Genomic DNA, 54,336 nt, shown 5'->3' with positions numbered 1-54,336 from the left:
AACTGCGTCTTGGTGGCGGCCGCGCCCATGTACACCGTGTTGCGCGGGAACAGCTGCGCGAGCTGCTTCACTTCGGTCTCGGCGCCCGGCAGGTCGTACTTGTCCTCGATGCGCGGATTGCCGAAGGCCGTGAGCGACGCGTTCACGCGCGGCGTGCGCTGCGCCAGCTGCACCGCGATGCTGATCGACGGCGCCACCGACACCGGGTGCGTCTCGATGAGGTAGCGCCCGTCCAGGCGCAGCGCCTGGAACGGCAGGTAGTGCAGCGGCCCGTGCGGCACCACCACCACGCGCTGGCCCGGCGCCAGGCCCAGCGGGCCGAGCAGCGCGGCGCCGAGCTTGTCGGCGTTCGTGATGGCCGCGCGGCGGCCGCGCACGATCGAATTGCGGAAGGTCTCGACGAGTTCAGTGAGCTCCTCGCGCTTCACCGCGATGCGCTTTTCGACAATGCTGTCCGGCCCCACGACCCAGACCATGAGACGGTCGGGCAGCGCGTGGTACTGCACCACGCGCTCGTCGGCCGCCAGCGTGCGCTGCAGCGCGGCCACGCCGACCGTGCCGGCCGACGATTCGCTGAGCTTGGCGCGCCCGCGCACCGCGTCGAGCAGCGCGCGCGAGCGGCTGTGCTCGCTGACCTCGAAGGCGCGCTGCGGATCGCCCGCCTCGCTGTACACCGCCACGCCGCGCTCGAACACCGACTGCAGGTCGGAGAACAGGCCCATCTTCACTTCTTCGCTGCGAAAGCGCGCGCGCACCTGGTCGACGTCGGCCAGCGCGCGGCCCGCCGCCTCGGCCGCGGCCTGCTTCTGGCCCAGCGCGAGTTCGCTGCGCGCCACGCCGTCCCAGGCCCAGAGCCGGTAGTAGGCAGTGTCGGTGCCGACCTGGCGCGTGGTGAGCGCACGGTACTTGTCGCGTGCCTCGGCCGGCTTGTTCTCGGCCAGCAGCAGGCGGGCGCGCGTACGTTCGAGCTGTGCGGCCAGCGGCGCTTCGCGCGGCTCGGCCATGTCGCCGAGCACCTGGCGTGCGCGTGCCGCGTCACCCGATTCGATGAGCGCGTTGACCAGCGAGGCCTGCACCAGCGGCGCGTAGCGCGGCGAGCTGTTGGCCAGCGCCTCGTCGTAGCTGAGCACCGCGCCGGCGAAGTCGCCGCGCCGCGTGCGCACGTCGCCGATCACCTTCTGCACCGGGCCGACCACCAGCTTGGGGTCGCGCGCGGTGTGGCGCAGCGCTTCGCGCGCGAACTCCTCGGCCTTCTCGAGCTGGCCCGAGTAGCTGTAGACGATCGCCAGGTCGCGGTTGGCCACGGCGCGCAGGTTCGGGTCGCTGGTGGCGTTGGCCAGGTGCAGCGCCTTGCTCGCGGCGCGCACGCTCTGGCGGAACTCGCCCGCCTCGGCCAATGCGACCGCCTGGCTGCAGTATTGATAGCCCGAGAGCTTGACCGCGTCCTGGCCGTAGAGCACCGCGCCTTCGCTGGTCAGGGCCAGCAGCGTGTCGGTGTCGGCCAGCCGCGCCTGCGCCATCCGGTCGGCCGCGGCCTCGGCATTCGGGCCGCCCGCCACAGCAGCGGGAGTCGCAGGTGGTGGCGCCGGACGTTGTGCCAGCGCCGAAGGACCGCCGGGGCCCAGAAGCAGCACACCCACCAGGCCGACCGCACCGGCAAGACCGGCACGGCGACGCGCCGGATGCGCACATCCCCATCTCGAAAACCACGCCATTGAACCCCCTCGACCCATGCACTCGCTGCCGCGAACGCTCGACGCCGCGGGAGTGCGCGCCGTTCAGGCCTCGTGGGAAAGTCTAGGAGCGGGTGTTCACCTCGCCTATTCGCAATACGGTCTAGCGCAAATGGCGTAGAGCCTGCTCACGCTATGCGGGCACGCTGTCGATGTTGAGTCGGTCCCAGTGCCGATGCTTCGCGATCGCTGCAATGAAGTCGTGCGCGATCTGCGTCGCCGCCGTGGCGTCGCCCAGGTTCGTGACAGGCGTTTCGGCCACCACCACGCCGGCCGGCGCCTCGCCCTCGGCCGTGACGCCGAGTGTCGCCAGCAGTTGCACGCCCTCGCCCACCGCGCAGATCGCCTTGCAGTGCTTGTAGGCCTCGAGCACGAAGTGCACGGCATCGCCCTGCGCCGCGAGCGCGGCGGCACCCTCGGCACCGGCGGGCACGAGCACGGCGTCGAACAGCACCGAGGCGGTGTTCGTGAAGGTCATGTCGACGTCGATCTGGCGCTTCGAAGCACTGGCCACGGTGCCGAGCTTCGGGCCCACCACCTTGCACAGCACGCCCACCTGCTCGAGCGCGTCGCGGATGGGCTTCAGCGAGGCCGAGTCGACGCCGTCGGCCACGAGGATCGCGACCTTGCGCGTGCGCACCACGCCGTCGGCGCTGCCGTCGCTCATGCGCAGCGCGGGCGACTCGTCGATGGGCAACTCGATGCGGTGTTCGCGAAAGCCCGAGTACCCTGCGGCCGCTTTCGCGTCGGGCTCGCCGATGCCCAGCGGCTCGGCCACGCGGCGTGCGAGTTTCTCGTCCACGTGCGCAAGGTTGTCGACCATGCGCTGGCGGATCGCGGGCACTTCGAGCTTCGAGAGTTCGAAGCGAAAGGCCGCGACGATGTGCTCCTTCTCGGCCATGCTCTGGCTGTTGAAGAACAGGCGCGCCTGCGTGAAGTGGTCGTCGAACGACGGGCTGCGGCGCCGCACCTTCGGCGACTCGATCTCTTCGGGGAACGACTGAAAGCCGTGGCTGCCGCCGTCCACGCGGAACTCGGTGCCGCTGCCCAACGTGTTGGGCTCGTAGGCGACCTGGCCGCGCGCGATGGTCTGGCGGTGCATGCCGTCGCGCTGCATGTTGTGGAACGGGCACACGGCCTTGTTGATCGGCAGCTCGTGGAAGTTGGCGCCGCCCAGGCGCGAGATCTGCGTGTCGGTGTAGCTGAACAGGCGCCCCTGCAGCAGCGGGTCGTTGCTGAAGTCGATGCCCGGCACGACGTGGCCCGGGTGGAAGGCCACCTGCTCGGTCTCGGCAAAGAAGTTGTCGGGGTTGCGGTTGAGCACCAGCTTGCCGATGCGCTGCACGGGCACCATCTCTTCGGGGATCAGCTTGGTCGGGTCGAGCAGGTCGAAGCCCAGCGATTCGGCCTTGTCGGGCGCGATGAGCTGCACGCCGAGTTCCCACTCGGGGAAGTGGCCCTGCTCGATGGCTTCCCAGAGGTCGCGGCGGTGGAAGTCGGGGTCCTTGCCGGCGATCTTCTGCGCCTCGTCCCACACGAGGCCGTGCACGCCGAGCTTGGGCTTCCAGTGGAACTTCACGAAGTGGCTCTCGCCGCGCGCATTGACGAAGCGGAAGGTGTGGACGCCGAAGCCTTCCATCATGCGCAGGCTGCGCGGAATGGCGCGGTCGCTCATGGCCCACATCAGCATGTGGGTGCTCTCGGGCATGAGCGAGGCGAAGTCCCAGAAGGTGTCGTGCGCGCTCGCGGCCTGCGGCATCTCGTGGTGCGGCTCGGGCTTCACGGCGTGGATGAGGTCGGGGAACTTCATCGCGTCCTGGATGAAGAACACGGGGATGTTGTTGCCCACGAGGTCGTAGTTGCCCTCGCGCGTGTAGAACTTGACGGCGAAGCCGCGCACGTCGCGCACGGTGTCGGCCGAGCCGCGCGAGCCGGCCACGGTGGAAAAGCGCACGAACACGGGCGTCTTGGCATCCGGGTCCTGCAGGAAGTCGGCGCAGGTGTACTGCGACATCGACTGGTAGACCTGGAAGTAGCCGTGCGCCGCCGAGCCGCGCGCGTGCACGGCGCGCTCGGGAATGCGCTCGTGGTCGAAGTGCGTGATCTTCTCGCGCAGGATGAAGTCTTCGAGCAGCGTCGGCCCGCGCACGCCCGCCTTGAGCGAGTTGTGGTTGTCGGGAACCTGCAGGCCCTGGTTGGTCGTCAGGTGCGTGGGGTGCTCGGTGGTGAAACCCTCGAGCTGCAACTGCTTGGCGTTGGCGCCGTCACCGGTCTTGGCGGTGCTGGCGCGGCGGCCTGCGGCGGCCTTGTTCTGGGGGGACATCGGGGTTCTGGGCATCGATGCGGGTCGGCTCAGCCGGCCTCGTTGCTGTTGCCGCTGCCGATGAAGATGTCGAGCACGTTCACCACGGCGATCAGGCCGATGCAGGCGGTCACGGCAGCCACCGCCCAGATCAGGATGTCGTCGCCCCAGGTGCCCATGAGCGAATCGAACAGTGCCGAGATTTCCATGATGTTTTTCCCTCCGAGAGAAGCGGGGCCGCAAGCCGGCAAATCCGCAAAGAGGAAGCTTAGGTGGGGCCCGGTGCGCGGGCCGTAGTGGCCGCCCCTCCCCGTCTGTGGGAGAAGGTGGGCGTCACCGGTAGGAGGGCGCCGACAGGCGCGAGCCTCAGGCGCCCGGGTCGAGCACGCGCTCGCTGGGCCGCGCGAAGTAGAACCACTCGGCGCCCGGCAGCGCCATCGCGTTCGGGAACACGATGAAGCCGTCGTCGGGCGCGCTGACCAGCGTGCCGTCGTGCCGCATGCCGACGGGCTCGCCGCGCTGCACGGGGTCGAAGGTGGCCCAGTCGCGCACGAAGCTGTCGTCTTCGTGCAGGCGGTCGGTCACGCTCGCCAGGCGCAGCAGCTGGGGCGGCTGCGGCGGCGCGGCCGACAGGCCCGGCGGCAGCGCCGCCATGCCCAGCAGCGCGAGCGTGCGGCGGATGGCCGCCCACGCCACCTGCGGCGCCTGCGGGTCCTGGTGCTGGCCGCATTCGAGGGTGACGCCGTAGCCGCCGCAGCTGCGGATGTACTCGTTGGTGCCGCGGCCGAAGTCGATGGCGGCCTCGTCGACCGCCGCGCCGCGCTGCGCGAGGCCGGCGGCGTAGATGTCGAGCCAGCCCTCGACCACGACGGGCGTGCCGATGTGCAGCGCGAGCCGGCCTTCTTCCTGCGCGCGCGCAAAGGGTTCGAGGCTGCCGCTGTTGTCGCGCGGGCCAATCATGGCGAAGGCCTCGCCCTCGCTCTGGAAGGAATGCAGGTCGAGCAGCACGTCGTGGCGCGCGATGACGGGCGCCAGCCGGTTGGTGATGCGGGCCTCGTAGTCGGCCGGCGTCTCGCTCGGCCGGAACAGGCGATTGAGGTTGCGCTGGCCCTCGCGCTGCAGGCGCCGCCGTGCGAGCGGGTTGGCCACGGGCACGAGCGTGAGTTCGCCGCGCAGCAGGCGCAAGTCGCCGGCATCGAACTCGGCCAGCACGCGCGCGATGCCCTCGGTGCCGCAGGTCTCGTCGCCGTGCACCCCGCCGATCACGAGCAGGCGCGGGCCCGGGTTCAGCGACGCGAACGCATGCAGGCGCAGGCTGTCGGTGGCGGTCGCGGCGTCGTCGAAAAGCGGGGTGGACATGCGGGCGATTATGCGGAGGCGACTGTGGCCACGCAAAAGGCAAGACCCTGTGGCTTGGCGGGCGCGCAGCGCAAACCTACAGCCGCGCCCTGGCCTGTCCTACCGCCCCGTGGCGGGGCGCCGCGCAAGCTGGCGCCAGACCCGAACTTTGAAGGAGCACACGATGGCCCAGCAGCCGCGCAAGGACAAGAAGGACACCACCCGCGTCGAAAAGGACGGCGAATCGGCGCCGCGCCTGCCGCACGAGCGCGACCAGTCGTCGGACAGCCAGGTGATGCAGGACGGCCAGCCGCCCGAGAAGGGCCGGCGTGGCTACGAGGACGTGGAACGCGGCGTGGTCGACACCGACCGCGGGCTCACGCCCGAGCGCACGCCCGACGGCAAGGTCAGGCCTTGACGGTGGCCAGCTGCTGGCGCATATCGCCGATCACCGCGCCGTAATCCTTGGCGTTGAAGATCGCGCTGCCCGCCACGAAGGTGTCGGCGCCGGCCGAGGCCACGCGGGCGATGTTGTCGGCCTTGATGCCGCCGTCCACCTCGAGGCGGATGTCGCGCCCGCTCTGTTCGATGCGCTTGCGCGCCTGCTCGATCTTGCGCAGCGCCGAGTCGATGAAGCTCTGGCCGCCGAAGCCGGGGTTGACGCTCATGATGAGGATCAGGTCGATGTCGTCGATGGCCCAGTCCAGCGCCTCGAGGCCGGCGCCGGGGTTGAACACCAGGCCGGGCTTGCAGCCGGCGGCCTTGATGGCCTGGATGCTGCGGTGCACATGGGTCGATGCGTCGGGGTGGAAGCTGATGTAGTCAGCGCCCGCTTGCGCAAAAGACGCGGCCAGCGCGTCGACCGGCTGGATCATCAGGTGCACGTCGATGGGCACGGGCGTGCCGTCGGCGGTCTTGGCGTAGGGCTTGAGGGCCTGGCAGATCATGGGGCCGAAGGTCAGGTTCGGCACGTAATGGTTGTCCATCACGTCGAAGTGGATCCAGTCGGCGCCGGCCGCGATCACGTCGGTCAGTTCCTGGCCGAGGTGCGCGAAGTCGGCGGAAAGAATGGAGGGCGCAATGCGGAACGGGGTGCTGCTCATAACCCCGGATTCTCGCAGCCGACGGAAATCCGAGGAAAGGCCTCCGTTACCATGCGCCCCATGTCACACAGCCCCTTCAGCGTACAGGTCGAACCGCGTTACCTGGCCGACCAGTCCTCGCCCAAGGACAACGTCTACACCTTCTCCTACACGATCACCGTCACCAATGTGGGCACGGTGGGCGCGCAATTGATCGCGCGCCACTGGCTCATCAACGACGCCTCGGGCCATGCGCAGGAGGTCAAGGGCCTCGGCGTGATCGGCCAGCAGCCGCTGCTGGCGCCCGGCGAATCGTTCCGCTACACCAGCGGCTGCCGCCTGCAGGCGGCCAGCGGCACGATGCACGGCAGCTTCTTCGTGGTGACCGAAGAAGGCGAGCGTTTCGACGTGCCGGTTCCCATGTTCGTGCTCGAAGCGGATATCGGCGGCGCCCCCGTCTCGCGCGTGCTGCACTGAGCGCGCCGCGCTCGTTCTTTTTCTTTTCTCCCCGCTCCCCATGGCTGCCGCATCGCGCGATCTGCAGGGGCTGCTTGCCGGCCTCGACCCCACGGCCGATGTGGCGCAGCGCCACATCTGGCTCATCAACCTCTTCGACTGGCTGCGCGGCGACCGCGCCTCGCCGCAGGCCGCCATCGGCCGCGTGCAGTTGCTGCTCGACGCCGTCGAGGCACGGCCCGAGCTGTGCGAGCGGCTGCGCGCCTGGTGGCGCGCGTTCACGCAATCGGTCGACCTCACGGCGCTGCTGGCCGACTACGGCTTTGCGCCGCGCACCGCCTTCCTGAGCGAGTTCGGCGAACGCATGCGCCGCAAGATCCTGCCGGGCACGCCCGAAACCACCGACGCCTCGGACCTGTTCCGGCTGGTGCTGCCCGGCGTGTTCGACGCCGGCTGGATCGCGCTGCTCGACGACACCCAGCTCGCGCGCATCGGCGCGCTGCTGGCCGACGCCGCGCCCATGCCCGACGGCTCGGCGCGCTGGCGCCACACGGTGATGGACGCCGTCACCTACTGCTGCAGCCAGGTGGTGGCGACGGGCTTTTCGCCCGAGCTGCGGCTGCGCATCAGCCCCGAAGCGGGCGAGGCGCGCCCTTTCCACGCCCTCATGGCCGACCTGGACGCGCTGCGCGAGCAGATGTTCGCCCTGCCGCGCGACGAAGAATCCCTGCAGGCCGCCTTCGTGGCCTTTCGCGACCGGCTCGACGCCTGCCGCTCCAGCGCCTCGTCGGTCTACACGCACCTGGAAGACAACGGCATCTCCGTCGGCCTGGTGTTCCGGCTGCGCCAGCTGCGCGAGCGCGTGCTGCGCATCCGCGAGCTGCTCGACTGCCTGATGTCGCCCGTGCCGGGGCCGAGCATGGCGCGGCTGGTCGGCAAGCTGGTGCTGGCGGGCGGCGAGCGCAACAGCATCCGCGCGCTGATCGCCTCCAACTCGTCGATGCTCGCGGCCAAGGTGACCGAGCGCAGCGCCGAGACGGGCGAGCACTACATCACCCGCGACCGCCGCAGCTACCTGCAGATGGTGAAGAAGGCCGCCGGCGGCGGCGCCTTCACGGCGCTGACGGTGCTGGCCAAGTTCGGCATCTACGCGCTGGCCCTGTCGGCCTTCTGGAGCGGGCTGGCCGCGGGCCTCATGTATGCGGCCAGCTTCGTGGCGATCCAGCTGCTGCACCTGACGCTGGCCACCAAGCAGCCGGCCATGACCGCGCCCGCCATGGCGGCGCGGCTGCGCGACATCAAGTCGGACGACGCCGTGGACCAGTTCGTCGACGAGGTGGCCAACCTCGTGCGCTCGCAGGTGGCGGCCGTGCTGGGCAACGTGCTCCTGGTGGTGCCGGCGGTGGGTCTGCTGGTGCTGGGCTGGCAGGCCGCGCTGGGCCGGCCGCTGCTGGACGCGGCGCATGCGGCCTCCACGCTGCATTCGCTGTCGCTGCTCGGACCGACCGTGCTTTTCGCGGCAATCACCGGCATCCTGCTGTTTTCGTCCAGCATCATCGCCGGATGGACAGAAAACGCCTTTGTCCTGCATCGCCTGGACTCCGCCATGCGTTACAACCCTCGCATCGGCGCCTTTCTCGGTGCCGCCCGGGCCCGTCGCTGGGCCGCCTTCATGCGCACACACATCTCAGGCTTCGCCTCCAACATCTCGCTGGGACTCATGCTCGGACTGCTGCCCGCGTTCGCGGGCTTCTTCGGGCTCGGGCTGGATGTGCGCCATGTCACGCTGTCGGCCGGCCAGATTGCGGCCGCGGCGGCATCCATCGGCCTGCCGGCACTGCACCAGCCGGCCCTGTGGTGGGCGGTTGCGGCGATCCCGGTGATCGGCGCGCTCAATGTGAGCGTGAGTTTCTACTTCGCTTTCCGGCTGGCGCTGCGCGCGCACAGCGTGAGCCTCGGTGACCGCGCCCGCATCCGCAGCGCGATCTGGGCCCGCTGGCGCAGCCGGCCGGTGAGCTTCTTCCTGCCTACATGAACCTGACCGCACTCCTCGCCGAACTCCAGGGCTTCTGGGCCGAATGGGCGCGCCCCTCGGCCGGCCTGCCCACCGTGCTCTGGGCCCTGCTGGTGGCCGCCGCCGCGGCCTCCGGCCACCTGGTGCAGCGCTACCTGGGGATGCCCAAGGTCATCGGCTATTCGGTGGTGGGCGCGGTGGTGGGTTTTGCCGGTTTCGAGGGCGCGATCTGGCCGCTGCGCGGCATCAGCCTGTTCCTGCTGGAGCTGGGCGCGGCCGTGGTGCTGTTCGAAGCGGGTGGCCGGCTGCCGCTGCGCTGGTTCCGCCACAATCCGATGGTGCTGGTGCAGAGCCTGCTGGAGGCGGGGCTGACCTACTTCGGCGTGTACTGGATCTTGATTCTTCTGGGCCTGCCCGAGCCGGTGGCCAACCCCATCGCGCTGATGGCGATCGTCGCCTCGCCCGCCGTGCTCAGCCGCGTGATCATGGACACCCGCGCTGCCGGCCCGGTGACCGAACGCGCCATGACGCTGGCCACGCTCAACACCTTCTACGCCCTCACGCTGGGCTACGCGCAGGCCGGCCTGATCGAGCGCGCGCCGCAGTCGCTGATGCTCAAGCTCTACCCGGTGGCGGTGGTGCTCGGCATGTCGTTCGTGGTCGGCGCGATCATGGCGCTGGCGCTGCGTTCGGCGCTGCGCGTGATGAGCCCGAACAGCGAGAACACCTCGATCCTGCTGCTGGCGATCATCGCGGCGGGCGCGGCGCTCACGGCCCACATCGGTGGCTCGGCACCCTTGGCGGCGCTGATCGGCGGCGTGCTGCTCAAGACGCTCAACCCCAAGCCCTGGGCCTGGCAGCGCCAGCTCGGCACCGCCTCGTCGCTGCTGACCATGCTGATGTTCGTGCTGGTGTCGATGGTGGCGGCCCAGGCCGACTGGACCCTGCCCGTGGCCAGCGTGGTGCTGGCCGTGATCGGCGTGCGCCTGGTCACCAAGATCTCGGGCGTGGCCATTGCCAACCCGGGCAGCGGCGCCAGCTGGAAGCAGGCCTTCTGGGTCGGCTGCGCAATGACGCCGCTGTCGTCCATCGCCCTGCTGATCGCCTCCAATTTCGCCTCGGCCTCGCCGCTTCTGGGCACCATGATCACGCAGGTCGCCCTGCCCTCGATCCTGCTGATGGAAGTGATGGGCGCCGTGCTCGCCACCGTGGCGATCCACGCCGTGGGCGAGAGTTCGGTCCCCTGGACGCCGCAGGCCTTCAGCACCACGGAAGACACGCAGCGATGAGCAGCAACAGCAACCCCACCTCCGTCCTCCCGATCGACCCGGACAGCGACGACGTGCGCTCCGCACCGCTGCCCGCCGATCCGGCCAGCCGCGCCGTCAAGCTCGAGCCCTTCAACAAGTCGGAGGCGCTGTCGCTCGGCGTGGAGCTCGAGCTGCAGCTCGTGAACACGCACGACTACGACCTCGCGCCGTATGCCGAGGACATGCTGCGCCTGATGGCGCAGACGCCGCTGCCCGGCAGCGTGGTGCCCGAGATGACCTCGAGCATGATCGAGATCTCGACCGACATCTGCCATTCGGCGCAGGACGTGATCACGCAGCTGTCGCCGATCCGCGAAGCGCTGATCAAGAACGCCGACAAGCTCAACATCGCGGTGGTCGGCGGCGGCACGCATGCCTTCCAGCAGTGGCACGAACGGCGCATCTACGACAAGCCGCGCTTTCGCGAGCTGTCGGAGCTGTACGGCTACCTGAGCAAGCAGTTCACCATCTTCGGCCAGCACGTGCACATCGGCTGCCCCGACGCCGATTCGGCCTTGTTGATGCTGCACCGCATGTCGCGCTACATCCCGCACTTCATTGCGCTGTCGGCCTCGTCGCCCTTCGTGCAGGGGCAGGACACGCAGTTCGACTCGGCACGCCTGAACTCGGTGTTCGCGTTCCCGCTCTCGGGCCGCGCGCCCTTCACCACGAGCTGGAAGGAGTTCGAGGCCTACTTCGAGCGCATGACCCGCACCGGCGTCGTGCGCAGCATGAAAGACTTTTATTGGGACATCCGTCCCAAGCCCGAGTTCGGCACCATCGAGATCCGCGTGTTCGACACGCCGCTCACCATCGAGCGCGCCGCCGCGCTCGCGGGTTATGTGCAGTCGCTGGCCGCGTGGTTCCTGCAGGAGCAGCCCTTCGAGCCGAGCGAGGACGACTACCTCGTCTACACCTACAACCGCTTCCAGGCCTGCCGCTTCGGCCTGGACGCGGTGTATGTGGACCCGGCCAGCGGCCAGCACATGCCGCTGCGCGACCACATCCTGATGACCATGACCCAGCTCGAATGGCACAGCGAGGCGCTCAACGCCACGCAGGCGCTGGGCGAGCTGCGCACCAGCGTCGAGGCCAACCGCAACGACGCGCGCTGGCTGCGCGAGAAGCAGGGCAAGGAACGGCTGCTGGCGGAAGTGGTGCGCCAGGCCTCGCTGCGTTTTCGCGGCGCGGCCTGACGTTGTTCAGGCGGCCACGGCCTCCTGCGAGAACTGCCGGCGGTACACCGTCGGCGACACCTTGAACGCCGTGGCGAAGTGCTTGCGCAGCAGCACCGCCGAGCCGAAGCCCGCATCGGCCGCCACGCGCTCCACGGAGCGGTCGGTCGTTTCGAGCAGCCGCTGCGCCAGCGCCAGGCGCTGGTTCTGCAGCCACTGGCCGACCGTCGTGCCCGTCGATTCGCGAAAGCGCCGCGTGAAGGTGCGCCGGCTCATGAGCGCGCGGCGGGCCAGGTCGTCGAGTTCGTGCGGCACCTGCAGATGCCGCCCCAGCCATTCGAGCAGCGGCGTGAGCCGGTCGCGCTCGGCCGCGGCCGGCACGGGCTGCTGGATGTACTGCGCCTGCCCGCCCTGCCGGTGCGGCGCGACGACCATGCGCCGCGCGGCGCGATTCGCGGTGTCGGCGCCGTAGCGCACGCGCAGCAGGTGCAGGCAGCAGTCGATGCCCGCGGCCGTGCCCGCCGAGGTGAGCACGTTGCCGTCGTCCACGTACAGCACCTCGGGCTGCAGCACGACCTGCGGGTACTGCTTGGCGAAGGCTGCGGCCAGGTGCCAGTGCGTGGTCGCGGGCCGGCCGTCGAGCAGGCCGGCCTCGGCCAGAACGAAAGCACCCAGGCACAGCCCGACCACGGTGGCGCCGCGCCGGTGCGCCGCCTGCAGCGCGCGGATGAGCGCGGGCGGCGCGGGCCGGCCGTCGTCGCGCCAGGACGGCACCACCACGATCTGCGCGCGGCGGATCGCCTCCAGGCCGTGCGGCACCACGAGCGTGAAGCCCGCGTTGGTGGCCAGCGGCCCCGGCTCGGGCGCGCAGACCTGCACCCGAAAACGCGGCGCGCCGGTGTCGGTGCGGTCTTCGCCGAACACCATGCAGGGCACGGAGAGGTGGAAGGGGCTGATGCCGTCGAAGGCGACCACGGCAATGGTCTCGGCGATGGTTTTGGCGGCAGATGAGCGCATGGCCCGATCTTATCGATGAATGGCTTTCGGGCCACTGTCGCAAAACCCGTGGTGCGCGAAGAATCGAGTCATTCCAAACACACCACCGAAGGAGATACCCCATGAGCCAAACCGCACCGCGCCGCGCCCTCGTCGTCATCGACGTGCAGAACGAATACTTCGAAGGCGGCGGCCTGCCCATCGAATACCCGCCGGTCGAGCGCTCGCTGCCGAAGATCGCGCAGGCCATGGACGCGGCCCGCGCGGCCGGCGTGCCGGTGGTGGTGGTGCAGCACCACGCGCCGAAGGGTGCGCCGGTCTTTCAGGCCGACAAGTTCCACGGCCAGTTGCACCCCGAGATCGCCCAGCGCCCGCGCGACCACCTCGTCACCAAGGCCTTCCCGAGCGTCTTCACCGGCACCGACTTCGCCGACTGGCTCGCGCGCCACGAGATCGACACGCTGAGCGTGACCGGCTACATGACGCAGAACTGCGACGCCTCCACCGTGTTCGAAGCCATGCACCGCGGACTGAGCGTGGAGTTCCTGTCGGACGCCACCGGCGCGCTGCCTTACGAGAATGCGGCCGGCCGCGTGAGCGCCGAGGAAATCCACCGTGTCTTCAGCGTCGTGTTCCACAGCAACTTTGCCGCCGTGGCGACGACCGACGCGTGGGTTGCTGCGCTGAAGAGCGGTACAGCGATCGAGAAGGACAACGTGGTCATGTCCAACCGCCGCGCGCGCGGCGTCTGAACTTCACAAGAGTTCAGGCCAGGTTCAGCGGCTGCAGCACGGGCTGCCAGCGCTGCACCGCGATCTTCTTGAAGCCGCGGCCGTTGGGGTGCAGCTCGTTGGCCCAGTCGGTCGGGCCCAGCGTGCCGCGGCTGTCCACCACGTGCAGGTGCTGCGGGTCGCCCGCGGCGATGTTCTGCAGCATGCCGTGGAAGCCGTCGATCAGGTGGTCGACGCAGGGCTTGAACAGCTCGGGCGCCACGCCCGCGTCGACCAGCGCCGGGCGCAACCAGCCTTCGCGCCCGAACAGCGCCTTGCCGGTGGGCGGCGCGTAGTCGTAGCTGTGCATGACGATGTGGCAGTCCACGCTGGTGCGGGTGTAGATGAGGCCGATGAGCGCGCGGTACTGCTCGTCCATGTCGACGAGGAACTGGTCGAAGCCGCCCTTGCCGTTGCGAAAGCACTGCGCGGCCTGGGTCTCGCCCGTGCAATCGGACTTGAGCAGCGGGCGCAGGTCGTTGAAGCCCGCGAAGTCGTTGCCGCCGCCGCTGATGAACACCGCCGACAGCGTCGGGCCGTACAGGCGCAGCGACTCGCGCACGGCGTTGCGGTATTTGCCTTCGACGTAGTCCTGGGCTTCCGCGCCGTTCATGCCCTTGGCCAGGATCACGTGGCCGCGCGCGCCGACCACGTCGCCCAGGAAGTTCAGCAGGCTGCCGCCCGGCAGCGGGTACCAGAACCACGAATCGCCGAAGGCGAGGATGGTCGCGGTGCCGTGCGGGCCCATCTGCATCTTGGTCTCGTCCCAGTAGACAGCCATGGCGAACTCCTCGTGTAGAGGGCGCCATGGTTCTCGCAACCGCCGCGCGGCGCCATCCCCCGTTCGCAGTAGAACCTGCTGCTCAGTCCCGCAGCGACTGCACCAGCAGCACCAGCTCCGCCTGCCGGTGGCAGTCCGTCTTGCGCATCACGTTGCGCAGGTGGCTGCGCGCCGTGTGTTCGGAGCAGTGCTGCGCGGCGGCGAAGTCCTTCACGGTCTTGCCACTCGCCAGGAGCAGCGCGAGCCGCGCCTCGGTCGGGCTCAGGCCGAGCAGGCTTTCCAGCTGCCGCGGCTCCACGGGCGCCGCCTCGGCCGGATGGGCGAAGACCACGAGCGCGCGATGGCGCTGGCGCAGCACGGCCAGCGGGTGCGAGGGCTTGAGCGGCAGCACCGTGATGCGGACCACGATGCCGGCCACGGGCAGGTGCAGCACGCCGGCCCGCGCGCCGCCGGCCGGGGCGCAGGCCTCGCGCACCCGTTGCTCGAAGGCCGACTGCAGCGCGGACGACGCGAGCCGCAATCGCCCCTGCGCGCTGTCGAACAGGCCGCCACGGCCCGCGCACGCCGCCGCGCGCGCGTTCAGGTGGTCGATGCGGCAGGCCTCGTCGACCACGGCGATGCCCTGCGGCAGCGCATCGAGCGCCGACAGCCCGGTGGCCGCGTGCTCGCCCAGTTGCATCATGCGGGCGCGCAGTTCGCTGGCGCGCACCAGGTGCGGCGACAGGCGCCGGCAGAAGGCCTCGCTCTCAGGACCGTAGGGCGCTTCGGCCCTGGGGCGGATGAAGCCGAGCACTTCGCGCGTGTCGTCGTCGGCGCGCAGCCCCATGGCGAGCGTGTGGCGCAGGCCGAGCGGCGCGAGCCAGTCGACGTAGATCGGGCTGCGCGACAGCGTGCGCGCGCCGAAGTAGGTGTGGTCGGTCACCGGCGTGCCCAGCGGGGCGTTCACCGGCATCTGCATGCGGATGTCGTCGCGCGCCAGGTGCTGCTCGTACTCGCGCACCTTGTCGGGCGGACTCTCGAGGTTGGCGAGCCCCGCGCCCACCACCGAGCAGTCGGCGCGGCGCACCGTGAGCGTGTGAAAGCAGGCGGCGCCTAGCACCTCGCGCATGGCATCGAGCGCGTCGTACCAGTCGCCGGGACAGGTGATCCCGTCGTACAGCAAGGCAACGATCCGGTCGGTGTCGGCCTCGGCGGACACGCCTCCCTGCACGATGGCTGTCATGGCGGCCTTCTCCTGTTTGGACTTTCGGTGTATCCGCTTGCATGACGGTATTACAAAATGCTTCCAGTGTCAGCCCCCCCTTTCCCGTGGGCGCCGCGGCGGGCGGCCCCGCGCCAGGTCGTTATGCTCTCGCACCCATGGGTGAATTCGACCTGATCACACGCTATTTCAAACGCCCCGCCACGCGCTCGCCGCTGGGCGTGGGCGACGACTGCGCCTTGCTCGCGCCGGCCGCGGGCATGCAGCTCGCCGTGTCCTCCGACATGCTGGTGGAGGGGCGGCACTTTCTCTCGACCGTGGAGCCGGCCCGGCTCGGCCACAAGGCGCTGGCCGTGAACCTCAGCGACCTGGCCGCTTGCGGCGCGAAGCCACTGGCCTTCACGCTCGCGCTGGCATTGCCCGGCGTGGACGAACCCTGGCTCGAAGGCTTTTCGCGCGGCCTGTTCGCGCTGGCCGACGCCCACGGCTGCGAGCTGGTGGGCGGCGACACCACGCGCGGCCCGCTCAACATCTGCATCACCGTGTTCGGCGAAGTGCCGGCCGGCGCCGCGCTGCTGCGCTCGGGCGCGCGCGCGGGCGACGACCTGTGGGTGAGCGGATCGCTCGGCGATGCGCGGCTGGCGCTCGAGGTGTTCCGCGGCACGCTGAGCCTGCCCGCCGACGCCTTCGCACAGGCCCGCGCACGCATGGAACAACCCACGCCACGCGTGGCGCTGGGCCAGGCGCTGCGCGGCATCGCCACGTCGGCGGTGGACGTGAGCGACGGCCTCATCGGCGACCTGGGCCACATCCTCGCGGCCAGCGGCGTGGGCGCCACGCTCGATGCCGACGCCACCACCGCGCTGATCGCCGTCGACACGGCCGGCCTGCCCACCGAGGCGCTGCGCACCTGCGCGCTCTCGGGCGGCGACGACTACGAGCTGGTGTTCACTGCGCCGGCCTCGGCGCGCGATGCGGTGGCGCAGGCCGGGCAAGCCAGCGCGACGCGCGTGACGCGCATCGGCCGCATCGAGGCGGACGCGGGGCTTCGCATCGTCGATGCGAGCGGCGCGCCGGTGTCACAGCGCTTCGGCTCCTTCGACCACTTCGTCTGATCAAGACCCGCGCATCACCGCGCGCATCTTGTCCTGCGCGGTGTTGATCGCCGCCGACTGCTTGCCCATTTGCTGCGCCATCTTGTTGAGTTCGTCCCCCACGGCCGGGTCGGTCACGGTGAGCGTGCCGCCGGAAACCCGAAGCTTCGACTTGTTCTTCTCCATGAAATCGGCGATGGCCAACGCACTGTCGATCACGGCGTCGACCGGAGGGAACACCTCCTTGAACGTGGTGGCGGGCGTGGTCACGGTCTTCTCGTAGGCCTTGGCATAGACCTGCTTCAGGTCGTCGGGCTGCTTGAGTTGCGCGCGTGCCGCATCGGCCTTGGCCAACTGCTGATCGAGCGCGGTGCGAAGGCCTCCCAGGCCCTCCTTGGCGGCCTTGAGATCGTCACGGCGTGCCGGCAGATCGACGAACGAGCGCAGCGCGCCCTTGTTCATGACCTGCGTCATCGGCTGGCTCACCGACTTGTTCATGCCTTCGTTGAAATCGGTGATCACCGCGTAGTGCTGCGCGTAGTCGCCGAACGATGCTTTTTCTTCGGCGGTGGGCGTGGGCACGCGCAAGCCGGGCTTGTCGAGCACGCGGGTCTGCAGGTAGGCGATGAAGGCGCTGCGCTGCTCGGCCTCCTTGTTGCCGCAGGCCACGAGCAGCATCGACAGCATCAGGCCGAATGCCAGGACCAGCCATGCGGAAGAGAAACGGGACCGTGTGGTTGTTGTCATGGGGGCACCTGCTTTCGCGCAAAGGAAAAAGACCGGCCAGCATACGACCGGCCCGCCCCCGCGGCTACTGCAGGCTCTGCTTCAACGCCTCGATGAACGCCCGCGCCGCCGCCGACAGCGAATGGCCGCGCTTGGTGACGATCGAGATGTCGCGCACCACGCGCGGCGCGCTGAGCACCTTCACCACGAGCACCGGGTTCTTCTCGGCGCGCGCGAAGGCCGACGGCATGATCGACGCGCCCATGCCGGCCGCCGTCATCCACAGCGCGGTGGACAGGAAGGACACCTCGTTCACCACGTCGAGCGTCACGCCCGCCTCCGCCGCCGTGCCGTCGATCAGCGGGCGCACGCCGTAGCCGGGGCGCACGGTGATGACGGGGTGGCGGCCCAGGTCCGACCAGCGCACCACGCGCGCCTTGGCCAGCGGGTGGTCGGTGCGGCACACCACGGCGAGGTGATCGCGCATGAGGCGCTGCACCTCGACCTCGGGACCGGGCCGCTCGGGCGTGCCGATGCCGAAGTCGACGTGCTCGCCGAGGATGCGCGACAGGAACTGGTCGGGCGCGCAGTCGTTCACCAGCACGCGAACTTTCGGGTGCTGCTCGCCAAAGGCGCGCAGCGCATCGGGCAATAAAAATCCGGCCAGCGTGGGCGTGATGGCCAGCGTCACGCGACCGCGTTCCAGCGTGGCGAGTTCGCGGAAATCGGCCGACAGCGAATCGACGTCGCGCAGCACGCGCTCGACGGTGGAAATCATCTGTTCGGCTGCGGCCGTGGGCTTGAGCGCGCGCGTGGTGCGGTCGAACAGGCGCGTGCCCAGGCCCTCCTCAAGCTGGCGGATCAGCATGCTCACGGCCGACTGCGTGACGAACAGCCGCGTGGCCGCGGCGCCCAGCTTGCGCAGCTGGTAGACCGCGAGGAACGCACGCAGCTGGCGGATCGTAGGACTGAAGTTCGTATTCATCAGAAAATTTGAAAAATCATTCGGAATTTCTTGATTTACGAATGAATGCTGCCATCGTTCAATCTCCGATCAAAGCACCGAATTCAAGGAGAGGCCCGAATGACAGCACCCATCGCCTGCGGCATGCACGCATTTCGTGGGCGACGCAGGCAACTGCTGTGGGCCGTGGCCGGCGCGCTGGTGGCCGGCACCGCGCTGGCGCAGGCCCCGGCGGGCGATTTCCCTACCAAGCCGATCCGCATGGTCGTGACCTTCCCGCCCGGCGGCAGCGCCGACGGCGTGGTGCGCATGCTGGTGCCGCGCCTGAACGAGAAGCTGGGCCAGCAGGTGGTGGTCGACAACCGCCCCGGCGCGGGCGGCAACGTGGGGCTGACGCTGGTGGCCAAGGCGCCGGGCGACGGCTACACGCTGGGCGTGGGCGCGGCGGGCGCGCTGGCGGCCAACGTGAGCCTGTACCCGCAGATGCCCTTCGATCCGCAGAAAGACCTCAAGCCGGTGGGCATGCTGGCGGCCATTCCCTTCGTGCTGGTCGGCCACCCGTCGGTGGCCGCGAAGACGCAGCGCGAACTCATCGCGCTGGCCAAGGCGAAGCCGGCCACGCTGTCGATCGGCCACGGAGGCAACGGCACGGCCATGCACCTGTCGGCGGCGCTGTTCAACCAGATGGCGGGCACGCGGCTGGTCGAGGTGCCCTACCGCGGCTCGGGCCCGGCGGCGCTCGACGTGCTGGGCGGGCAGATTCCGCTGGCGGTGGTCGACCTGCCGTCGTCGCTGCAGCAGATCCGCGCCGGCAAGCTGATCGCCTTCGCCGTGACCAGCCCGCAGCGCCTGCCGATGCTGCCCGAGGTGCCGACGGTGGCCGAGGCCGGCCTGCCGGGCTACGACTCGACCGGCTGGTTCGGCGTGGTCGCGCCGGCCGGCACACCCGCGCCGGTGGTGGCGCGGCTCAATGCCGAACTCAACGCCGCGCTCGGCGACGAGCAGGTGAAGACCGCGATGCGCGCGCTCGGCGTGGAGCCGGCGCCGGGCTCGGTCGAATCCTTCGACAGCTACATCCGCGCCGAGACGAAGAAGTGGGCCCAGGTGATCCAGGACGCCCACATCAAGCTCGATTGAACGACAAGCCGATAGAGACATGACGAAGACCGCCGACACCTCGATGCAAGCCGACGTGCTGATCGTCGGCGCAGGCCCCGTGGGCCTCACGCTGGCGATGGACCTGGCCTCGCGCGGCGTCTCGGTGATCCTGTGCGAGACGCGCCGCTTCGCCGAGCCCCCGAACGTGAAGTGCAACCACGTGGCCTCGCGCACCATGGAGCAGTTCCGCCGCCTGGGCGTGGCGCAGCAGCTGCGCGATGCCGGGCTGCCGGCCGACCACCCGAACGACGTGGTGTTTCGCACCACGGTGACGGGCACCGAGCTCACGCGCATTCCCATTCCGTGCCGGCGCGACCGCTACACCGAGACCGAGGGCCCCGACGCGTGGTGGCCCACGCCGGAGCCGCCGCACCGCATCAACCAGATCTACCTCGAGCCGATTCTGCTGAAGCACACGGCCGCGCTGCCGGGCGTGACGCTGCTCAACCGCACGCGCTTCGAGCGCTTCACGCAGGACGCCGACGGCGTGAGCGCCATCGCCACCGACATGGACAGCGGCGCCACGCGCAGCATCCGCTGCCGCTACATGGTCGGCTGCGACGGCGGCAGCTCGCCGGTGCGCAAGCAGATCGGCGCCAAGCTCGAAGGCACGGCCGTCATCCAGCGCGTGCAGTCGACCTACATCCGTGCGCCGCAGCTGCGCGACATGATTCCGGGCAAGCCCGCGTGGTCGTACTACGCGATGAACCCACGCCGCTGCGGCACGATGTTCGCCATCGACGGCCACGAGACCTGGCTGGTGCACAACCACCTGAACGCCGAAGAGCCCGAGTTCGACTCGGTCGACCGCGACACCTCGATCCGCGAGATTTTGGGCGTGGGGCCCGACTTCCACTACGACATCATCAGCAAGGAAGACTGGATCGGCCGGCGCCTCGTGGCCACGCGCTTTCGCGACGGCCGCGTGTTCCTCGCGGGCGACGCCGCGCACCTGTGGGTGCCCTACGCGGGCTACGGCATGAACGCCGGCATCGCCGACGCGCTCAACCTCTCGTGGCTGCTGGGCGCCTGCGTGCAGGGCTGGGGCGACGAGGCCATCCTCGACGCCTACGAGGCCGAGCGGCTGCCGATCACCGAGCAGGTGTCGCAGTTCGCGATGGACCATGCGCAGAAGATGATCCGCGCGCGCCGCGCCGTGCCGCCCGACATCGAGGCGCCCGGCCCGGCGGGCGACGCGCAGCGCGCCGAGATCGGCCGTGAGGCCTACGCGCTCAACGTGCAGCAGTTCTGCTGCGGCGGGCTCAACTTCGGCTACTTCTACACCGGCTCACCGATCATCGTGCCCGACGGCGAGCACCGCGCGCCGCCGTACTCGATGGGCGAGTTCACGCCCTCCACCGTGCCCGGCTGCCGCGCGCCGCACTTCTGGCTGGCCGACGGGCGCTCGCTCTACGACGCCTTCGGCCCGGGCTACACGCTGCTGCGCTTCGACCGCAGCGTGGACGTGCGGCCGCTGGAACGCGCGGCCGCCGCCTACCGCATGCCGCTCACGGTGCTCGACATCGAAACCGCGAGCCTGCCCAAGGCCTATGCGCACCGCCTCGTGATGTGCCGCGCCGACCAGCACATCGCGTGGCGCGGCGCGCACCTGCCGGCGGATGTGTATGACCTCGTCGCCACCTTGCGCGGCGAAACGCGCCGCGAACGTGGCCGCCGCCGCGCCCTCGCCTGGGAAGGCGTGCTGGCCTAGCGCCGCGCCACCGCGCGCCACGCCAGCCACGCGGCGATGGCAGGCGCCAGCGCGAAGACCGTGAACAACCAGATCGCGGCCGAGCGTGCACCGTCCACACCGCCGGGCACCGTGAGCCCCGCCGCATTCGCCACCAGCCCGGCCACGGCCGCGCCGACGGCCATGCCGTACAGCTGCACGGTGGTGATGGAGGCGGACGCCAATCCCTCTTCGCCGCGCGGCGCCAGCGCCATCACGCGCGTCAGCAGGTGCGGCCAGCCGATGCCCACGCCGAAGCCGACGGCGGCCAGCGCCACGGCCACGAGCGAGGTCTCGACATTGGCGCTGAGCGCCCCCGGCGTCGGCAGCAGCCACGCGAGCGCCAGCAGGCCTGCGGTGCAGACCACCGGCCCGGCGCGCAGCATGCGGTCGGCGCCCGCGCCAGTGCGGCCCGACGAGGTCAGCGAGCCGATGCTCCAGCCGCCCGCCATCGCCGCCGTGAGGTAGCCCGCCATGAGCGGCGAGTGGCCGTGCAGCAGCTGCAAAAAGTAGGGCACGAAGATTTCGGTGGTGGTGCCGATCAGCAGCAGCGCCACGCTCGCATAAATGGCGCCCAGCGGCGTGCCAAGCGCATAGGCGCCGGTCGGCAGCAGGCGCACGGCGCCGGCGCGGCGGTCGATGCGGGTGGCGGCGAAACCGATGGCCAGGCCCAGCGCCACGCCCACGGCCTGCCCCGCGAGGCCGGGCCAGAAACCGCTGGCGGCAATCACCAGCACCGACAGCGCCAGCAGCGCGATCTGCGGCGCCGGCACGCGCGGCATCTGCGCCGGCCGGTCATGCCGGATGCCGGCCGCGGGCCGCAGTTGCACCGCCACCAGCAGGGCTTGCGCCGCCGCCACCGGCAGCAGCGCCCAGAAGGCCCAGCGCCAGTGGCCGGCCTGCGCGAACAGCCCGCCCACGGCCGGCCCGCACAGCGTGGCCACGCCCCACATGCCCGACACCAGCGCCACCGCACGCGGCCACAGCCGGGGTTCGAACACGCGCTGGATCAGCCCGTAGCTCAGCGCCGCCAGCAACCCGCCGCCCAGCCCCTGCACCGTGCGCCCCGTGAGCAGCCACGGCATGGCCGGCGCCAGCGCGCAGCCGACCGAGCCGGCCGTGAACACGGCCAGCGCCGTGAGGCAGGCGCCGCGCGGCCCGCGCGCGGCCAAGAGCCGCACCGAGAGCGTGGCACCGAGGATCGAGCCGACCACGAACAGGGTCGTGCTCCAGGCGTACCAGTCGAGCCCGCCGATCTCGCGCACCACCGAGGGCAGCACGGTGGTCACGATGTGGACGTTGACCGCGTGCAGCGCGACGCCGCCGGTCAGCGCCAGCGCGCGCCAGCCGTTGCGCCCGCTGAACAGCTCGCGCCACGCGGCGGTGGGCGGCGGCGCGCCAACGGCGGCAGCGTCGAGGGAAGAGGAGGAGGACGACATGAGAACGAAGGAGAACGCCAAAGGAGCCTGGATACTAGGCGGCGCCCCTCAATTAAACAAGCTATTGCTTTGATAAATAGAAACTTCGGCGCGCTGCCGTCGCACAGGATGCGCGACACTTCGAAACCGATGCACGCCGTTTCTTCTTCCCCTTCTTCCTCGATGGATTCCTCTTCCGCCACCACCGGCGCCCTGCCCCGTCCCCCGATGCGTCGCCCCACCCTGCGTTTCCTGCTCTCGCACCCCGCGCACTTCATCGCGCTGGGCTTCGGCTCGGGGCTGTCGCCCTTCGCGCCCGGCACCGTGGGCACGCTGTGGGCCTGGGCCGCGTTCGTGGTGATGCAACTGTGGTTCACGCCCGCGACCATCGGCTGGATCATTCTGGCCGGCCTGCCGATCGGCTGGTGGGCCTGCACGGTGGCGGCGCGGAACATGAACGTGTCCGACCCCGGCGCCATCGTGTGGGACGAGGTGGTCGCCTTCTGGCTCGTGCTCTGGCTGGTGACGCCGGCCGGCCTGTGGGCGCAGGTCGTGGCCTTTGCGCTGTTCCGTTACTTCGACGCCGCCAAGCCCGGCCCGGTGGGCTGGGCCGACGCCGCCTTCAAGCCGCACGACCCCGCGCGGGTGCAGTGGTGGCGCGCGGGCTTCGGCATTCTTCTGGACGACCTGGTGGCGGCCTTCTGCACGCTCCTGGTCATTGCGCTGTGGCGCGCATGGTGAACCCGATGCAACCTTCCGCTTCCCCGGCCTTGGCCGAACAGGACGTGCCCGCGCTCGTCGCGACGCTGGCCGAACGGCTGCAGGCCCGGGGCTGGATGATGGCCACCGCCGAAAGCTGCACCGGCGGCCTGATCGCCGGCGCCTGCACCGACCTGGCGGGCTCCAGCGTGTGGTTCGAGCGCGGCTTCGTCACCTACTCGAACGCCGCCAAGACCGAGATGCTGGGCGTGGACGCCGCGCTCATCGAGGCCCACGGCGCCGTCAGCGAGCCCGTGGCGCGCGCGATGGCCGAAGGCGCCATTGCCCGTGGTGCCCCGGCGCGCGCGGCCGTGGCCGTGACCGGCGTGGCCGGCCCGGCAGGTGGCTCGCCCGACAAGCCGGTGGGCACCGTGTGGTTCGGCTGGTCGGTCGACGGGCAGGTGCGCACCGAGCGCCGCCGCTTCGACGGCGACCGTGCCACGGTGCGCGCGGCCACGGTGCACTACGCGCTGCAGACGCTGATCCAGCTGCTACCGCGCTGATCGCGCGCGGGCTGTTCAGGCCTGCATGAAATCGCCGACCGGCCGGCGCGGCGCGGGCGGCACCGGCGCCGTCGGAAAACCCAGGCGGCACATCATCTGCACGGTCGGGCTGCGCGCATGGCGCGACGGCGCGGCGCCGATCAGCATGTCGTGCACCGCCGCGTGGTGCGGCGCCATCTCCGCAAACTCCTCGAGCGGCTGGCTCATCGGCTGCATGCCCAGGCCCAGGTCGGTGGCGCGCAGCTGCTGGCGCACGTAGGCGCGGCCCGCGGCGATCTGCTCGCTGCGGCTGTTGCCGCCGGTGCTGATCCAGACGAAGCCCATCGCCGTGTGGGCCTGGTCCTCGAACATCTGCAGCGTCTGCCGAAAGGAGAGGCTGTCTTCGGCGGCCGGCACCTCGCGGTCGAAGCGGCCCAGCGCGACCGCCATGCGCAGCGCCGGGTCGTTGAGCGAGAAGCCGTCGCGGTGCGCCAGGATTTCCTGCGGCCCGATGCGCAGCAGGCGCAGGTTCTCGCGCGCGGTGTGGGGCGTGACCAGCTCCACGCGCGCCGCCGCCGCACACAGCTTGCGCAGCGGCAGCACGCGGGCCATGTCGACCGTGCCGGCCGATTGCACGCCCCCACCCGCCCCCGAGGCCACGGCCGCGGTGAGCCCCTGCAGCATGTCGGCCGACACCGTGCGGCCGGTGTCGAAGCGCTGCTTGGGCGTGCGCCGCCGCAGCACCTGCGCGAACAGCGGATCGGGCGTGCCGCCGCGCGACAGCGTGAGCCGCGCCACCGGCAGGTCGGGCCACTGCTGCGGCGCATCGCCCACCAGCTCGCCCTGCGGCCACAGCTGCACGCGCGCCTGCACGCCCTGCTGGGCCAACGCCATCACCAGCAGCTCGATGAACGCACCGTGGCCGATCATGAGCTGGCGGCCGAAGGGGTCGGTGGCGGGCTGCACGCGGGCGCGGTCGGCGTGCAGCACGATGGCGTCGGGCTCGCGCAGGTCGACCCGCCACGGTTGGCCGTTGTAGGCCGTGGGCGCGGTGACGGCATAGGCGACGGCGCGCTTGCGCACGTCGGGCTCGTCGCCCGGGCCGTTCCAGATCTCGAAGGCGGCGGCCGGCACGTCGGCGTGGAGCCACCAGGTGGCCAGGGCCGTGGCGCCCGCCGCCACCGCGAGGCCGCCGCCCAGCAGGCGCACGAAATTTCTGCGTTCTCTCATGGGCTCGATCGGTTGAAGCATCGGGCGCGTGACACACGGCCTGCCCGTGGCCGATTGCAGCACCGCCCCGTGCGGCGCCACGCGGCCCCCTGTCGTTTCCGACAGGGGGGCCGGCTCAGGGCGTGAGCAGGCCCAGCGCCAGGGCCCGCGCGCAGGTGGCGGTGCGGCCCTGCGTGTCGAGCTTGCGGGCGGCGCCCACGAGGTGGAAGTACACGGTGCGCTCGCTGATGTGCAGGATCTCGGAGATCTCCCAGGTCGACTTGCCAACGGCCACCCAGTGCAGCACCTCGCGCTGGCGCGCGCTCAGGAGCGGCACCTTGGCGTCACCCTGCAGCCGGCGCACGGTCGAATGCAGGCAGGAGGCGAAGTAGTTCATCGGCGCCAACGTCGCGCGCAGTTCGCGCAGGTCGGCGGTCGCGTCGGTGGTGAGGGTCATGAAGGCCCAGTCGATGCCGGGCGTCCACAGCGGCACGGTCAGCCCCGCCTTCAGCCCGTGCTCGCCGGCGCTGCGCAGCAGGCCGCGGGCGCGCTGCCCGATGTCGGCGCGCGTGTGGCTCACCTGCCCGAGCCAGCTCCACGCGGTGGCCGGCATGCCGGCGCGCACATGCTGCACGCGGGCGTCGGCCTGCTCGCCGGCGTTGCTGCGCAGCGACTCGTAGCGGGTGCGGGCCCACGCCGGGGGCAGGTCGTGGAAGAACACCAGCGCGTCCTGCGCGGGGGCGTCGGCACGGGGCGCGGGCACCGGGCGCTTGAGCACGTAGGCGCCGTGGTTGAAGCCCATCGCCCGCATCGCGCGGCGGTTGACCTGCGCGACCTCCTCGAGCGTGCGGGCGGCCATGACGGCCTCGACGAACTGCCAGTCGTTGATCACCTCGGCCATGGATGCGTCCCCTTGGGTTGTGTGCGGCGGGCGCAGCGCTGTGGTTCTGGTTTTTCTGCGCCACCGCCAGGGCACCGGGCCTGCAAGGACCGGCATCGGGGCGCATGTTAATGCGGGACACCCGGAATCACCCGTGCACTTCCTTGCACGGCGCATCCGGGCGATGATCCGGCACCACCCATCCCGAGGCCCCATGACCGCAGCCACCCACGCCCCGACCATCGAGCGCTTCTACAGCGCGTTCTCGCAACTCGACGCCGCCACCATGGCCGCCTGCTACGCGCCCGACGCAGTGTTCGACGACGAGGCCTTTTCGCTGCGCGGCCGGCGCGAGATCGGCGGCATGTGGCGCATGCTCTGCGACGCCACCAAGGCCAAGGGCGCCGACGTGTGGCGCCTGAGCTGGCGCGACGTGCAGGCCGACGGCCGCACGGGCAGCGCGCACTGGGACGCCCACTACCGCTTCAGCGCCACCGGCCGCCTGGTCGACAACAGCATCGACGCGCGCTTCACCTTCACGCCCGACGGCCTGATCGCCACACACCGCGACAGCTTCCCGTTCTGGACCTGGTCGCGGCAGGCGCTGGGCACGCCGGGCCTGCTGCTGGGCTGGACGCCGATGCTGCGCAACAAGGTGCGCGCCACCGCCGCCGCCAACCTCGCCACTTTTCTTGCACGCCAACCCTCATGACCACCTCTTCCTCGACCGCCCTCACCTTCACGAACAACGAAGCGCAGCACCGCTACGAAGCCGCGCTCGACGGCAAGCTCGCGGCCTATGCCGAGTACAACCTGCTGACCGACGCGATCATGTTCACGCACACCGAGGTGCTGCCCGAGCATGAAGGCAAGGGCGTGGGCTCGGGCATTGCGAGGCACGTGCTCGACGAGGCGCGCGCCAACGGGCGGCATGTGATTCCGGTGTGCCAGTTCATCGCGGGCTACATCCGCAAGCACCGCGAGTACGCCGACCTCGTGCGGCCGGATATTCAACGCGCCTTCAAGATCTGACGGAGGCCGCCTTCGGCGCTGGCAGCCACGCGAAGGCTGCGATGCCGATCACCAGCAGCGCCGCAATGACGGCCAGCACGGCGGTCAGCGGATCGCCGCCGTGCGCCGCGGCCACCGAGGCCGCCACGCCCGTGCCCCACTGCATGAACGCGACGCCCAGGAACATCGCCATGGTGAAGACGGCCATCGCGCGGCCCGTGAGCGCGGCCGGGTAGGCCACGCGCACGTCGGCGTACTGCCAGACGATGAAGCCCGAGAGCACGCCGATGAGCACCATGCCCGTGATGTCCAGCCACGCGGAATGCACCACGGCGATGAGCGCGAACAGGCCGGCGTAGAGAAGGCCGCAAGCCACGATCCAGCGGCGGCGCGCGGCGCCGTCGCGGTCGAAGCGGCCGAACAGCGGCGAACCGAAGAGCGCGATCACCGACACCGCGAGCGCGACGTTGCCGCTTTGCACCAGCGAGTAGCCGTGGCGCTCCATCATCAGCGGGCCCAGCCACAGCCCGCGCAGCGAGATGAAGGCCGCATACGTCACCGCGCCCAGCACCATGATGCCCAGCGTGTGCGGCATGGCGAACAGCGCGCCGAACTGGCGCACGGCTTCGGGAATCGACTCTTTCACCTGCGGCACGGCCGATGCGGGCTCGTGCACCCAGCGCCAGATCGCGAGCCAGGCCAGCGCAGACGCCAGTGCAAGCACCAGGAATCCCGCGCGCCACGAATACGCCTGCACCAGCCACGCGAGCGGCGTGCCCGTGGCCAGCATGCCCAGGCCGCCGATGGCCAGCACCAGGCCCGACACGGTGGCGAAACGCGCCGCTGGAAAGTGCCGCGCGATGAACACCGTGCACACCAGGAAGGCCGGCGCGCAGCCGACGCCGATCAGCGCCTGCCCGGCCACCAGCACGAGGTAGTTCGGCGACACAGCCGACAGCAGCGCGCCCGCGATCGCGACCGGGAAGGCCACGAGCACGGTGCGGCGCACGCCGTGCAGGTCGATGCCGATGCCCATGAAGAGCTGCATCGCGCCGAACGCGAAGTGGAAGGCGCCCGAGAAGATGCCGAGGGCCTGGGCGGAGAGATGAAAGTCCGACTGCAGCGGGCTCGCCATGATGGCGCCGACGGTGCGGAAGGCCTGGCTGAGCGCAACCCCTGCGCAGAGGGCGAGGACCATGACCCAGGCGGCTCGGGGTGTCAGGGGCTGTGCTGCAGGGCTCATGATTCGTCAGTGTTCTTGCTGTGATTCAGGGCGCGTGCACAGGCCACCGGGTACTTCCCTCCGCGAATGTCCCCCGGGGCTTCGCCCCTCCTCCTTGATTTCGCTGCGGGAAGCACCCAGTGTCCTGCGCACGATGGGCGCGGTCGTTGTGTGGCCAATCAACAGCTGCACTGCCCAACGCTCACGCCGATGGGGTGCCTTGCGCAGCGAAATCAAGGAGGAGGCCGAAGGCCGGGGGACATTCGCGGAGCAAGGTACCCCGTCGGCGTGAGCGCGCCCTGAACGGCAAGCCGTCCGGGACGCCTGGGACTCAACCCAGTCACTCACCGTGGCACTTCTTGTACTTCTTGCCGCTGCCGCAAGGGCAGGGATCGTTGCGGCCGGGCGTGGCTTCCTTGCGGATCGTCTCGACCTTCGGGCCCAGGCTCTTCCAGAGCTGGCGCAGGTCGTACACCGCCCAGATCGCGGCGCCGAAGTCGTCCAGGCGCTGCTGGCTCACGCTCGGCGGGCCGTTCTCGTCGTACATCGACAGCGTGGGCTTGGCGGTGTCGTCCTCGGTCAGCGCGACGAGGTTGTCGAGCGCGTCGTCGAGCATCTGCGCGGCTTCCTTGTCGCGCGGCGCGGCCCAGTCTTCGGGCCAGTTCTCGACCGCGTACATGAAGCCCAGCGCCCAGACCTGCGCGAACGAAGGGATCTCTTCGGCGGCCATCTCGGCGCGCTCTTCCTCGGGCAGCGAGGCGATGGCGCCGCGGGTGTCGAGCACCTCGGGCTGCCAGCTGCGCTCGTCCTCGAGCGATTCGACGGGCGCGTCCAGGCCTTCCTCGATCTCGCGCCAGCGGCGCTTCCAGTTCCAGACGAACTCCATGTGCTGGGCCGGCACGAAGTGGTCGCCCAGCAGCACGGGCCAGTATTCGGTGGGGTCGATGGGACGGCGCGTGCAGATCAGCGCGGCCATGAAGCCTTCGCAGAACTCCCACTGGGGAATTTCCTCGTCGTGCTCGCGCATGGCGTCGAGTGCGGTGTCGAGGGCGTCGAAATCGTCGGGCCCCAGGGCTTGCGAGGAGGCGGCCAGGGCGGTGTCAGGGGTATCGGGGGTGTCGGGTGTGGTCGTCATGGCAGCAGTCATGGCAGGTTGGGGGCAGCCCTCTATGATGCAGCAGGCTCCCGCCGACATCTGATGACTATGCCCACGATTATTCCGTTTCCCGCACGCTACAGCGCGTTCGCCCTGTGTGTGCTGGGTCTGGTCGCCTGCCTGGCGCTGGTTCTGGCCTCGCCGCACCTGTGGCTCGCGTGGATCGGCGTGGCCGCTTTCGCGGTGCTCACCGGCACCGGCGTGCACGACCTGCGTCAGGCGCGCCACGCCATCCTGCGCAACTACCCGGTCATCGGGCACCTGCGCTTTTTGCTCGAGTTCATCCGCCCCGAGATCCGCCAGTACTTCATCGAGAGCGACGCCGAGGCCGCGCCGTTCTCGCGCGCCCAGCGCTCGCTGGTGTACCAGCGCGCCAAGGGCGAGCCCGACAACCGGCCCTTCGGCACGCAGCTGAACGTGTCGGCCGCGGGCTACGAGTGGATCAACCACTCGATGCAGCCCACGAAGCTGGCCGGGCACGATTTCCGCATCGTGATCGGCGGCACGCCGCAGCCGGCCGATGCGAACCTGGCGCAGGTCTGCACGCAGCCCTACAGCGCGAGCGTGTTCAACATCTCGGCGATGAGCTTCGGCGCCCTGTCGGCCAACGCCATCCTCGCGCTCAACCAGGGCGCGCAGATGGGCGGCTTTGCGCACGACACCGGCGAAGGCTCGATCTCGCAGCACCACCGCGTGCACGGCGGCGACCTGATCTGGGAAATCGGCTCGGGCTACTTCGGCTGCCGCAACGACGACGGCACCTTCAACGCCGAGCGCTTCACCGCCAACGCGCGCGACCCGCAGGTGAAGATGATCGAGATCAAGCTCAGCCAGGGCGCCAAGCCCGGCCACGGCGGCGTGCTGCCGGCAGCCAAGGTCACGCCCGAGATCGCGGCGGCGCGCGGCGTGCCGGTGGGCGTGGACTGCGTCTCGCCCTCGTCGCACAGCGCGTTCTCCACGCCGACCGAGATGATGCATTTCGTGGCGAAGCTGCGCGAGCTGTCGGGCGGCAAGCCGACCGGCTTCAAGTTCTGCCTGGGCCATCCGTGGGAATGGTTCGGCATCGTCAAGGCGATGCAGGCGACGGGCATCACGCCCGACTTCATCGTGGTCGACGGCGCCGAGGGCGGCACCGGCGCGGCGCCGGTCGAGTTCAGCGACCACGTCGGCGCGCCGCTGCAGGAAGGCCTGCTGCTGGTGCACAACACGCTGATCGGCGTGAACCTGCGCCACCGCATCAAGATCGGCTGCGCGGCCAAGGTGATCACCGCCTTCGACGTGGCGCGCATGATGGCGCTGGGCGCCGACTGGTGCAACGCGGCGCGCGGTTTCATGATGGCGCTGGGCTGCATCCAGGCGCAGAGCTGCCACACCGGCCACTGCCCCACCGGCGTGACCACCCAGGACCCGGTGCGCCAGCAGGCGCTGGTAGTGCCGACCAAGGCCGACCGGGTGCGCAACTTCCATCGCAGCACGCTGCATGCGCTGCAGGAGCTGGTGCAGGCCGCGGGCCTGGACCATCCGCAGCAGATCACCGCGCACCACATCGTGCGCCGCATCTCCGACACCGAGGTGCGCCTCTTGAGCAACCTGGTGATGCAGGTGCAGCCCGGCGCGCTGCTCGGGCCGCTGGACAACCAGCACACCGTTTTCCGCACCTACTGGCCGCTGGCCAGTGCACAGAGTTTCCAGCCCGTGACGCAGGGCCCGCACGGGCTGCTGGCGCCGGGCTTCGCCATGGCCGCATGAATCCACTGAGACGAGGAGGCGCCGCGACGCGCCTGTACAGCCAACGGGGCGCCGCATCGGCGCCCGCGCCGCTCGACGACGCCCCGGGCTCGGCGCCCGGCGACTACGCCGAGTTCCTGCGCGTCACGCTGCCCAGGCAGGCCAAGAACGTGGCCAGCCACCGCTTCGGCAGCGAGCGCGTCTGGCTCAAGAAGGCCGGCCCGCGCCACGGCAAGTGGGGCTACCGCGTGATGGCGCTGGCCGCGCGGCTGGCCGGCCTCGACGTGATCAAGCCCGTGCCCAACCCGGGCGGCGAAGCCGCCATCGCCACCGAGGCACGCCGCCTGAAACAACTGGCCGCCGCGGGTCTGCGCGTGCCGATCGTGCTGGCGCAGCAGGCCGACGGGCTGCTGATTTCCGACCTTGGCGAAAGCGGCCGTGCCACCGTGGTGCTGCAGGAGCGCATCGACCAGGCCGCCGCCGCCGGCCCCGCCGCCCTGCTCGCCGTGTGGCGCGAGGGCCTGGCCGCCATCGCCGCCGTGCACCTGTGCGGCCAGCACCTGAGCCAGGCCTTCGACCGCAACCTCGTGCAGTGCCCCGATGGCGTGATCGGCTACATCGATTTCGAGGACGACCCCTCCGAGGTCATGACCCTGGCCGAATGCCAGGCCCGCGACTGGCTGAGCTACCTGCACTCCACGGCCATGATGCTCGAGGCCGCCGCGCCGCAGGCGGCGGGGCAGCACTGGCACGCGGCGCTGGCGGAAGTTGACGAGGAAGTGCGCGAGCGCATCGCGAACGCGGCGCGGCGCATGAAGTGGGCGCAGAAGCTGCCGGCCAGCCGGCGCTGGGGACGGGATACGCAGCGCGTGCGGGCCGTCGCGCGCTTGCTGGGGCAGTGGTACGAGCTGAACAAGGCCTGAGACGGACCGGCGTGGCCTAGGCCAGCGCCGAGCGCACCGCCACCCCGCGCAGCGCCAGCCGCTTCTTCATCGACAGCACCGCCTTGTCCTTGCTGAACAGCTGCGCCCCGTGCGCCACGGACAGGTCGATGAACACCTGGTCGTCCGGATCGCTGCACACGCAGGGCGCGCGCGCCGGCACCTCGGTCACCAGCTGCACGCGCGCATCGAAATCCGCGAGCACCACGGGAATCGTCAATTCGCGCTGCGCCATGCGCCGGGCGATCAGCGGGTAGCCCAGCACGCGTTCCAGTTCGCTGCGCATCGCGGGCGTGGCCAGCCAGCGCAGCGCGCCGCGTGCGAGGTCGTCGACCAGCGGCGCCCAGGCCGGGTCTTCGAAGACCAGCAGGTCGAGCGCGATGTTGGTGTCGATGACGACGAGGTCGGAGGCAGGCAAGGTCATGGTCGCGTGAAATCTGTCTATCGCCGATGTTGCACCATGCGGCGCCCGGGCTTCTAGCGCGCCGCCGGCCGCCCCGAGGGCATGGCCAGCACCTTCGCGTCGGCGACGAGCCGCGCGTAGGCGAAGTCGGTGAAGGCCTTGATCCGCGCCACCTCCTTCAGGTCGGGATGCGTCAGCACCCAGACCTGCGTGTCCAGCGCCTCCCTCGGCGGCTCGACCTGCACCAGCTCTTCCTCGGCATCGGCCAGCATGCACAGGAGCATGCCCAGGCCCAGGCCACGCTTCACGAGCTGCGTCATGCCGACGAGGCTGTCGACGCGCGCCGCGATCCGCGCCGGCGGCACCTGCGCGCGCAGCCACTTGGCCTGCAGCAGGTGCGACAGGCCTTCGTCGGGCGCGACCCAGTCGTGCTGGTCTAGCGGGGTCGTCGCCCCGTGCTTCGCGAGGTAGGCCTTCGACGCGTACACCGCCGTCTGCAGGCGCCCGGCCCGGCGCCCGACCAGGTGGTCCGGCGGCGCGTTGGTCGGGCGGATCGCCACGTCGGCCTCGCGCTTGGTCAGGCTCAGGAAGAGGTTGTTCATCACCACCTGCAGCTCGATGCCCGGGTGCAGCGCCCGGAAGTCCGCCAGGATCGGCCCGAGCAGCCCGGCCATGAAGGTGTCGGTGCTGGTGATGCGGATGACGCCGGTCAGCCGCAGGTCGAGCCCCATGAGGTGGCGCTGCGCGGCGTCGATCTGCTCGCCCACGCCCTGCAGGCGCTCGCGCAGCGCCTCGCCGGCCAGCGTCATCGCGTAGCCGGCGGGCAGGCGGTCGAACAGGCGCACCGCCATGCGCGCCTCGAGCGCGCCCAGGCGCCGCAGCACGGTGGAGTGGTTCACGCCCAGCTGGCGCGCGGCGCCGGAAAGCGAGCCGGCCTGGCCGACGGCCAGGAACACGCGAAAGTCGTCCCAGTCTGTGTCCTGCATTTATGCATATCCCGGATGCGATTTTTTCGAATGACTTTGCAAACGTGCCGATCCTACAGTCGTCCGCAAGGGGCCGCGATTCGCCTGCCCCGCATCCACACCACACGGAGGTCGAACCACCATGGACGCGTTTTTCATTCCCGCCTCGCTCGTCGCCGGGGGCCTGCTCGCGGTGCAGGCCGGCGCCAACGCCCAGCTCTCCAAGGCCACGGGGAGCCCGTTCACCGCCACGACCTTGCAGCTGTCGGTCGGCACGCTGGCCCTGCTGGCGGTGGCGCTCGCCACGGGCACGCTGACGGCGCTGTCCGGCCTGCCGGGCGTGCCGTGGTGGCACGTGATCGGCGGCACGGCCAGCGCCTTCTACGTGGTCTCGACCATCCTGCTGTTCCCGCGCCTGGGCGCGGTGGTGGCGGTCGGCCTGTTCATCGCGGGGCAGATGCTGGCCTCGTTCGCGCTCGACACCTTCGGCCTGCTCGGCGTGGCCCCCAAGGCGCTGACACCGGCCATGACCGGCGGCACGCTGGCGGTGCTGCTCGGGGCCGGGGCCATCGTCGCCGGGCAGGCCGGCAGCCTGCGCCAGGCGCTGGCAGGCAAGGCCGGCTGGATCGTGCTGGCGCTGCTGGCCGGCGCGGTGCTGCCGGTGCAGGGCGTGGTCAACGGCCTGCTGCGGCAGGACCTGGGCGCACCCTTCGCGGTGGGCGCGGTGAGCTTCTTCGTGGCGACGCTGGCGATGGCCCTGGCGCTGCTGCTCGTCACGCTGTTCCGGCGTGCGCCCGCGGCAAGGGCACCGCAAGGCACCGCGCTGCGCGGCATGCCGTGGTGGGGCTGGCTCGGTGGCTTGGCGGGCGCGGCCTATGTGACGACGGTGTTCACGGCGATCCCGGCCATCGGCGCCGCGGCCGCGGTCGGGCTGACGGTGGCGGGGCAGCAGGTGGCGTCGGTGTTCGTCGACCGCTACGGCTGGTTCCGGCTGCCGCAGCGCCCGGTGTCGGGCCTGCGCATGGCCGGCGTGGCCGTGCTGCTGCTCGGCGTGGCCATCATCAAGCTGCTGTGAAGGGAGCGAACGCCATGGCCTGGCTTCTTCTGCTTGCCGCCGGACTGGTGGAGATCGTGATGGCCCTCGCGCTGAAGGCCGCGGCGGGCTGGGAGCGCCCCGGCGCCGGCGCGCTGGGCCTGGGCGCGGCGCTGGCGAGCATCGTGCTGCTCACCGCCGCGATGAAGACGCTGCCGGTCGGGACGGCCTACGCGATCTGGACCGGCATCGGCGCCATCGGCGTCACGCTGATCGGCATCTTCTTTTTCCAGGAGAGCGCGGCGCCGCTGCGGCTGGCGTGCATCGCGCTGATCTTCCTGGGCATTGCAGGCCTGAAGCTGCAGAGCTGATTCAGGTGCCGGCGTCTGGCGGCGCCGCCCGGTTCGAGCCCCGCACCATGTCGAAGCGGAACAGCCGGCATTCGATGGGGCCGTTCCACATCGGCACGCGGCGCGACTCCTTCAGGCGCATCTGCTTGGGCAGCTTCAGGTCGGGCGTGAGCACCCAGGCGGTCCAGCCCGCGTAGTTCTTCTTCCAGTGGGTGGCGAGCTGCGGAAAGAAGTCGCCGCCGTCACCGCCTTCACCGTCACCCGGGGTCTGGGCGGCCTCGCGGGCGCCGAAGCGCGCCACGCCGCCGACCTCGATGCGCTCGCCGTACGGCGGGTTGAGCATGATCACGCCGCCCTCGGCCGGCGGCATGCGCTGCAGGGCGTCGCCGCCGCGGAACTCGATGGCGCCCGCCACGCCCGCGCGTTCGGCGTTGCGCTCGGCAAAGTCGACCATGCGGTGCGAGACGTCGGAGCCGAAGACGGCGATGGCGCTCGCATGCTGCGCGTTGGCGGCTTCATTCTTGATGGCGGCCCAGACATGCGCCTGGAACGGCAGCAGCTTCTCGAAGCCGAAGCGCCGCAGCGAACCCGCCGCGATGCCGCTGGCGATCTGCGCGGCCTCGATGGCGATGGTGCCGCTGCCGCAGCAGGGGTCGTACAGCGGGGCCTTGGCGACCTCGCCGGTCTCGGGGTTCCACCAGCCGCTGGCGGCCAGCATGGCGGCGGCCAGGGTTTCCTTCAACGGGGCGTCGCCCTTGTCCTGGCGCCAGCCGCGCTTGAACAGCGGCTCGCCCGAGGTGTCGATGTACAGCGTGCAGCTGTCGGTGGTCAGGTGCGCAAAGATGCGGCAGTCGGGCCACTGGGTCTCGATGCTCGGGCGCACGCCGTTGGCCTTGGCGCGGAAGCGGTCGGCCACGGCGTCCTTGATGCGCAGGGTGGCGAAGTTCAGGCTCTGCAGCGGGCTGTGCTGGGCCGTGGTCTCGATCTTGAAGGTCTGCTTGGGCGTGAACCAGATCTCCCAGGCCACGCCGTTGGCGATGGTGTACAGGTCGTTCTCGTTGCGGTACGGCCCGTGGGCCAGTTCGACCAGCACGCGCTGCGCGAGCCGGCTGTGCAGGTTGAGCTTGAGGCCGTCGCGCCAGTCGGCGCGCACGCGCACGCCACCGCGCAGGGTGAGCAGGTCCTGCCCGGCACGGCCGGTCAGGGCATGCACCTCCTGGGCAAGGAATTCCTCGACGCCGGCGGCGCAAGGCAGGAAAAATGAGAGATCGTTCACGGAAAGTCGGCCATCGGGAAGCCCGCTAAGGGCCCCCATTGTCGCCGGGGCTGGGGCCTTCTCTATATAGTCGATTTGCCCATGACGCCCACCCCCGCCTCCGCGGCCCCCCCGGCAGACGCCCGCGACGGCGACCACCGCTTCGCGATCCAGTGCGAAGTGCTGCGGTTGTCGATCCGCCCGCTCGGGCCGGTGCTGCTGGTGCAGTACCTGCTCAACTGCGGCGTGGCGGCGCTCTTCGCCTGGCAGTTCTCGCCGGTGCGCGCGCTGGTGTGGCTGGCGCTGGTCACCGGGGTCACGGTGATGCGCGGCTTCTTTGCGCAGCGCCTGCCCGAGCCCTTCACCCCCGCCACCCTGCGCGCCGCGCAGCGCCAGCACACGCTGCGCACGGCCATCTGGGAGCTGGCGCACGGCCTGGCGGGCGTGCTGCTGTTCAACCCCGAGCGGCCCGACCTGCAACTGCTGCTGGGCCTCATCCTCATGGGCATGACGCTGTCGTCGGCGTTCTCGGTGTCGTTCTACACGCCGGCCACGCAGCTGGCCATCACGCTGCTGCTGGCACCGGTGATCGTCACGGGCCTGTGGCTCGGGGCGCCGGTGATGATGGCCGTCGCGGTGATCGGCATCGGCCTGACCGCGATGATGTGGAAGCTGGTGGCCGACCATTCGCGCCAGCTCGAGGAGAACATCGGCCTGCGCCTGAACGAGCGCACGCTGCGCGAACAGGCACTGGCCGGCCTGCGCGCCTCCGAGCAGGCCCAGGCCGAGCGGCTGCGCTTCTTCTCGGCGGCCAACCACGACCTGCGCCAGCCGGTGATGGCCATCGGGCTGCAGGCCGAGGTGCTGCGCCAGCAGCTGCAGCACGGCACCGACAGCGCGGCGGTGCAGCACACGGTGGCCTCGCTCTCGCGCGCGCAGCAGGCGCTCGAGGGCCTGACCAACCAGCTGCTCGAGATCGGCCGCATCGAGGCCGCGGTCGATCCGCTGCGCCCGGCGGCGGTGGCGCTGGCGCCGCTGCTCAACGAGCTGGCGCGCCAGGCCGGCGAAGGCCGCGTCGCGGTACGCTGCCCGGCCGAGGCGGTGGCCTGGACCGACGCGGTGGCGCTGCGCCGCGTGCTCTCCAACCTGCTGGACAACGCCCTCAAGTTCACGCCGCGCGGGCGCGTGCTGCTGGCCGTGCGGGCGCGCCGCCGGCCCGGCACGGACACCGGGCGCGCGTGGCGCGTCGAGGTGCGCGACAGCGGCATCGGCATCGCGGCCGAATCGCAGACGCGCGTGTTCGACGACTTCGAACAGGTCGGCAACGTGGAGCGCAACCTGCAGCACGGCCACGGCCTGGGGCTGGCGATCGTGCGGCGGCTGGCGGGGCAGCTGGGCATCAAGGTCGCGCTGCGCTCGGCGCCGGGCAAGGGCTCGGTCTTCAGCTTCGAGCTGCCGGCGGCCCGCCCCGGTGCGGCGGCCGTGCCGGCCCCCGCGCCCTCGGTGGCGCTGGACGAGCCCGACGCCGATGCCGTGCTGCGCCCCGGCCTGGCCGTGCTGGTGGTCGAAGACAACATCGTGGTGGCCGACAGCCTCTCGGCGCTGCTGCGGCACTGGCACGTGGCGCCGCGCATCTACGCCAGCGCCGCCGAGGCCCTCGCGCTGGCCGACCTGGACGCGCTCGACGCGGCGCTGTGCGACATCCGCCTGCCCGGCGCGTTCAACGGCATCGCGCTGGCCGAGCGGCTGGCGCAGCGCAAGCCCGCGCTGACGATCGCGCTGATCTCGGCCGACATCACCGAGGCCACGCAGCAGCTGGCCGCCGCGCGCGGCTGGCACGCACTGCGCAAGCCGGTGCAGCCGGACGCGCTGCGGCGCGTGCTGCTGCGGGCCCAGCAGCAGCAACAACCGCCGTCGCCGTCGTAGCGCTCGGCGCGGGCCGGCCCCGCTGCGGTGTCATCGCTTCCGAGCTATGCTCCGCGCACAGGCCGCCGCCGCCCCTGCCCCGATGCCCGTCGAACCCCTTCCCGCCCCTGCCGTTGGCGCCGCCGCCCTGCGCGAGCCCCGCTACGGGCGGGTCGCGATGACCCTGCACTGGCTGCTCGCGGCGATGATCGTCGGCTCGCTCGGCGTCGGGCTCTACATGACGGGCCTGCCCTTCTCGCCGCAGCGCCTGAAGCTCTACAGCTGGCACAAGTGGGCCGGCATCACCATCCTCCTGCTGTCGGCGCTGCGGCTGCTGTGGCGCCTCACGCACCGCCCGCCGCCGCTGTCGGCGCGGGTGCTGGCGGCCATGCCGGCCTGGCAGCGGGCCGCGCACCGCATCAGCCATACGCTGATGTACCTGCTGTTCTTCGCGGTCCCGCTGTTCGGCTGGGCCTACAGCTCGGGCATGGGCGTGCCGGTCGTGTGGTTCGGCCTGCTGCCGCTGCCCGACCTGGTGACGGTCGACAAGGACTTCGCCGAGGCCGTGCTCAAGCCGCTGCACCAGCGCAGCGCCTTCCTGCTGGCCGGCGTCACGCTGCTGCACGTGGCGGCGGCGCTCAAGCACCACTGGATCGACCACGACGGTCTGTTGCAACGCATGTGGCCCGCGCCACGCAAGGAATCCGCCGGATGACGACCCGTCTTTTGTGGGGCACCGCCGCCCTCCTCGGCCTCGCGCTGCACGCCGCGGCCGAGCCCATGCCGGCCACCACCGCCAAACTGGTGCCCGAGAAGAGCCAGATCGCCTTCGTCAGCAAGCAGATGGGCGTGCCGGTGGAAGGCAGCTTCAAGCGCTTCGACGCGCAGGTCGCCTTCGACCCCAAGAAGCCCGAGGGCGGCTCGGTCGTGCTGCAGATCGACACCGCCAGCGCCGGCTTCGGCGTGCCCATGAGCGATGCCGAGCTGCCCAAGCCGACCTGGTTCGACACCGCGCATTTCCCGCAGGCCAGCTTCCGCTCGAGCGCCATCAAGGCGCTAGGCGAGGGCCGCTTCGAGATGGCCGGCAAGCTCACCATCAAGGGCGTCAGCAAGTACGTGACGGTGCCCGTGAACATCGTGTCGTCGGGCGGCGCCTATTCGGTCGCCACGGGCACCCTCACGATCCAGCGGCTCGACTACAAGGTGGGCGACGGCGAATGGACCGACACCTCGGTGGTCGGCAACGAGGTGCAGGTGCGCTTCAAGCTGACGCTCGCGGGTCTCGGGCCGCTGTGACGACGATTTCATTTCCCATGCATCCTTCTTCCTTTGCCATGAACAAGCTCTTCTTCGCCGCGGCCCTTTGCGCGGGCGCGGCCCTGCCCCTGGCCGCCACGGCCCAGGAATACACCGCGCCGCCGCTGGCCGCCAAGCCCGCGGGCGGGCCGGTCAAGAACGCCAGCTACGTGATCGACCCGACCCACACCTTCGTCATGTACGAGATGGGCCACTACGGCACCACCACCAACCGCGGCCGCTTCAGCACCAAGGACGGCTCGGTGAAGATCGACGGCACCGGCGCCAGCGGCAAGGTCGACATCACGATGGACATCAGCTCCATCAACACCGGCGTCGACCTGCTCAACCGCCACGTGCAGAGCAAGGACTTCTTCAACGTGGCCGAATTCCCCACCGGCCGCTTCGTGGCCGAGCGCATCGACTTCAGCGGCGACAAGGTGACCGACGTGCCCGGCACGCTCACGCTCATGGGCCAGACCAAGCCGGTGACGCTGAAGGCCGTGCGCTTCAACTGCTACCTGAACCCGCTCATCAACCGCCAGGTCTGCGGCGGCGACTTCGAGGCCACCGTGCAGCGCAGCGACTGGGGCATCACCTGGGGCCTGAACTTCGGCTTCGAGAACAAGGTGAAGCTGCTGGTGCAGGTCGAAGCCGTGAACGTGCAATGAACCCATCCCCCACCGGAGCCCACTCATGACCGACGCCCACCTCCTGTCCCTGCTCGGCATCGCCGGCGCCATGGCCGTGGGCGCGATGAGCCCCGGCCCGAGCTTCGTGATGGTGGCGCGCACGGCCGTGGCCTCGCGCAGCGACGGGCTCGCGGCGGCGCTGGGCATGGGCGCCGGCGGGCTGGCGTTCTCCATCGCGGCGCTGGCCGGACTGCAGGCGGCGTTCCTCGCGGTGCCGGGGCTGTACCTCGCGATCAAGGCCTTCGGCGGCGCGTACCTGATCTACCTGGGCTTTCGCATCTGGCGCGGCGCCCGCCAGCCGCTCGCGATCACGCCCGACACGGACGCCTCGCCCCGCAGCCAGGGCCGCAGCGGACGCACCTTCCTGCTCGGCCTGGCCACGCAGATCAGCAACCCGAAGACGGCGGTGGTGTACGCGAGCATCTTCGCGGCCTTCCTGCCGCGCGAGGTGCCGCTGGTGCTGGCGCTCGCGGTGCCGGCCGTGATCTTCTGCATCGAGACGGGCTGGTACGCGATCGTCGCGCTGGCGCTGTCATCGGCCGCGCCGCGCGCAGCCTACCTGCGCTACAAGACCTGGATCGACCGTGCGGCCGGCGGCGTGATGGGCCTGCTGGGCCTGCGGCTGGTGTGGTCGGCGGTGCGCGGCACCTGATCGATCAGGTTCGACCGGCGATGCCGGCTCCGGGCAATGCGCCCGGGGGAAGCCGCGTCTTTCTTCACGCGGTCTGGATTTCTTGAGGGGATGTGCGCGGCAGCCGGGTTGTTTTCAATCGGCAACGGCTATGGTCCCGCTTCCAGGTCCAGCTTCGTCATCAAGCCCATCGCATGCCATTCGTCCACCAACTCCTGATCGCCGCCGCTCTCACGGTTGTTGCAACACAGTCCTCTTCCGCGACGCTACAGGACGAAGATCTGAACAGGGCCCTGCAGGGCGTGTGGTGCAACTCCGATGACGGTGGAAAAACGTGCCATGGGTATGACGAATACGTCGACGGCACAAGCTCCTTTTGTGGGGCTTTTCCTGAAAGCAAGGAGCCCTACACCGCGGCAATGCGCTACAAGATTCAGGGCAATCGCATCTGCGCCGTGATCACTGCGAGCAGCAACCCGATCATTGGGCCCGGCTTTTCATTCTGCGATGAGATTCTTGAGATCGACGAACACTCCGTGCGCTCTTACATGGCCTGGTTCGATACGGTCGAGACGAGATTTCGTGTCCCGAAGTCTCAAATGACCTGCGCGACTCCCGAAAAGCCACCGCTCCCGCGTTGAGGCTCGCCGCCAGCGACCATCTGCGGCAGCGCCATGCTTGCAAAGCCTTTCGCAAAGCACCGCTGCGCTACAGCAAGCTCTCGGGCGTGAGCGGCGCCAGCAGCTCGAGCATGGTGCGGTCCCAGAAGCCCGAGTCGGGTTCTTCGTGCAGCACGGTGGTCTTGCCGCCTTCCTCGCTGACCCACTCGATGCGCCGCGAGCCGGTGGCGCCCGCATCGGCGCCTTCGGCAAAGCGCAGCCGGTAGGCGCCCTGCTGCTTGAGCACGTCGAGCAGCTTCAGTGTCTGCTGCGCCATCTCGGGGCTGCGGATGAACAGGCCGATCTCGGTGTTGTGAATCTCGGAGCGCGGATCGAAATTCATCGAGCCGACGAACAGGATGCGCTGGTCGATCACCGCCGACTTGGCGTGCAGCCGCCCCACCGAGGTGCCGAACAAACCCAGCCGCACGCTGCGCCGCGTGCGCGCGGAACTCAGCTCGTGCAGCTCGGCGCCCAGCGCCAGCATGTCGGCGCGGTAGCGGCGGTAGGCGGTGTGCACGAGCGGTTCGTCGGTGGCGGCGAGCGAGTTGGTGACCACGCTGATCTTCACGTTGCGTCCGCGGATCTCACGCATCACCTCCAGCCCCGACGCGCCCGGGATCAGGTAGGGCGAGACCAGCGTCACCTCGCTGCGCGCGCGGCGCATCTGCTCGACCACGTTGTAGCGCACGCTGTCCACGTCGAGCAGCGGCACGCCGCCATACGACGCGGTCTTGCCGATCACGCGGTCGGGTGAATCGGCATACGCCTCGGCGGTGGTCCAGATCAGGCCCAGTTTGCCGGCGTCGAGGTCGTCGGCCACCGGGCTGTAGCCGAGCAGGTCGTTGGGCGCGGGCTTGGGCGGCGGCGGCGTGGTGTCGGGGCCGGTGGCGGCGTCGAAGCGGCGCTGCAGCTCCTCGCGCGGCAGGTCGGTGTGCACGACCGCGCCGATCGGGCGCACGTGCGGACTGTTCCAGTACTGGTCGAACAGCACGCCCAGGCGCGGGATCAGCGCACCCGTCACGAAGGTGTCGAGGTCGATGAAGTTCGGGCCGGTGGTGCGGCGGAAGTACTGGTTGCCGATGTTGCGCCCGCCCGCCACCGCCATCGCGCCGTCGGCGATGAAGAGCTTGTTGTGCATGCGGCGGTTGACGCGGCTGAAGTCGAACAGCGAAGCGGTGAAGCGCTTCAAGAGGCTGCCGCGCCCGGCCGGGAACGGGTTGAACAGGCGCAGCTCCACGTTCGGCGTGGCGGCCAGGCCGAGCAGCAGCTCGTCTTCGCCAGAGGTGTACAGGTCGTCCATCAACAGGCGCACGCGCACGCCGCGCTGGGCCGCATCGCGCAGGGTGCGCAGCAGGTAGCGGCCGGTCTCGTCGTTCTCGATCTGGTAGTACTGCACGTCGAGCGTGCGCTGCGCGCGGCGCGCCAGCTGCAAGCGCGTGTCGAAGGCGAAGTCGCCGCCGGGCATCAGGCGAAAGCCGCTGAGGTCGGGGTCGGGCTGCGAGGCCAGCGCGATCTTGCCGAGCGCGGTGTCGGTCGAGACGGTGATGGCCTTGGTGGGCGGGCGCGGTGCGTCGTCGGGCAGCGTTGCGCAGCCGGCAAACAGCAGCGCCGCCGCGACGACGACCACCCAATGCCCACAGCGCGACAGCAGGCGGCTCGTCATCGTCGGTCTTCTAGAGTGCCTTGCGCAGATTGGCGGGCGCGATGCGCAGCGCTTCGCGGTACTTGGCGACGGTGCGGCGCGCGCACTCGATGCCCTGCTCTTTCAGCATCTCGGAAATCTGGCTGTCGGACAGCGGCTTCTTGATGCTCTCGGAACTCACGAACTGCTTGATGAGCGCGCGCACCGCGGTGCTCGACGCGTTGCCGCCGGTCTCGGTGCCCAGCGCCGAGCCGAAGAAGTACTTCAGCTCGACCGTGCCGAAGGGCGTGGCCATGTACTTGGCGGTGGTCACGCGCGAGATGGTCGACTCGTGCAGGCCCAGCTCGTCGGCGATCTCGCGCAGCACCAGCGGGCGCATGGCCAACTCGCCGTGCACGAAGTAGCTCTTCTGGCGCTCGACGATGGCGTTGCTCACGCGCAGGATGGTGTCGAAGCGCTGCTGGATGTTCTTGATGAACCAGCGCGCCTCCTGCAGCCGCTGCGACAGCGCCTGGCTGCCTTCGCCCTTGTGCGACTTGAGCGCGCCGGCGTAGATGTCGTGCACGCGCAGGCGCGGCATGACCTCGGGGTTGAGCATGACGCGGAACTTCACGTTGGTGCCGCGCCCGGTCTTGGTGACGATCACGTCGGGAATGACGATGTTGCGCTCGACGTCGACGAAACGGCGGCCCGGCTTGGGTTCGAGCCGCGCAATGATCTGCAGCGCCGAGCGCACCAGGTCTTCGTTGGTGCGCGTGAGCGTGGCCAGGCGCTTGAAGTCGCGCCGCGCGAGCAGCTCCATGGGCTGCTTGCAGATCGCGATGGCGGTCTTGCGGATGAGCGCTTCGGCCTCGGTCTCGTCTTCGCTGGCGAGCGCCTTCAGCTGGATGCTCAGGCATTCGCCGAGGTCGCGCGCGCCGACGCCCACCGGCTCCAGGCTCTGCAGCAGGCCCAGCGCCACCTGGAAGTGGTGCACGAGGTCGTCGAACTGGTCGTTGTCGTCGCCCGCCAGGCCCGAGGCCAATGCGGGCAGCGAGTCTTCGAGGTAGCCGTCGTCGTTGAGCGACTCGATCAAAAAGCGCAGCGCGGCGCAGTCGTTTTCATTGAGCCGCAGGCTCAGCGCCTGGCGGTGCAGGAACGACTGCAGCGACTCCTGGCTGCGCGCGAGTTCGGTGGCGTCGGCACGCTCGTCGTCGCCCAGGTTGTTCTGGCGCGCGGGCGCATCGCTGCCCCACTCGCTGTCGTCGGGCGCCATGTCGACGGTGCCGTCGCCTTCCCAGTCGGGCTCGCGCTCGGCGATCTCGGCGGCGGGGCCGTCGGTGTCGGGGGTCGAGGTGGTGGTGTCGCTGGACGTGGAGGACGTGCTGGCGGCGGACGGCGTGAACTCGGCCTCCCCCTCGCCCGCGTCGTCGCGCGGCACCGGCGCATCGGCCGTGTCCAGCCCGAACTCCTCGCGCGCCGCTTCTTCCGCGGTGCGTTCAAGGAACGGGTTCTCGTCCAGCATCTGCTCCACCTCCTGGCTCAGTTCGAGCGTGGAGAGCTGCAGAAGCCGGATCGACTGCTGCAGCTGAGGCGTCAAGGCCAGATGCTGCGAGACGCGAAGGGACAGCCCTTGCTTCATGGAGACCCGACCCTCCCTTACATGCGGAAGTGCTCGCCCAGGTACACCCTGCGTACCTCGGCGTTGTCGACGATCTCCGAGGGTGTGCCTTGTGCCAGCACGTGCCCGTCGCTGATGATGAACGCGTGATCGCAGATGCCCAGCGTTTCACGCACGTTGTGGTCGGTGATGAGCACGCCGATGCCGCGCTCTTTCAGGAAACTGATGATCCGCTGGATCTCGATCACCGCGATCGGGTCGATGCCGGCGAAGGGCTCGTCCAGCAGGATGAAGCGCGGCTGGGTGGCCAGCGCGCGTGCAATTTCAACGCGGCGGCGCTCGCCGCCCGACAGCGCGAGCGCGGGCGAATCGCGCAGGTGGTCCACGCGCAGGTCGGCCAGCAGGTCGGCCAGGCGCTCTTCGGTGTGCTGCTTGGTCAGCGGCATCATGCGGCCGTTGGCGTCGGGCTCGCGTTGCAGCTCGAGCACGGCGCGCACGTTTTCCTCGACCGTGAGCTTGCGGAAGATCGAGGCTTCCTGCGGCAGGTAGCTCAGGCCCATGCGCGCGCGGCGGTGGATGGGCATGTGGGCGATGGGCTCGCCGTCGATGGTGATCTCGCCGGCGTCGGCGCGCACCAGCCCGACGATCATGTAGAACGAGGTGGTCTTGCCCGCGCCGTTGGGGCCGAGCAGTCCGACGACCTCGCCCTTTTGCACGTCGAGCGAGACGTCTTTCACGACCGTGCGGCTGCCGTAGCTCTTCTTGAGGCCGCGCGCCACGAGGCGGCTGCCTGGAATGCCGTCGGCGGTCTGGGTTCCTGCGGTTTCGATCACTTGCGCCCTTCCCCTTCGGTGCCGCCCAGCGTGGTGGTCGGGCGCAGCCCGGCGCCGGGCGCGGGGGTGGGTGCCGGGGCCGCGGGCTTCTTGCCACCGGCCGCCGGTGCGGAGCCGGGCGCCGCCGGGGCCGGCGTGGCCTTCGGCGTGAGGATGGCCTTCACGCGGCCGCCACCGCCCGCCGAGACGCCGGCGTTCGGCGGCACGAGGGAACCGTTGACGGTGTAGGTGTCGTTGCTCTGGTCATAGACGATCAGCGCGCCGCTGCTCTCGTCGTTGGCCGTGGCGCCGATCAGCCGGCGCATGACGGCACGGCGGATGAACTTGACGTTGTCGGCGCGGCTGTCGTACTCGATGACTTCCGACTCGCCCTCGATCCACTCGTCGCCGGCGTTGCGCTTCTGCTTGTAATAGGCCAGCTTGCCGGGCGCCGCCGTGACCACGCCGTACTGGTAGCCCTCGGCGTCCTGGCGCACGTCCAGCCGCGCGCCGCGGATGATGATCGTGCCCTTCGTGACCAGCACGTTGCCGGTGAACACGCTGGTCTGTTTCAGGTCGTCGTAGCGCATCGAGTCGGACTCGATGTTCATCGGCTTGGTGCGGTCGGCGGTTTCGGCCAGGGCGCCCGAGGCGGCACCGGCCAGCAACAGCGCGCCGAAAGCCAGGCGGCCGAGGCGACGAAGGGTGGGGAATGTGGGGATGGAGGGCAATGTCATAAAGGCACGAAACTTGCTCTGAAACATTGTATGCGTGGGATGGCAATTGCCCACCGCCGCCAATGAAAAAGCCCGCCGAAGCGGGCCTTGCATTCGACCGAAGAACCAGGTCGCCGGGTCTGTCAGCCCTTCTTGGCTTCGCCGATGAGGAAGGTCGCGACCTGCAGCACCTTGGACATGCTGCCGGCGGTTTCGCCGTCGACATACCAGCGGCCCGCCACGGCCAGGGCCGGCACGCCGGCGACCTTGTAGGCCTCGGTCTGCTGCGCCGCGCGGCGAGCCTTGCTGGCCACGCCGAAGGACGCAAAGGTTTCCTTGAACTTGGCGCCGTCGAGGCCGGCACGCTCGGCCCAGGCCTGGATGTTGGCGTCGCCGTTCAGGTTCTGGCGCTGCGCGTGGATGGCGGCGAACACCTTCGAGTGGTACTCGTCCAGCTTGCCCATGGCTTCGAGCGTGAAGTACAGGCGCTGCTTGGCCTCGACGTCGTTGCCCACGAAGGGCACGGGGATGCGGCGGAAGGCCACTTCCTTCGGGGCTGCCTTGACCCAGGCTTCGAGCGAGGGCTCGAAGTCGTTGCAATGCGGGCAGTTGTACGAGAAGAACTCGACCACCTCGACCTTGCCGGCGGGTGCATCGACGGGCACGCGCTTGTCGAGCACGAGGAAATCGGTGCCGGCCTTGGGGGCGCGCTGGGCGTGTGCCGGAACGGCAGCCAGCGAAAGCAGCCCGATCGAAGTGGCGGCCAGCGAAAAGTCACGACGTTTCATGGAAAAGGTTCTCCTGTGGGTACCGCAGTACAGAGCCGGCGCGCCGCCGGGAGTTCCCCGTGGGCGGCGCGCCCGAGGCGCTGGAATTGACAAACGAGTGCGGCGAATGCCGCGCGGGCGAGAGCTTAAAGGCTGTTCAAGAAAAGCGTCGGTCAGCGCTGCACGCGCACCAGCGCCGATTCGAGACCGCCGCCGTCGAGCCGTTCCTTGAGCCGGTCGGCGTCGTCCTTCTTGTTGAACGGGCCCGCGCGCACGCGGTAGACCGTGCGACCGGCCTGCTCGCGCTCGGTGACCTTGGCCTCGACGCCCATGAGCGACAGCTTGGCGCGCTGCGCCTCGGCGTCGTCGGTGGTGCGGAAGGCGCCGGCCTGCACGAAGTACATGAAGGGATCGGCACCCGAGGACGACGGTGCGGCGGCGGCCGTGTGGCTCGGCGCGGCGGACGCGGTGGTCGTGCTGCCGCCCGCACGGGCGCGGGCGAGGTCGCCCAGCGGATCGTTCGACGGCGGCAGGGCGTTGGCTTCGGCCGGCACCGGCGCGGGGCGCGCCGGCTTGGGCGCCACCACCACGGGGGCCGGGGCGGTGACCGGCGCGGTGGCGACGGGCGGCGTGCCGGGCGCCACGGTGGCGGGCGCGCCGGTGATCGGGTTCACCGGGCCGGTGGCCGTGGCGGCCGGCGGCGTGGCGGCGGGCTTGGGCGCGCCGGCCTTGCCGGCCAGCGGCGCGTTCGGGTCCCAGTCGCGGTTCTTGCGGGCTTCGGCTTCGTCCTGCTCGGCACCGCCGCGTTGCGTCTTGTTGACGAACGGGATCGGCACCTTGGTGACGTAGACCGCGATGCCCAGGGCGACGCCCAGACCGAGCACCAGGCCAATGATCAGCCCGATGACGATGTTGCCGCGTTGTCTGCTTGTCTTCTTCATGTTCAGAGGGTGATTCACATCTTGCTCGGCGCACTGACGCCGAGGATCGCGAGGCCATTGTGCAGCACCTGCGCGGCCGCTGCGACGAGTGCGAGACGCGCCAGCTTGACCGGCTCGTCGTCCACCAGGATGCGCTCGGCATCGTAGTAGCTGTGGTAGCTGGCCGCGAGTTCGCGCAGGTAGAAAGTCACGTCGTGCGGGGCGAAATCCTTCGCTGCCGCCGTCAGCATGGCCGGGTACTTGGCCAGCAGCAGCATCAGCGCCTGGGCCGCCGGGCTGTCCAGCGGCGACAGGTCGACCGCCTTGAGCGCGGCCACGTCGCCGCCCCAGGCCGCGAGCACCGAGCAGATGCGCGCGTGGGCGTACTGCACGTAGTACACGGGGTTGTCGTTGTTCTTGGTGACCGCCAGGTCGACGTCGAAGGTGTATTCGGTGTCGGGCTTGCGGCTGAGCAGGAAGAAGCGCACGGCATCGGTGCTGGTCCACTCGATCAGGTCGCGCAGCGTGACGTAGCTGCCGGCGCGCTTGCTGATCTTGACCTCTTCGCCTCCCTTCATGACGCGCACCATGGTGTGCAGCACGTAGTCGGGGTAGCCCTCGGGAATGCCTTCGCCCGCGGCCTGCAGGCCGGCGCGCACGCGCGCGATGGTGCCGTGGTGGTCGGTGCCCTGGATGTTCACGACCTTGTGGAAGCCGCGCTCCCACTTGGCGATGTGGTACGCGACGTCGGGCACGAAGTAGGTGTACGTGCCGTCCTGCTTCTTCATCACGCGGTCTTTGTCGTCGCCGTAGTCGGTCGACTTCAGCCACAGCGCGCCGTCCTGCTCGTAGGTCTTGCCGGCGGCCACGAGCTTGGCCACGGCCGCCTCGACGCGGCCGCTGGTGTAGAGGCTGGACTCGAGGTAGTAGTTGTCGAAGCGCACGCGGAAGGCCTGCAGATCGAGGTCCTGCTCGCGGCGCAGGTAGGCCACGGCGAATTCGCGGATGCTGTCCAGGTCGTCGATGTCACCGCTGGCGGTGTACTCGCGGTCGTCCGACTTGACGGTCTTCTTGGCCTTGAAGTCCTCGGCGATGTCGGCGATGTAGTCGCCGTTGTAGGCCGGGGCCTTTTCGCCGCTGGGCCACTCGGGGTCGCCGGGCTTGAAGCCCTTGGCGCGCAGCTGGGTGCTGTTGGCCAGCGTCTGGATCTGCACGCCGGCGTCGTTGTAATAGAACTCGCGCCACACGCTCTGGCCCTGCGAAGCCTGCAGGTTGCAGATGGCGTCGCCCAGCGCGGCCTGGCGGCCGTGGCCGACGTGCAGCGGACCGGTCGGGTTGGCCGACACGAACTCGACCAGCACCTTCTCGCCCGTGGCGGGCTGCTGGCCGAAGGTTTCGCCGGCGGCCAGCACCTCGCGCACGATCTGCTGCTTGGCGGCGGCCTTCAGGCGGATGTTGAGGAAGCCGGGGCCGGCGATCTCGATGGCCTCGACCCATTGGCCAAAAGCGGGGGTGGCGAGCAGCGCAGCGCTCAGTTCCTCGGCCAGTTCGCGGGGCTTGCGCCCCAGCGGCTTGGCGAGCTGCATGGCAGCGGTGCTGGCGAAATCGCCGTGCGCCGCCACCTTGGGCGACTCGAACGCGGCTTTGGCGCCAGCGCCGGGAGAGAGGGTTTCGAGCGTGTTCGCGAGCGCCGCGAGCAGCTCCTGTTTGACCAATAGCATCTGTGAATTTTACCGGGGGCAAACCCGGACCCAGTTAACGATCGTCATCCGATGGGCGATGTCGCCCGTTAGGATGGTCGGCCCCGAGGCGGGGCGTCTGTCACAACCCAACCTTGCAAGGACATATCCACCATGAAGAAGCTCCTTTCCCTGGTCGCCTCCACCGTCGCGCTCGGCGCCTGCCTGTCGTTCAGCGCCTACGCGCAGGACAAGGCACCCGCCCCGGTCGTGGCCCCCGCTGCCGCCGCCGCACCTGCGGCAGCCCCTGCCGCTGCGGCCGCACCCGCCGGTGGCGCCAGCTGCGATGCCAAGGCGATCGACAAGAACGGCAAGCCCCTGGCCGGCGCCGCCAAGAACAGCTTCATGAAGAAGTGCACCAAGGCCGCCGCCGGACCCGCCTGCGCCGCCAAGGCGGTCGACAAGAACGGCAAGGCCCTGGCCGGTGCCGCCAAGAACAGCTTCATGAAGAAGTGCGAAGCCGACGCGGCCAAGGCCTGATCCGGCGCGGCGCCGTGTGGCGCTGACATTTGTTACTCCCGAAGGGCCCGCTCATGCGGGCCTTTTCTTTTTGTCTTTTGAATTGATTACTTGCCGAAGCCGCGCGCCAGGAACACCGCCACCAGCGGGATCAGCGCGATCAGGTGCGCCTGGATCATCACCAGCTTGCGCGTCTTCAGGATGTCGGCCTCTGCCGGCAGCTTGCCCGTGGCGCGCAGCGTCTTGCGCCAGCGGAAGTAGGTCAGCGTCGGGAAGATCGACAGCACGCCCACGATGATGAACAGCGTGAGCTTCACGTGCAGCAGCGGGTTGGTCCAGTACCAGGCCGTGCCCTTCACGCCCCACCAGGTGCGCGCGATGCCGGTGGCCAGCACCGCGATGGCGGCGATGCCGTAGACCATGTCGACCTTGGCCAGCCGCTCGACCACGGCGGCATTGAGCCATTGCACGCGGCACAGCGCGGCTTCACTGGAGATGAACACGACCATCGTGAGGATGGCCAACAGATGCAGGTAGGCGAGGATGGCTTCGAGGGTCATCGGAAACTTTCTTCATCGGGGTTGCAAGCAAATGCAAAAAGCATTGTGCCGCCCGGTCACGATTTCAGGACCGCCCGCCCCAGAATTCCGGCTGCCCGTACTGCGCTTTGAGGAAATCAAGCCACAGTCGCACGCGCAGCGGCAGGTGCTTGGTGCCTGTGAACACCGCATAGATGCCGTTGGGCGGCGCGGCGAAGTCGTCGAGCAGGGGCACGAGCAGGCCGGCGTCGATCTCGGCCTCGACCTCCCAGGTGCTGCGCCACGCGATGCCGTGGCCCGCGAGGCACCAGTCGTGCAGCACCTGGCCGTCGGAACAGTCGAGCGGGCCGCTGGGGCGCAGATGGATGAGTTCCTGCACGCCCTCCTCGCTGGTAATGCGAAAGGCCCAGCCGCGCGTCTGCGAGGCGTCGCTCGACAGCGTGAGGCAGGCAAAGCGCGACAGCTCGCCCGGGTGTTTGGGCGCGCCGTGGCGGCGCAGGAACTCGGGCGTGGCGACGCAGCGGCGGCGGTTGTCGGCCAGGCGCACGCTCACCAGCGACGAGTCGGGCAGGTCGCCCACGCGCACGGCGCAGTCGAAGCTCTCGCCGGTGACGTCGACCACGCGGTCGCTGAGGTTCAGCGAGATCGTCACCTCGGGATGCAGCGCATGAAAGCGCGGCACCAGCGGCGCGACATGGCGGCGGCCGAAGCCGGCCGGCGCCGTCACGCGCAGGTGGCCGCTGGCCTTCACGCCGCCGGCGCTCACGCTGGCCTCGGCGTTCGCGAACTCGGTCAGGAGGCGCTGGCAGTCTTCGAGAAAGGCGCTGCCTTCGTGCGTGAGCGCGATGCGGCGCGTGGTGCGCACCAGCAGCTTGACGCCCAGGCGCTCTTCGAGCGCGTCGATGCGCCGGCCCATGATCGCGGGCGCCACGCCTTCCGCCTTGGCCGCCGCGGTGAGGCTGCCGCGGGTCGCGACCGAGACAAAGGATTCGAGCTGCTTGAGGCGGTCCATGGCGCGGGAACTATATCGCCCGCCGCGCATGGAGCAGGGGTTCAGTCGCCGGCCGTGACGCCTTGCGCCCGCAGCGCGGCGATGTCGCCGTCGCTGTAGCCCACCTCCTTCAGCAGCGCCTCGCTGTGCTCGCCGATGTGCGGCGGCTGCAGGCGGATGCCGGGGCGTTCGCCGCCCAGCGTGAACGGCGCGAGCGGCACCTTGGCCATGTGGCCGTCGTTCATGCGCACGGGTGCGAGGCCGCCGGTGGCGTTCAGGTGCGGGTCGTCGAACAATTCTTGCGGCTTGGTGATGGGCGCGAAGGGCAGCTCGTGCTGCTCGAACACCGCGCTGAGTTCGGCCGCGCTGTGGTTGGCGAGGTGCGAGCGCAGGATCGGCATCATCCACTCGCGTGCGCGCACGCGGTCGTTGTTGGTCTTCAGGCGCGGGTCGGCCAGCATCTCCTCGAGGCCGAAGGCCTTGCAGAAGATGGCCCACTGCTTGTCGCTCACGGCCGCCAGGAAGATCTGCTCGCCGTCCTTCACCGTGAACACGTCGTACACGGCCCAGGCCGAGATGCGGCTGGGCATCGGGTCGGCGGCCTTGCCGGTGGCCGCGAACTGCATCATGTGCTGCGCGACGAGGAACACGTTGTTCTCGAACAGCGCCGACTGCACCTCGCAGCCCTTGCCGGTGAGCTCGCGCTGGCGCAGCGCGGCCATCGCGCCGATGGCGCCGAACATGCCGCCCATGATGTCGTTCACGCTGGTGCCCGCGCGCAGCGGGTCGCCGGCGCGGCCGGTCATGTAGGCCAGGCCGCCCATCATCTGCACCACCTCGTCGAGCGCGGTGCGGTGGTCGTACGGGCCGGGCAGGAAGCCCTTGTGGCTCACGTAGATGAGGCGCGGGTTGAGCTTGGCCAGCGTGTCGTAATCGAGCCCCAGTTTCTTCATCGTGCCGGGCTTGAAGTTCTCGCTCACGATGTCGGCGGTGGCGATGAGGCGCAGCGCAGCCTCCACGCCCTCGGGCTTCTTCAGGTCGAGCGCGATGCTCTTCTTGTTGCGGTTGAAGGTCGGGAAGAAGCCCGCGCCCGAGCCCAGCAGGCGGCGCGTGTTGTCGCCTTCGATGGGCTCGACCTTGATGACCTCGGCGCCCAGGTCGGCCAGCAACAGGCCGCAGGTCGGGCCCATGACCATGTGGGTGAACTCGACGACGCGCACGCCCGCGTAGGGCAAGGGATTGGCTTCAGACATGAGAGAGGGTTTCCTGGACAAAGCCCTTGGGCAGGCCGGCTTCGGGCGTCATGCCGTAAACCGGCTCGCCGGGCAGGCCGGCCTTGAGCGGCGCACGCGCCGCGATGAGTTTGTCGATGTCGATGCCGGTGCGCACGCCCATGGCCTCGAACATGAAGACGAGGTCTTCGGTGACGGCGTTGCCCGAGGCGCCCGGCGCATAAGGGCAGCCGCCGAGGCCGCCGAGCGAGGCGTCGAAGGTGCGCACGCCCTCGTCCCACGCGGCCAGGCAATTGGCGATGCCCAGGCCGCGCGTGTTGTGCATGTGGGCCGCGCCCGCGTGCACGCCGAGTTCGGCGCGCAGCCGCTTGAAGAGGCGGCGCACCTGCGCGGGATTGGCGTAACCCACGGTGTCCGACAGGCCGACCTCCTGCGCGCCGGCCTCGACGCACTGCACGGCCAGGCGGATCACGTCGTCTTCCGGCACCAAGCCCTGCAGCGTGCAGCCGAAGGCGGTGGAGATGCCGGCTTCGAGCTTCACCTGCGGCGCGACGGCGCGGCGCAGTTCGGCGATGGCGCGCACCTCCTCGACCATCTCGGTCGGCGTCTTGCGCACGTTGGCCAGCGAATGCGCCACGCTGGCCGACACCGGCATCGTGAGCTTGTGCACGCCCGCCTCGAGCGCGGCCTGCGCGCCCTTGCGGTTGGGCACCAGCGCCATCACCACGAGGCCGGGCAGCGTGACGGCGTGGCGCACCACCTCGGCGGCGTCGGCCATCTGCGGCAGCAGCTTCGCGGGCACGAAGGAGGCGACCTCGATCTCGCGCAAGCCGGCGGCATGCAGCGCGTCGATCCAGCGCAGCTTGTCGGCCGTGGGCATGGTGGCCTTCACGGACTGCAGGCCGTCGCGCGGACCGACCTCGCTGATGAGAACGTCGGGGGAGGTCATCGGGTGCTTTCTTGACTGTTCTATCTTGCAGAACTATATTCTGTTAAACAGAATTAAATCGGCAAGCCCGCCGACTGTCAAGCCACGCCATGCCCCGCAAAGCCCAGACCGAATCGGTGTCCGACCTCAACGCCGCCCCCGGCGGCGCCGCCGCGGTCGACCGCGCGCTGAGCCTGCTGTCGGCCTTCCGGCCTGGCGACGAGGCGCTGTCGCTCGCCCAGTTCGCCGAGCGCACGCAGCTCTACAAGAGCACGGTGCTGCGCCTGCTGGCCTCGCTCGAACATGCGCGGCTGATCCGCCGGCAGGACGACGGGCGCTATGCGCTGGGGCTGGAGATCGCGCGGCTGCACGGGCTGTACGCGGCGTCGCAGTCGCTCGACCGCCTCGTGCTGCCGGTGCTGCGCACGCTCGCCGCCGCCACCGGCGAGAGCGCGGCGTACCACGTGCGGCAGGACCAGGGCGATAGCTGGGTGCGGCTGTGCCAGTTCCGCGTCGATTCGTCGCACGTCGTGCGCGACCACGTGCGCGCGGGCGACCTGCTGCCCAACGACCGGGGCGCGGGCGCGCGCGTGCTGATCGCCTTCGGGCCCGAGGCCGAGCGGCCGCGTGGCGCCAGGGAACGCAAGCTGTACGACGCGATCCGCGCGCAAGGCTATTGCGCGCTGGTGGGCGACCGCACGGCCGAGCTGGCGGGCATCTCGGCGCCGGTGTTCCATGCGGATGGCGGCCTGGCCGCGGCGGTCACGCTGACGATGCCGACGCACCGCTACGACGCAGCCTACATCGAGCCCGTGCGCGCGGCGGCGAAGGCGCTCAGCGGGCAGGTCTGAGCATCAGGATTCAGCCTTGAAGCCGGAATTCTTGATCGGCAGTTCCCACCGCTTCAGGTGCGTCGCCTGGATCGTCGCCAGCTCCGCCGGCCCCGCATGCGCCGGCACGAGGCCCAGCGCGTAGATTTTTTCCTGCACATCGGGCATGCGCAGCGCGTCGGCCACGGCCTTGTCGATGCGCGCGACCAGCTCGGGCGACATGCCCGGCGGGCCATACAGCCCGAAGAAGGCATCGGCCGTCACGTTGATGCCGGCCTCCTTCAGCGTCGGCACGTCGGGCAGCGCGCGGCTGCGCTTTTCGCCCGTCACCGCG

54 protein-coding genes and 1 pseudogene (2 of these 55 running past the window's edge) are annotated in these 54,336 nt (G+C 70.0%); 25 read left to right on the top strand and 30 right to left on the bottom strand.

Annotated elements, in window-relative coordinates:
* From AC1RL8_RS28925 to AC1RL8_RS28910, 4 genes are all read right to left on the bottom strand, one after another.
* A protein-coding gene (locus AC1RL8_RS28925) for a CHAT domain-containing protein (protein ID WP_492687371.1) crosses the window boundary here: on the bottom strand, positions 1-1,640 show its 5' portion. 472 nt of this gene lie to the left of the window's left edge; only the first 1,640 of its 2,112 coding nucleotides appear in the window; its start codon is at positions 1,638-1,640; the stop codon falls past the left edge of the window.
* Positions 1,641-1,866: 226 nt separating this feature from the next.
* Positions 1,867-4,056: a catalase gene (locus AC1RL8_RS28920; protein ID WP_492687372.1), complete on the bottom strand. Its 2,190-nt coding sequence runs from the start codon at positions 4,054-4,056 to the stop codon at positions 1,867-1,869.
* Between the two features lie 29 nt (positions 4,057-4,085).
* Positions 4,086-4,244: a hypothetical protein gene (locus AC1RL8_RS28915; protein WP_167394958.1), complete on the bottom strand. Its 159-nt coding sequence runs from the start codon at positions 4,242-4,244 to the stop codon at positions 4,086-4,088.
* A gap of 157 nt (positions 4,245-4,401) precedes the next feature.
* On the bottom strand, positions 4,402-5,394 hold the full coding sequence (locus AC1RL8_RS28910; protein ID WP_492687373.1) for a succinylglutamate desuccinylase/aspartoacylase family protein: 993 nt from the start codon (positions 5,392-5,394) through the stop codon (positions 4,402-4,404).
* 163 nt (positions 5,395-5,557) lie between these two features.
* Between AC1RL8_RS28910 and AC1RL8_RS28905 the strand changes: the two genes are divergently transcribed.
* Positions 5,558-5,791: a hypothetical protein gene (locus tag AC1RL8_RS28905; protein ID WP_095743382.1), complete on the top strand. Its 234-nt coding sequence runs from the start codon at positions 5,558-5,560 to the stop codon at positions 5,789-5,791.
* Here AC1RL8_RS28905 and rpe read toward each other — a convergent pair.
* The gene (gene rpe / locus AC1RL8_RS28900) at positions 5,781-6,476 is read right to left on the bottom strand and encodes a ribulose-phosphate 3-epimerase (RefSeq protein WP_062480999.1); all 696 of its coding nucleotides are present in this window, start codon (positions 6,474-6,476) and stop codon (positions 5,781-5,783) included. The genes AC1RL8_RS28905 and rpe overlap by 11 nt on opposite strands.
* Before the next feature lie 60 nt (positions 6,477-6,536).
* On the opposite strand from rpe, the gene apaG reads away from it, so the two are divergent.
* From apaG to AC1RL8_RS28880, 4 genes are read left to right on the top strand one after another with little or no spacing between them, the layout of a single operon-like run.
* On the top strand, positions 6,537-6,932 hold the full coding sequence (apaG, locus tag AC1RL8_RS28895; RefSeq protein WP_062481013.1) for a Co2+/Mg2+ efflux protein ApaG: 396 nt from the start codon (positions 6,537-6,539) through the stop codon (positions 6,930-6,932).
* A gap of 40 nt (positions 6,933-6,972) precedes the next feature.
* A complete protein-coding gene (locus AC1RL8_RS28890; RefSeq protein WP_354347960.1) occupies positions 6,973-8,946 on the top strand; it encodes a site-specific recombinase in 1,974 nt (657 codons plus the stop codon).
* Entirely contained in the window at positions 8,943-10,214 is a 1,272-nt protein-coding gene (locus tag AC1RL8_RS28885) for a cation:proton antiporter (RefSeq protein WP_062480997.1), read from the top strand. The genes AC1RL8_RS28890 and AC1RL8_RS28885 overlap by 4 nt, the downstream gene beginning before the upstream one ends.
* Positions 10,211-11,431, top strand: coding sequence for a YbdK family carboxylate-amine ligase (locus AC1RL8_RS28880; protein ID WP_062480995.1), 1,221 nt, complete (start codon positions 10,211-10,213; stop codon positions 11,429-11,431). The genes AC1RL8_RS28885 and AC1RL8_RS28880 overlap by 4 nt, the downstream gene beginning before the upstream one ends.
* Positions 11,432-11,437: 6 nt before the next feature.
* Here the strand turns inward: AC1RL8_RS28880 and AC1RL8_RS28875 are convergent, their stop codons facing one another.
* Positions 11,438-12,427, bottom strand: a complete 990-nt coding sequence (locus tag AC1RL8_RS28875; protein ID WP_492687374.1) for a GlxA family transcriptional regulator — start codon at positions 12,425-12,427, stop codon at positions 11,438-11,440.
* Positions 12,428-12,528: 101 nt separating this feature from the next.
* On the opposite strand from AC1RL8_RS28875, the gene AC1RL8_RS28870 reads away from it, so the two are divergent.
* A complete protein-coding gene (locus AC1RL8_RS28870) occupies positions 12,529-13,158 on the top strand; it encodes an isochorismatase family protein (RefSeq protein ID WP_492687375.1) in 630 nt (209 codons plus the stop codon).
* Between the two features lie 13 nt (positions 13,159-13,171).
* Here the strand turns inward: AC1RL8_RS28870 and AC1RL8_RS28865 are convergent, their stop codons facing one another.
* On the bottom strand, positions 13,172-13,957 hold the full coding sequence (locus AC1RL8_RS28865) for an SGNH/GDSL hydrolase family protein (protein WP_062483039.1): 786 nt from the start codon (positions 13,955-13,957) through the stop codon (positions 13,172-13,174).
* An 82-nt stretch (positions 13,958-14,039) separates the two neighbouring features.
* On the bottom strand, positions 14,040-15,179 hold the full coding sequence (locus AC1RL8_RS28860) for a helix-turn-helix transcriptional regulator (RefSeq protein ID WP_492687376.1): 1,140 nt from the start codon (positions 15,177-15,179) through the stop codon (positions 14,040-14,042).
* Between the two features lie 137 nt (positions 15,180-15,316).
* Here AC1RL8_RS28860 and thiL point away from each other — a divergent pair, with 137 nt between their 5' ends.
* The gene (gene thiL / locus AC1RL8_RS28855; RefSeq protein WP_492687377.1) at positions 15,317-16,273 is read left to right on the top strand and encodes a thiamine-phosphate kinase; all 957 of its coding nucleotides are present in this window, start codon (positions 15,317-15,319) and stop codon (positions 16,271-16,273) included.
* On the opposite strand, the gene AC1RL8_RS28850 is transcribed toward thiL, so the two are convergent.
* Positions 16,274-16,999, bottom strand: coding sequence for a DUF3053 domain-containing protein (locus AC1RL8_RS28850; RefSeq protein WP_139702156.1), 726 nt, complete (start codon positions 16,997-16,999; stop codon positions 16,274-16,276).
* A gap of 64 nt (positions 17,000-17,063) precedes the next feature.
* Positions 17,064-17,963, bottom strand: coding sequence for a LysR family transcriptional regulator (locus tag AC1RL8_RS28845; protein WP_095743373.1), 900 nt, complete (start codon positions 17,961-17,963; stop codon positions 17,064-17,066).
* A 99-nt stretch (positions 17,964-18,062) separates the two neighbouring features.
* On the opposite strand from AC1RL8_RS28845, the gene AC1RL8_RS28840 reads away from it, so the two are divergent.
* Both AC1RL8_RS28840 and AC1RL8_RS28835 read left to right on the top strand, forming a co-directional pair.
* Positions 18,063-19,079: a Bug family tripartite tricarboxylate transporter substrate binding protein gene (locus AC1RL8_RS28840; RefSeq protein WP_492687378.1), complete on the top strand. Its 1,017-nt coding sequence runs from the start codon at positions 18,063-18,065 to the stop codon at positions 19,077-19,079.
* 19 nt (positions 19,080-19,098) lie between these two features.
* A complete protein-coding gene (locus AC1RL8_RS28835) occupies positions 19,099-20,811 on the top strand; it encodes an FAD-dependent oxidoreductase (protein ID WP_492687379.1) in 1,713 nt (570 codons plus the stop codon).
* Here the strand turns inward: AC1RL8_RS28835 and AC1RL8_RS28830 are convergent.
* Positions 20,808-22,268 carry an MFS transporter gene (locus AC1RL8_RS28830; protein ID WP_492687380.1) on the bottom strand — a complete coding sequence of 487 codons (1,461 nt, stop codon included), beginning with the start codon at positions 22,266-22,268 and terminating at the stop codon, positions 20,808-20,810. The genes AC1RL8_RS28835 and AC1RL8_RS28830 overlap by 4 nt on opposite strands.
* 162 nt (positions 22,269-22,430) lie before the next feature.
* Here AC1RL8_RS28830 and AC1RL8_RS28825 point away from each other — a divergent pair, with 162 nt between their 5' ends.
* Both AC1RL8_RS28825 and AC1RL8_RS28820 read left to right on the top strand, forming a co-directional pair.
* Positions 22,431-22,988: a phosphatidylglycerophosphatase A family protein gene (locus AC1RL8_RS28825; RefSeq protein ID WP_235926901.1), complete on the top strand. Its 558-nt coding sequence runs from the start codon at positions 22,431-22,433 to the stop codon at positions 22,986-22,988.
* Positions 22,982-23,509: a CinA family protein gene (locus AC1RL8_RS28820; protein WP_492687381.1), complete on the top strand. Its 528-nt coding sequence runs from the start codon at positions 22,982-22,984 to the stop codon at positions 23,507-23,509. Before AC1RL8_RS28825 ends, AC1RL8_RS28820 begins: the two co-directional genes overlap by 7 nt.
* Positions 23,510-23,524: 15 nt before the next feature.
* Here the strand turns inward: AC1RL8_RS28820 and AC1RL8_RS28815 are convergent, their stop codons facing one another.
* Together AC1RL8_RS28815 and AC1RL8_RS28810 are read right to left on the bottom strand one after the other, a co-directional pair.
* Positions 23,525-24,718, bottom strand: a complete 1,194-nt coding sequence (locus AC1RL8_RS28815; protein ID WP_492687382.1) for an Acg family FMN-binding oxidoreductase — start codon at positions 24,716-24,718, stop codon at positions 23,525-23,527.
* A gap of 115 nt (positions 24,719-24,833) precedes the next feature.
* On the bottom strand, positions 24,834-25,598 hold the full coding sequence (locus AC1RL8_RS28810) for a helix-turn-helix transcriptional regulator (RefSeq protein WP_159278735.1): 765 nt from the start codon (positions 25,596-25,598) through the stop codon (positions 24,834-24,836).
* A gap of 193 nt (positions 25,599-25,791) precedes the next feature.
* Here AC1RL8_RS28810 and AC1RL8_RS28805 point away from each other — a divergent pair, with 193 nt between their 5' ends.
* Both AC1RL8_RS28805 and AC1RL8_RS28800 read left to right on the top strand, forming a co-directional pair.
* Positions 25,792-26,289: a nuclear transport factor 2 family protein gene (locus AC1RL8_RS28805; protein ID WP_307697020.1), complete on the top strand. Its 498-nt coding sequence runs from the start codon at positions 25,792-25,794 to the stop codon at positions 26,287-26,289.
* On the top strand, positions 26,286-26,609 hold the full coding sequence (locus AC1RL8_RS28800; RefSeq protein WP_354347973.1) for a GNAT family N-acetyltransferase: 324 nt from the start codon (positions 26,286-26,288) through the stop codon (positions 26,607-26,609). Before AC1RL8_RS28805 ends, AC1RL8_RS28800 begins: the two co-directional genes overlap by 4 nt.
* Here the strand turns inward: AC1RL8_RS28800 and AC1RL8_RS28795 are convergent.
* Both AC1RL8_RS28795 and AC1RL8_RS28790 read right to left on the bottom strand, forming a co-directional pair.
* Complete coding sequence (locus AC1RL8_RS28795) at positions 26,599-27,786, bottom strand: MFS transporter (RefSeq protein ID WP_492687383.1); 1,188 nt, start codon at positions 27,784-27,786, stop codon at positions 26,599-26,601. The genes AC1RL8_RS28800 and AC1RL8_RS28795 overlap by 11 nt on opposite strands.
* A 364-nt stretch (positions 27,787-28,150) precedes the next feature.
* A complete protein-coding gene (locus tag AC1RL8_RS28790; protein WP_492686729.1) occupies positions 28,151-28,945 on the bottom strand; it encodes a UPF0149 family protein in 795 nt (264 codons plus the stop codon).
* A gap of 69 nt (positions 28,946-29,014) precedes the next feature.
* On the opposite strand from AC1RL8_RS28790, the gene AC1RL8_RS28785 reads away from it, so the two are divergent.
* Both AC1RL8_RS28785 and AC1RL8_RS28780 read left to right on the top strand, forming a co-directional pair.
* Positions 29,015-30,715 carry an FMN-binding glutamate synthase family protein gene (locus tag AC1RL8_RS28785; RefSeq protein ID WP_492686728.1) on the top strand — a complete coding sequence of 567 codons (1,701 nt, stop codon included), beginning with the start codon at positions 29,015-29,017 and terminating at the stop codon, positions 30,713-30,715.
* A complete protein-coding gene (locus AC1RL8_RS28780; RefSeq protein WP_070063745.1) occupies positions 30,712-31,617 on the top strand; it encodes a BUD32 family EKC/KEOPS complex subunit in 906 nt (301 codons plus the stop codon). The genes AC1RL8_RS28785 and AC1RL8_RS28780 overlap by 4 nt, the downstream gene beginning before the upstream one ends.
* A gap of 16 nt (positions 31,618-31,633) precedes the next feature.
* Here AC1RL8_RS28780 and AC1RL8_RS28775 read toward each other — a convergent pair whose 3' ends face one another.
* Both AC1RL8_RS28775 and AC1RL8_RS28770 read right to left on the bottom strand, forming a co-directional pair.
* A complete protein-coding gene (locus tag AC1RL8_RS28775) occupies positions 31,634-32,059 on the bottom strand; it encodes a PIN domain-containing protein (RefSeq protein ID WP_139702167.1) in 426 nt (141 codons plus the stop codon).
* A gap of 53 nt (positions 32,060-32,112) precedes the next feature.
* On the bottom strand, positions 32,113-33,024 hold the full coding sequence (locus AC1RL8_RS28770; protein ID WP_492686727.1) for a LysR family transcriptional regulator: 912 nt from the start codon (positions 33,022-33,024) through the stop codon (positions 32,113-32,115).
* A 121-nt stretch (positions 33,025-33,145) separates the two neighbouring features.
* On the opposite strand from AC1RL8_RS28770, the gene AC1RL8_RS28765 reads away from it, so the two are divergent.
* Positions 33,146-34,078: a DMT family transporter gene (locus AC1RL8_RS28765; protein WP_492686726.1), complete on the top strand. Its 933-nt coding sequence runs from the start codon at positions 33,146-33,148 to the stop codon at positions 34,076-34,078.
* 14 nt (positions 34,079-34,092) lie between these two features.
* On the top strand, positions 34,093-34,407 hold the full coding sequence (locus AC1RL8_RS28760) for a DMT family transporter (RefSeq protein WP_492686725.1): 315 nt from the start codon (positions 34,093-34,095) through the stop codon (positions 34,405-34,407).
* 1 nt (position 34,408) lies between these two features.
* Here the strand turns inward: AC1RL8_RS28760 and AC1RL8_RS28755 are convergent, their stop codons facing one another.
* Complete coding sequence (locus AC1RL8_RS28755) at positions 34,409-35,662, bottom strand: THUMP domain-containing class I SAM-dependent RNA methyltransferase (protein WP_492686724.1); 1,254 nt, start codon at positions 35,660-35,662, stop codon at positions 34,409-34,411.
* Between the two features lie 81 nt (positions 35,663-35,743).
* On the opposite strand from AC1RL8_RS28755, the gene AC1RL8_RS28750 reads away from it, so the two are divergent.
* The 6 genes from AC1RL8_RS28750 to AC1RL8_RS28725 all read left to right on the top strand — a co-directional run bounded on the left by AC1RL8_RS28750 (position 35,744) and on the right by AC1RL8_RS28725 (position 40,806).
* The gene (locus tag AC1RL8_RS28750; RefSeq protein ID WP_492686723.1) at positions 35,744-37,567 is read left to right on the top strand and encodes a sensor histidine kinase; all 1,824 of its coding nucleotides are present in this window, start codon (positions 35,744-35,746) and stop codon (positions 37,565-37,567) included.
* Positions 37,568-37,649: 82 nt separating this feature from the next.
* Positions 37,650-38,261 (top strand): cytochrome b, encoded by a 612-nt coding sequence (locus AC1RL8_RS28745; RefSeq protein ID WP_492686722.1) that lies wholly within the window; start codon positions 37,650-37,652, stop codon positions 38,259-38,261.
* Positions 38,258-38,842: a YceI family protein gene (locus tag AC1RL8_RS28740; RefSeq protein ID WP_492686721.1), complete on the top strand. Its 585-nt coding sequence runs from the start codon at positions 38,258-38,260 to the stop codon at positions 38,840-38,842. The genes AC1RL8_RS28745 and AC1RL8_RS28740 overlap by 4 nt, the downstream gene beginning before the upstream one ends.
* A gap of 38 nt (positions 38,843-38,880) precedes the next feature.
* On the top strand, positions 38,881-39,513 hold the full coding sequence (locus tag AC1RL8_RS28735) for a YceI family protein (protein ID WP_307587789.1): 633 nt from the start codon (positions 38,881-38,883) through the stop codon (positions 39,511-39,513).
* 25 nt (positions 39,514-39,538) lie between these two features.
* Positions 39,539-40,186 (top strand): LysE family translocator, encoded by a 648-nt coding sequence (locus tag AC1RL8_RS28730; protein ID WP_307587626.1) that lies wholly within the window; start codon positions 39,539-39,541, stop codon positions 40,184-40,186.
* Between the two features lie 173 nt (positions 40,187-40,359).
* Complete coding sequence (locus AC1RL8_RS28725; protein ID WP_062480322.1) at positions 40,360-40,806, top strand: hypothetical protein; 447 nt, start codon at positions 40,360-40,362, stop codon at positions 40,804-40,806.
* Between the two features lie 67 nt (positions 40,807-40,873).
* Here AC1RL8_RS28725 and AC1RL8_RS28720 read toward each other — a convergent pair whose 3' ends face one another.
* The 7 genes from AC1RL8_RS28720 to argS all read right to left on the bottom strand — a co-directional run bounded on the left by AC1RL8_RS28720 (position 40,874) and on the right by argS (position 49,005).
* Positions 40,874-42,490 carry a phospholipase D family protein gene (locus tag AC1RL8_RS28720; protein WP_492686720.1) on the bottom strand — a complete coding sequence of 539 codons (1,617 nt, stop codon included), beginning with the start codon at positions 42,488-42,490 and terminating at the stop codon, positions 40,874-40,876.
* A gap of 10 nt (positions 42,491-42,500) precedes the next feature.
* The gene (gene rpoN / locus AC1RL8_RS28715; RefSeq protein WP_492686719.1) at positions 42,501-44,090 is read right to left on the bottom strand and encodes an RNA polymerase factor sigma-54; all 1,590 of its coding nucleotides are present in this window, start codon (positions 44,088-44,090) and stop codon (positions 42,501-42,503) included.
* Between the two features lie 17 nt (positions 44,091-44,107).
* The gene (gene lptB / locus AC1RL8_RS28710; RefSeq protein WP_070063734.1) at positions 44,108-44,902 is read right to left on the bottom strand and encodes an LPS export ABC transporter ATP-binding protein; all 795 of its coding nucleotides are present in this window, start codon (positions 44,900-44,902) and stop codon (positions 44,108-44,110) included.
* Positions 44,899-45,618 (bottom strand): lipopolysaccharide transport periplasmic protein LptA, encoded by a 720-nt coding sequence (gene lptA, locus AC1RL8_RS28705; protein WP_492686718.1) that lies wholly within the window; start codon positions 45,616-45,618, stop codon positions 44,899-44,901. The genes lptB and lptA overlap by 4 nt, the downstream gene beginning before the upstream one ends.
* Before the next feature lie 122 nt (positions 45,619-45,740).
* Entirely contained in the window at positions 45,741-46,385 is a 645-nt protein-coding gene (locus AC1RL8_RS28700) for a thiol:disulfide interchange protein DsbA/DsbL (protein ID WP_062483056.1), read from the bottom strand.
* A 152-nt stretch (positions 46,386-46,537) separates the two neighbouring features.
* On the bottom strand, positions 46,538-47,305 hold the full coding sequence (locus AC1RL8_RS28695; RefSeq protein ID WP_095743351.1) for an SPOR domain-containing protein: 768 nt from the start codon (positions 47,303-47,305) through the stop codon (positions 46,538-46,540).
* 14 nt (positions 47,306-47,319) lie between these two features.
* Positions 47,320-49,005 carry an arginine--tRNA ligase gene (gene argS / locus AC1RL8_RS28690; RefSeq protein ID WP_070063731.1) on the bottom strand — a complete coding sequence of 562 codons (1,686 nt, stop codon included), beginning with the start codon at positions 49,003-49,005 and terminating at the stop codon, positions 47,320-47,322.
* A 132-nt stretch (positions 49,006-49,137) separates the two neighbouring features.
* On the opposite strand from argS, the gene AC1RL8_RS28685 reads away from it, so the two are divergent.
* On the top strand, positions 49,138-49,503 hold the full coding sequence (locus AC1RL8_RS28685; RefSeq protein WP_369631027.1) for a hypothetical protein: 366 nt from the start codon (positions 49,138-49,140) through the stop codon (positions 49,501-49,503).
* An 86-nt stretch (positions 49,504-49,589) separates the two neighbouring features.
* Here the strand turns inward: AC1RL8_RS28685 and AC1RL8_RS28680 are convergent, their stop codons facing one another.
* The 4 genes from AC1RL8_RS28680 to AC1RL8_RS28665 form a co-directional block, all read right to left on the bottom strand.
* Positions 49,590-50,042 carry a DUF2214 family protein gene (locus tag AC1RL8_RS28680; RefSeq protein WP_056584391.1) on the bottom strand — a complete coding sequence of 151 codons (453 nt, stop codon included), beginning with the start codon at positions 50,040-50,042 and terminating at the stop codon, positions 49,590-49,592.
* Between the two features lie 64 nt (positions 50,043-50,106).
* Positions 50,107-51,033: a LysR family transcriptional regulator gene (locus AC1RL8_RS28675; protein ID WP_062479733.1), complete on the bottom strand. Its 927-nt coding sequence runs from the start codon at positions 51,031-51,033 to the stop codon at positions 50,107-50,109.
* Positions 51,034-51,074: 41 nt separating this feature from the next.
* Positions 51,075-52,265: a CaiB/BaiF CoA transferase family protein gene (locus tag AC1RL8_RS28670; RefSeq protein ID WP_492686717.1), complete on the bottom strand. Its 1,191-nt coding sequence runs from the start codon at positions 52,263-52,265 to the stop codon at positions 51,075-51,077.
* Entirely contained in the window at positions 52,258-53,193 is a 936-nt protein-coding gene (locus tag AC1RL8_RS28665) for a hydroxymethylglutaryl-CoA lyase (RefSeq protein WP_492686716.1), read from the bottom strand. Before AC1RL8_RS28665 ends, AC1RL8_RS28670 begins: the two co-directional genes overlap by 8 nt.
* Before the next feature lie 89 nt (positions 53,194-53,282).
* Here AC1RL8_RS28665 and AC1RL8_RS28660 point away from each other — a divergent pair, with 89 nt between their 5' ends.
* Positions 53,283-54,023 carry an IclR family transcriptional regulator gene (locus AC1RL8_RS28660; protein WP_492686715.1) on the top strand — a complete coding sequence of 247 codons (741 nt, stop codon included), beginning with the start codon at positions 53,283-53,285 and terminating at the stop codon, positions 54,021-54,023.
* A 3-nt stretch (positions 54,024-54,026) separates the two neighbouring features.
* Here AC1RL8_RS28660 and AC1RL8_RS28655 read toward each other — a convergent pair.
* Positions 54,027-54,336, bottom strand: a pseudogene (locus AC1RL8_RS28655) (Bug family tripartite tricarboxylate transporter substrate binding protein) (it continues 596 nt past the right edge of the window).

It is taken from the genome of Variovorax sp. GW822-FHT04E09, from assembly GCF_058800845.1.
Note: the sequence above shows the minus strand (reverse complement) of the source record. Positions and strands in the feature narration are given on the sequence as shown.

Coding starts and splice junctions, on each gene's coding strand:
- AC1RL8_RS28920 (WP_492687372.1), bottom strand. CDS start 4,056: ATGTCCCCCCAGAACAAGGCCGCCGCAGGCCGCCGCGCCAGCACCGCC.
- AC1RL8_RS28915 (WP_167394958.1), bottom strand. CDS start 4,244: ATGGAAATCTCGGCACTGTTCGATTCGCTCATGGGCACCTGGGGCGAC.
- AC1RL8_RS28910 (WP_492687373.1), bottom strand. CDS start 5,394: ATGTCCACCCCGCTTTTCGACGACGCCGCGACCGCCACCGACAGCCTG.
- AC1RL8_RS28905 (WP_095743382.1), top strand. CDS start 5,558: ATGGCCCAGCAGCCGCGCAAGGACAAGAAGGACACCACCCGCGTCGAA.
- rpe (WP_062480999.1), bottom strand. CDS start 6,476: ATGAGCAGCACCCCGTTCCGCATTGCGCCCTCCATTCTTTCCGCCGAC.
- apaG (WP_062481013.1), top strand. CDS start 6,537: ATGTCACACAGCCCCTTCAGCGTACAGGTCGAACCGCGTTACCTGGCC.
- AC1RL8_RS28890 (WP_354347960.1), top strand. CDS start 6,973: ATGGCTGCCGCATCGCGCGATCTGCAGGGGCTGCTTGCCGGCCTCGAC.
- AC1RL8_RS28885 (WP_062480997.1), top strand. CDS start 8,943: ATGAACCTGACCGCACTCCTCGCCGAACTCCAGGGCTTCTGGGCCGAA.
- AC1RL8_RS28880 (WP_062480995.1), top strand. CDS start 10,211: ATGAGCAGCAACAGCAACCCCACCTCCGTCCTCCCGATCGACCCGGAC.
- AC1RL8_RS28875 (WP_492687374.1), bottom strand. CDS start 12,427: ATGCGCTCATCTGCCGCCAAAACCATCGCCGAGACCATTGCCGTGGTC.
- AC1RL8_RS28870 (WP_492687375.1), top strand. CDS start 12,529: ATGAGCCAAACCGCACCGCGCCGCGCCCTCGTCGTCATCGACGTGCAG.
- AC1RL8_RS28865 (WP_062483039.1), bottom strand. CDS start 13,957: ATGGCTGTCTACTGGGACGAGACCAAGATGCAGATGGGCCCGCACGGC.
- AC1RL8_RS28860 (WP_492687376.1), bottom strand. CDS start 15,179: ATGACAGCCATCGTGCAGGGAGGCGTGTCCGCCGAGGCCGACACCGAC.
- thiL (WP_492687377.1), top strand. CDS start 15,317: ATGGGTGAATTCGACCTGATCACACGCTATTTCAAACGCCCCGCCACG.
- AC1RL8_RS28850 (WP_139702156.1), bottom strand. CDS start 16,999: ATGACAACAACCACACGGTCCCGTTTCTCTTCCGCATGGCTGGTCCTG.
- AC1RL8_RS28845 (WP_095743373.1), bottom strand. CDS start 17,963: ATGAATACGAACTTCAGTCCTACGATCCGCCAGCTGCGTGCGTTCCTC.
- AC1RL8_RS28840 (WP_492687378.1), top strand. CDS start 18,063: ATGACAGCACCCATCGCCTGCGGCATGCACGCATTTCGTGGGCGACGC.
- AC1RL8_RS28835 (WP_492687379.1), top strand. CDS start 19,099: ATGACGAAGACCGCCGACACCTCGATGCAAGCCGACGTGCTGATCGTC.
- AC1RL8_RS28830 (WP_492687380.1), bottom strand. CDS start 22,268: ATGTCGTCCTCCTCCTCTTCCCTCGACGCTGCCGCCGTTGGCGCGCCG.
- AC1RL8_RS28825 (WP_235926901.1), top strand. CDS start 22,431: ATGGATTCCTCTTCCGCCACCACCGGCGCCCTGCCCCGTCCCCCGATG.
- AC1RL8_RS28820 (WP_492687381.1), top strand. CDS start 22,982: ATGGTGAACCCGATGCAACCTTCCGCTTCCCCGGCCTTGGCCGAACAG.
- AC1RL8_RS28815 (WP_492687382.1), bottom strand. CDS start 24,718: ATGAGAGAACGCAGAAATTTCGTGCGCCTGCTGGGCGGCGGCCTCGCG.
- AC1RL8_RS28810 (WP_159278735.1), bottom strand. CDS start 25,598: ATGGCCGAGGTGATCAACGACTGGCAGTTCGTCGAGGCCGTCATGGCC.
- AC1RL8_RS28805 (WP_307697020.1), top strand. CDS start 25,792: ATGACCGCAGCCACCCACGCCCCGACCATCGAGCGCTTCTACAGCGCG.
- AC1RL8_RS28800 (WP_354347973.1), top strand. CDS start 26,286: ATGACCACCTCTTCCTCGACCGCCCTCACCTTCACGAACAACGAAGCG.
- AC1RL8_RS28795 (WP_492687383.1), bottom strand. CDS start 27,786: ATGGTCCTCGCCCTCTGCGCAGGGGTTGCGCTCAGCCAGGCCTTCCGC.
- AC1RL8_RS28790 (WP_492686729.1), bottom strand. CDS start 28,945: ATGACGACCACACCCGACACCCCCGATACCCCTGACACCGCCCTGGCC.
- AC1RL8_RS28785 (WP_492686728.1), top strand. CDS start 29,015: ATGCCCACGATTATTCCGTTTCCCGCACGCTACAGCGCGTTCGCCCTG.
- AC1RL8_RS28780 (WP_070063745.1), top strand. CDS start 30,712: ATGAATCCACTGAGACGAGGAGGCGCCGCGACGCGCCTGTACAGCCAA.
- AC1RL8_RS28775 (WP_139702167.1), bottom strand. CDS start 32,059: ATGACCTTGCCTGCCTCCGACCTCGTCGTCATCGACACCAACATCGCG.
- AC1RL8_RS28770 (WP_492686727.1), bottom strand. CDS start 33,024: ATGCAGGACACAGACTGGGACGACTTTCGCGTGTTCCTGGCCGTCGGC.
- AC1RL8_RS28765 (WP_492686726.1), top strand. CDS start 33,146: ATGGACGCGTTTTTCATTCCCGCCTCGCTCGTCGCCGGGGGCCTGCTC.
- AC1RL8_RS28760 (WP_492686725.1), top strand. CDS start 34,093: ATGGCCTGGCTTCTTCTGCTTGCCGCCGGACTGGTGGAGATCGTGATG.
- AC1RL8_RS28750 (WP_492686723.1), top strand. CDS start 35,744: ATGACGCCCACCCCCGCCTCCGCGGCCCCCCCGGCAGACGCCCGCGAC.
- AC1RL8_RS28745 (WP_492686722.1), top strand. CDS start 37,650: ATGCCCGTCGAACCCCTTCCCGCCCCTGCCGTTGGCGCCGCCGCCCTG.
- AC1RL8_RS28740 (WP_492686721.1), top strand. CDS start 38,258: ATGACGACCCGTCTTTTGTGGGGCACCGCCGCCCTCCTCGGCCTCGCG.
- AC1RL8_RS28735 (WP_307587789.1), top strand. CDS start 38,881: ATGAACAAGCTCTTCTTCGCCGCGGCCCTTTGCGCGGGCGCGGCCCTG.
- AC1RL8_RS28730 (WP_307587626.1), top strand. CDS start 39,539: ATGACCGACGCCCACCTCCTGTCCCTGCTCGGCATCGCCGGCGCCATG.
- AC1RL8_RS28725 (WP_062480322.1), top strand. CDS start 40,360: ATGCCATTCGTCCACCAACTCCTGATCGCCGCCGCTCTCACGGTTGTT.
- AC1RL8_RS28720 (WP_492686720.1), bottom strand. CDS start 42,490: ATGACGAGCCGCCTGCTGTCGCGCTGTGGGCATTGGGTGGTCGTCGTC.
- rpoN (WP_492686719.1), bottom strand. CDS start 44,090: ATGAAGCAAGGGCTGTCCCTTCGCGTCTCGCAGCATCTGGCCTTGACG.
- lptA (WP_492686718.1), bottom strand. CDS start 45,618: ATGACATTGCCCTCCATCCCCACATTCCCCACCCTTCGTCGCCTCGGC.
- AC1RL8_RS28700 (WP_062483056.1), bottom strand. CDS start 46,385: ATGAAACGTCGTGACTTTTCGCTGGCCGCCACTTCGATCGGGCTGCTT.
- AC1RL8_RS28695 (WP_095743351.1), bottom strand. CDS start 47,305: ATGAAGAAGACAAGCAGACAACGCGGCAACATCGTCATCGGGCTGATC.
- argS (WP_070063731.1), bottom strand. CDS start 49,005: ATGCTATTGGTCAAACAGGAGCTGCTCGCGGCGCTCGCGAACACGCTC.
- AC1RL8_RS28685 (WP_369631027.1), top strand. CDS start 49,138: ATGAAGAAGCTCCTTTCCCTGGTCGCCTCCACCGTCGCGCTCGGCGCC.
- AC1RL8_RS28680 (WP_056584391.1), bottom strand. CDS start 50,042: ATGACCCTCGAAGCCATCCTCGCCTACCTGCATCTGTTGGCCATCCTC.
- AC1RL8_RS28675 (WP_062479733.1), bottom strand. CDS start 51,033: ATGGACCGCCTCAAGCAGCTCGAATCCTTTGTCTCGGTCGCGACCCGC.
- AC1RL8_RS28670 (WP_492686717.1), bottom strand. CDS start 52,265: ATGTCTGAAGCCAATCCCTTGCCCTACGCGGGCGTGCGCGTCGTCGAG.
- AC1RL8_RS28665 (WP_492686716.1), bottom strand. CDS start 53,193: ATGACCTCCCCCGACGTTCTCATCAGCGAGGTCGGTCCGCGCGACGGC.
- AC1RL8_RS28660 (WP_492686715.1), top strand. CDS start 53,283: ATGCCCCGCAAAGCCCAGACCGAATCGGTGTCCGACCTCAACGCCGCC.